Source organism: Halovulum marinum (assembly GCF_009697225.1).
Classification (GTDB): Bacteria; Pseudomonadota; Alphaproteobacteria; order Rhodobacterales; family Rhodobacteraceae; genus Halovulum; species Halovulum marinum.
Genome location: NZ_WIND01000074.1, coordinates 1 through 55,415, shown reverse-complemented (window position 1 = coordinate 55,415; position 55,415 = coordinate 1). Strand labels below are relative to the sequence as shown.

The 55,415-nt window shown below is 71.2% G+C and carries 54 protein-coding genes and 1 pseudogene (1 of these 55 running past the window's edge); 27 read left to right on the top strand and 28 right to left on the bottom strand.

Annotated elements, in window-relative coordinates; all coding sequences use genetic code 11:
• Positions 1 to 610 carry the 5' portion of a response regulator transcription factor gene (locus GE300_RS22765; protein ID WP_154449838.1) on the bottom strand. The gene continues 77 nt to the left of window position 1, outside the view, so the window shows 610 of its 687 coding nt (coding positions 1–610); it begins with the start codon at positions 608 to 610; its stop codon lies off the left edge, out of view.
• Positions 611 to 889: 279 nt separating this feature from the next.
• Between GE300_RS22765 and ribA the strand changes: the two genes are divergently transcribed.
• The 3 genes from ribA to GE300_RS22750 all read left to right on the top strand — a co-directional run bounded on the left by ribA (position 890) and on the right by GE300_RS22750 (position 3,630).
• A complete protein-coding gene (gene ribA / locus GE300_RS22760) occupies positions 890 to 1,912 on the top strand; it encodes a GTP cyclohydrolase II (protein ID WP_154449848.1) in 1,023 nt (340 codons plus the stop codon).
• Positions 1,909 to 2,406: a L,D-transpeptidase family protein gene (locus GE300_RS22755; RefSeq protein WP_325063379.1), complete on the top strand. Its 498-nt coding sequence runs from the start codon at positions 1,909 to 1,911 to the stop codon at positions 2,404 to 2,406. Before ribA ends, GE300_RS22755 begins: the two co-directional genes overlap by 4 nt.
• An 84-nt stretch (positions 2,407 to 2,490) precedes the next feature.
• Entirely contained in the window at positions 2,491 to 3,630 is a 1,140-nt protein-coding gene (locus GE300_RS22750) for a histidine kinase dimerization/phosphoacceptor domain -containing protein (RefSeq protein ID WP_154449837.1), read from the top strand.
• Between the two features lie 142 nt (positions 3,631 to 3,772).
• Here GE300_RS22750 and GE300_RS22745 read toward each other — a convergent pair whose 3' ends face one another.
• Positions 3,773 to 4,276 (bottom strand): GNAT family N-acetyltransferase, encoded by a 504-nt coding sequence (locus GE300_RS22745; RefSeq protein WP_154449836.1) that lies wholly within the window; start codon positions 4,274 to 4,276, stop codon positions 3,773 to 3,775.
• Positions 4,273 to 4,932, bottom strand: coding sequence for a YggS family pyridoxal phosphate-dependent enzyme (locus GE300_RS22740; RefSeq protein WP_154449835.1), 660 nt, complete (start codon positions 4,930 to 4,932; stop codon positions 4,273 to 4,275). The genes GE300_RS22745 and GE300_RS22740 overlap by 4 nt, the downstream gene beginning before the upstream one ends.
• Before the next feature lie 115 nt (positions 4,933 to 5,047).
• Here GE300_RS22740 and GE300_RS22735 point away from each other — a divergent pair, with 115 nt between their 5' ends.
• From GE300_RS22735 to GE300_RS22700, 8 genes are all read left to right on the top strand, one after another.
• Complete coding sequence (locus GE300_RS22735) at positions 5,048 to 6,325, top strand: acetylornithine deacetylase/succinyl-diaminopimelate desuccinylase family protein (RefSeq protein WP_154449834.1); 1,278 nt, start codon at positions 5,048 to 5,050, stop codon at positions 6,323 to 6,325.
• Positions 6,322 to 7,179 (top strand): ADP-ribosylglycohydrolase family protein, encoded by an 858-nt coding sequence (locus tag GE300_RS22730; protein WP_154449833.1) that lies wholly within the window; start codon positions 6,322 to 6,324, stop codon positions 7,177 to 7,179. The genes GE300_RS22735 and GE300_RS22730 overlap by 4 nt, the downstream gene beginning before the upstream one ends.
• Before the next feature lie 53 nt (positions 7,180 to 7,232).
• Positions 7,233 to 8,699: an ABC transporter substrate-binding protein gene (locus GE300_RS22725; protein ID WP_154449832.1), complete on the top strand. Its 1,467-nt coding sequence runs from the start codon at positions 7,233 to 7,235 to the stop codon at positions 8,697 to 8,699.
• Between the two features lie 8 nt (positions 8,700 to 8,707).
• Entirely contained in the window at positions 8,708 to 8,938 is a 231-nt protein-coding gene (locus GE300_RS22720; RefSeq protein ID WP_154449831.1) for a hypothetical protein, read from the top strand.
• Between the two features lie 60 nt (positions 8,939 to 8,998).
• Positions 8,999 to 9,673 (top strand): NYN domain-containing protein, encoded by a 675-nt coding sequence (locus tag GE300_RS22715; protein ID WP_154449830.1) that lies wholly within the window; start codon positions 8,999 to 9,001, stop codon positions 9,671 to 9,673.
• A gap of 71 nt (positions 9,674 to 9,744) precedes the next feature.
• Complete coding sequence (locus GE300_RS22710) at positions 9,745 to 10,689, top strand: ABC transporter permease (RefSeq protein ID WP_154449829.1); 945 nt, start codon at positions 9,745 to 9,747, stop codon at positions 10,687 to 10,689.
• On the top strand, positions 10,689 to 11,501 hold the full coding sequence (locus GE300_RS22705; protein ID WP_407647760.1) for an ABC transporter permease: 813 nt from the start codon (positions 10,689 to 10,691) through the stop codon (positions 11,499 to 11,501). The genes GE300_RS22710 and GE300_RS22705 overlap by 1 nt, the downstream gene beginning before the upstream one ends.
• Positions 11,498 to 13,087, top strand: a complete 1,590-nt coding sequence (locus GE300_RS22700) for an ABC transporter ATP-binding protein (RefSeq protein WP_325063378.1) — start codon at positions 11,498 to 11,500, stop codon at positions 13,085 to 13,087. Before GE300_RS22705 ends, GE300_RS22700 begins: the two co-directional genes overlap by 4 nt.
• Positions 13,088 to 13,090: 3 nt before the next feature.
• On the opposite strand, the gene GE300_RS22695 is transcribed toward GE300_RS22700, so the two are convergent.
• The gene (locus GE300_RS22695; RefSeq protein ID WP_154449844.1) at positions 13,091 to 14,074 is read right to left on the bottom strand and encodes a P1 family peptidase; all 984 of its coding nucleotides are present in this window, start codon (positions 14,072 to 14,074) and stop codon (positions 13,091 to 13,093) included.
• A gap of 621 nt (positions 14,075 to 14,695) precedes the next feature.
• Here GE300_RS22695 and GE300_RS22690 point away from each other — a divergent pair.
• Together GE300_RS22690 and GE300_RS23970 are read left to right on the top strand one after the other, a co-directional pair.
• Complete coding sequence (locus GE300_RS22690) at positions 14,696 to 14,989, top strand: hypothetical protein (RefSeq protein ID WP_154449828.1); 294 nt, start codon at positions 14,696 to 14,698, stop codon at positions 14,987 to 14,989.
• 520 nt (positions 14,990 to 15,509) lie between these two features.
• Complete coding sequence (locus GE300_RS23970) at positions 15,510 to 15,758, top strand: integrase core domain-containing protein (RefSeq protein ID WP_407647761.1); 249 nt, start codon at positions 15,510 to 15,512, stop codon at positions 15,756 to 15,758.
• Here GE300_RS23970 and GE300_RS22680 read toward each other — a convergent pair.
• Positions 15,755 to 16,714 carry a flagellar motor switch protein FliM gene (locus GE300_RS22680; RefSeq protein ID WP_154449826.1) on the bottom strand — a complete coding sequence of 320 codons (960 nt, stop codon included), beginning with the start codon at positions 16,712 to 16,714 and terminating at the stop codon, positions 15,755 to 15,757. The two genes, GE300_RS23970 and GE300_RS22680, sit on opposite strands and share 4 nt — an antisense overlap.
• Before the next feature lie 157 nt (positions 16,715 to 16,871).
• Between GE300_RS22680 and GE300_RS22675 the strand changes: the two genes are divergently transcribed.
• The 7 genes from GE300_RS22675 (at position 16,872) to GE300_RS22645 (ending at position 24,627) form a co-directional block, all read left to right on the top strand.
• Positions 16,872 to 17,693, top strand: coding sequence for a flagellar motor protein MotB (locus tag GE300_RS22675; RefSeq protein ID WP_154449825.1), 822 nt, complete (start codon positions 16,872 to 16,874; stop codon positions 17,691 to 17,693).
• 98 nt (positions 17,694 to 17,791) lie between these two features.
• The gene (locus GE300_RS22670) at positions 17,792 to 19,090 is read left to right on the top strand and encodes a flagellar hook protein FlgE (protein ID WP_154449824.1); all 1,299 of its coding nucleotides are present in this window, start codon (positions 17,792 to 17,794) and stop codon (positions 19,088 to 19,090) included.
• Between the two features lie 27 nt (positions 19,091 to 19,117).
• Complete coding sequence (flgK, locus tag GE300_RS22665) at positions 19,118 to 20,578, top strand: flagellar hook-associated protein FlgK (RefSeq protein ID WP_154449823.1); 1,461 nt, start codon at positions 19,118 to 19,120, stop codon at positions 20,576 to 20,578.
• A 2-nt stretch (positions 20,579 to 20,580) separates the two neighbouring features.
• On the top strand, positions 20,581 to 21,579 hold the full coding sequence (locus GE300_RS22660; RefSeq protein WP_154449822.1) for a flagellin: 999 nt from the start codon (positions 20,581 to 20,583) through the stop codon (positions 21,577 to 21,579).
• Entirely contained in the window at positions 21,576 to 22,727 is a 1,152-nt protein-coding gene (locus GE300_RS22655; RefSeq protein WP_154449821.1) for a flagellar basal body P-ring protein FlgI, read from the top strand. The genes GE300_RS22660 and GE300_RS22655 overlap by 4 nt, the downstream gene beginning before the upstream one ends.
• A gap of 119 nt (positions 22,728 to 22,846) precedes the next feature.
• Positions 22,847 to 24,022 carry an MFS transporter gene (locus GE300_RS22650; RefSeq protein ID WP_233417337.1) on the top strand — a complete coding sequence of 392 codons (1,176 nt, stop codon included), beginning with the start codon at positions 22,847 to 22,849 and terminating at the stop codon, positions 24,020 to 24,022.
• On the top strand, positions 24,001 to 24,627 hold the full coding sequence (locus GE300_RS22645) for an HAD family hydrolase (RefSeq protein ID WP_154449819.1): 627 nt from the start codon (positions 24,001 to 24,003) through the stop codon (positions 24,625 to 24,627). The genes GE300_RS22650 and GE300_RS22645 overlap by 22 nt, the downstream gene beginning before the upstream one ends.
• Positions 24,628 to 24,684: 57 nt before the next feature.
• On the opposite strand, the gene GE300_RS22640 is transcribed toward GE300_RS22645, so the two are convergent.
• The 6 genes from GE300_RS22640 to trpB form a co-directional block, all read right to left on the bottom strand.
• Positions 24,685 to 25,236, bottom strand: a complete 552-nt coding sequence (locus tag GE300_RS22640; RefSeq protein WP_154449818.1) for a fasciclin domain-containing protein — start codon at positions 25,234 to 25,236, stop codon at positions 24,685 to 24,687.
• Between the two features lie 118 nt (positions 25,237 to 25,354).
• Positions 25,355 to 25,894, bottom strand: a complete 540-nt coding sequence (locus tag GE300_RS22635; protein ID WP_154449817.1) for a helix-turn-helix transcriptional regulator — start codon at positions 25,892 to 25,894, stop codon at positions 25,355 to 25,357.
• A 30-nt stretch (positions 25,895 to 25,924) separates the two neighbouring features.
• Complete coding sequence (locus GE300_RS22630; RefSeq protein WP_154449816.1) at positions 25,925 to 26,392, bottom strand: hypothetical protein; 468 nt, start codon at positions 26,390 to 26,392, stop codon at positions 25,925 to 25,927.
• Positions 26,393 to 26,569: 177 nt separating this feature from the next.
• Entirely contained in the window at positions 26,570 to 26,905 is a 336-nt protein-coding gene (locus tag GE300_RS22625) for a hypothetical protein (protein ID WP_154449815.1), read from the bottom strand.
• 121 nt (positions 26,906 to 27,026) lie between these two features.
• Positions 27,027 to 27,323, bottom strand: a complete 297-nt coding sequence (locus GE300_RS22620; RefSeq protein WP_154449814.1) for a hypothetical protein — start codon at positions 27,321 to 27,323, stop codon at positions 27,027 to 27,029.
• Between the two features lie 140 nt (positions 27,324 to 27,463).
• A complete protein-coding gene (gene trpB / locus GE300_RS22615) occupies positions 27,464 to 28,684 on the bottom strand; it encodes a tryptophan synthase subunit beta (protein ID WP_154449813.1) in 1,221 nt (406 codons plus the stop codon).
• A 184-nt stretch (positions 28,685 to 28,868) separates the two neighbouring features.
• Between trpB and GE300_RS22610 the strand changes: the two genes are divergently transcribed.
• Positions 28,869 to 29,495 carry a DUF1236 domain-containing protein gene (locus GE300_RS22610; RefSeq protein ID WP_154449812.1) on the top strand — a complete coding sequence of 209 codons (627 nt, stop codon included), beginning with the start codon at positions 28,869 to 28,871 and terminating at the stop codon, positions 29,493 to 29,495.
• 257 nt (positions 29,496 to 29,752) lie between these two features.
• On the opposite strand, the gene GE300_RS22605 is transcribed toward GE300_RS22610, so the two are convergent.
• From GE300_RS22605 to cmk, 7 genes and pseudogenes are all read right to left on the bottom strand, one after another.
• On the bottom strand, positions 29,753 to 30,196 hold the full coding sequence (locus tag GE300_RS22605; protein ID WP_154449811.1) for a GNAT family N-acetyltransferase: 444 nt from the start codon (positions 30,194 to 30,196) through the stop codon (positions 29,753 to 29,755).
• Positions 30,193 to 30,864 (bottom strand): phosphoribosylanthranilate isomerase, encoded by a 672-nt coding sequence (locus GE300_RS22600; RefSeq protein ID WP_154449810.1) that lies wholly within the window; start codon positions 30,862 to 30,864, stop codon positions 30,193 to 30,195. Before GE300_RS22600 ends, GE300_RS22605 begins: the two co-directional genes overlap by 4 nt.
• Positions 30,857 to 31,207 (bottom strand): lipopolysaccharide assembly protein LapA domain-containing protein, encoded by a 351-nt coding sequence (locus tag GE300_RS22595; RefSeq protein ID WP_154449809.1) that lies wholly within the window; start codon positions 31,205 to 31,207, stop codon positions 30,857 to 30,859. Before GE300_RS22595 ends, GE300_RS22600 begins: the two co-directional genes overlap by 8 nt.
• Before the next feature lie 16 nt (positions 31,208 to 31,223).
• Complete coding sequence (gene ihfB / locus GE300_RS22590) at positions 31,224 to 31,508, bottom strand: integration host factor subunit beta (protein WP_154449808.1); 285 nt, start codon at positions 31,506 to 31,508, stop codon at positions 31,224 to 31,226.
• A gap of 89 nt (positions 31,509 to 31,597) precedes the next feature.
• Positions 31,598 to 32,515 (bottom strand): signal peptide peptidase SppA, encoded by a 918-nt coding sequence (sppA, locus tag GE300_RS22585; RefSeq protein ID WP_154449807.1) that lies wholly within the window; start codon positions 32,513 to 32,515, stop codon positions 31,598 to 31,600.
• Positions 32,516 to 34,204, bottom strand: a pseudogene (gene rpsA, locus GE300_RS22580) (30S ribosomal protein S1); the annotation flags it as partial.
• Positions 34,205 to 34,322: 118 nt separating this feature from the next.
• The gene (gene cmk / locus GE300_RS22575) at positions 34,323 to 34,964 is read right to left on the bottom strand and encodes a (d)CMP kinase (RefSeq protein WP_154449805.1); all 642 of its coding nucleotides are present in this window, start codon (positions 34,962 to 34,964) and stop codon (positions 34,323 to 34,325) included.
• Positions 34,965 to 35,114: 150 nt separating this feature from the next.
• Here cmk and GE300_RS22570 point away from each other — a divergent pair, with 150 nt between their 5' ends.
• Positions 35,115 to 37,745 carry a methyl-accepting chemotaxis protein gene (locus GE300_RS22570; protein ID WP_154449804.1) on the top strand — a complete coding sequence of 877 codons (2,631 nt, stop codon included), beginning with the start codon at positions 35,115 to 35,117 and terminating at the stop codon, positions 37,743 to 37,745.
• Between the two features lie 613 nt (positions 37,746 to 38,358).
• Here GE300_RS22570 and trmB read toward each other — a convergent pair.
• Positions 38,359 to 39,111, bottom strand: a complete 753-nt coding sequence (gene trmB / locus GE300_RS22565) for a tRNA (guanosine(46)-N7)-methyltransferase TrmB (RefSeq protein ID WP_154449803.1) — start codon at positions 39,109 to 39,111, stop codon at positions 38,359 to 38,361.
• Positions 39,112 to 39,701: 590 nt separating this feature from the next.
• Between trmB and GE300_RS22560 the strand changes: the two genes are divergently transcribed.
• Positions 39,702 to 40,988 carry a multidrug effflux MFS transporter gene (locus tag GE300_RS22560; protein WP_325063377.1) on the top strand — a complete coding sequence of 429 codons (1,287 nt, stop codon included), beginning with the start codon at positions 39,702 to 39,704 and terminating at the stop codon, positions 40,986 to 40,988.
• On the opposite strand, the gene lnt is transcribed toward GE300_RS22560, so the two are convergent.
• The 7 genes from lnt to GE300_RS22525 form a co-directional block, all read right to left on the bottom strand.
• Positions 40,985 to 42,511 carry an apolipoprotein N-acyltransferase gene (lnt, locus tag GE300_RS22555; RefSeq protein ID WP_325063376.1) on the bottom strand — a complete coding sequence of 509 codons (1,527 nt, stop codon included), beginning with the start codon at positions 42,509 to 42,511 and terminating at the stop codon, positions 40,985 to 40,987. The genes GE300_RS22560 and lnt overlap by 4 nt on opposite strands.
• A gap of 3 nt (positions 42,512 to 42,514) precedes the next feature.
• On the bottom strand, positions 42,515 to 43,426 hold the full coding sequence (locus tag GE300_RS22550; protein ID WP_154449802.1) for a hemolysin family protein: 912 nt from the start codon (positions 43,424 to 43,426) through the stop codon (positions 42,515 to 42,517).
• Between the two features lie 42 nt (positions 43,427 to 43,468).
• On the bottom strand, positions 43,469 to 43,972 hold the full coding sequence (ybeY, locus tag GE300_RS22545) for an rRNA maturation RNase YbeY (protein ID WP_154449801.1): 504 nt from the start codon (positions 43,970 to 43,972) through the stop codon (positions 43,469 to 43,471).
• 8 nt (positions 43,973 to 43,980) lie between these two features.
• The gene (locus tag GE300_RS22540; RefSeq protein ID WP_233417336.1) at positions 43,981 to 45,003 is read right to left on the bottom strand and encodes a PhoH family protein; all 1,023 of its coding nucleotides are present in this window, start codon (positions 45,001 to 45,003) and stop codon (positions 43,981 to 43,983) included.
• A gap of 114 nt (positions 45,004 to 45,117) precedes the next feature.
• A complete protein-coding gene (miaB, locus tag GE300_RS22535; RefSeq protein WP_154449799.1) occupies positions 45,118 to 46,464 on the bottom strand; it encodes a tRNA (N6-isopentenyl adenosine(37)-C2)-methylthiotransferase MiaB in 1,347 nt (448 codons plus the stop codon).
• 101 nt (positions 46,465 to 46,565) lie between these two features.
• Positions 46,566 to 46,979, bottom strand: a complete 414-nt coding sequence (locus GE300_RS22530) for a MucR family transcriptional regulator (protein ID WP_154449798.1) — start codon at positions 46,977 to 46,979, stop codon at positions 46,566 to 46,568.
• 211 nt (positions 46,980 to 47,190) lie between these two features.
• Positions 47,191 to 49,212, bottom strand: coding sequence for a M3 family metallopeptidase (locus GE300_RS22525; RefSeq protein WP_154449797.1), 2,022 nt, complete (start codon positions 49,210 to 49,212; stop codon positions 47,191 to 47,193).
• Positions 49,213 to 49,393: 181 nt separating this feature from the next.
• Between GE300_RS22525 and GE300_RS22520 the strand changes: the two genes are divergently transcribed.
• From GE300_RS22520 to GE300_RS22505, 4 genes are all read left to right on the top strand, one after another.
• Positions 49,394 to 49,951: a hypothetical protein gene (locus GE300_RS22520; RefSeq protein ID WP_233417335.1), complete on the top strand. Its 558-nt coding sequence runs from the start codon at positions 49,394 to 49,396 to the stop codon at positions 49,949 to 49,951.
• 106 nt (positions 49,952 to 50,057) lie between these two features.
• Positions 50,058 to 52,556 carry a GcvT family protein gene (locus GE300_RS22515; protein ID WP_154449795.1) on the top strand — a complete coding sequence of 833 codons (2,499 nt, stop codon included), beginning with the start codon at positions 50,058 to 50,060 and terminating at the stop codon, positions 52,554 to 52,556.
• A gap of 405 nt (positions 52,557 to 52,961) precedes the next feature.
• Positions 52,962 to 53,183 carry a hypothetical protein gene (locus tag GE300_RS22510; RefSeq protein WP_154449794.1) on the top strand — a complete coding sequence of 74 codons (222 nt, stop codon included), beginning with the start codon at positions 52,962 to 52,964 and terminating at the stop codon, positions 53,181 to 53,183.
• A gap of 48 nt (positions 53,184 to 53,231) precedes the next feature.
• Positions 53,232 to 53,438 (top strand): hypothetical protein, encoded by a 207-nt coding sequence (locus tag GE300_RS22505; RefSeq protein WP_154449793.1) that lies wholly within the window; start codon positions 53,232 to 53,234, stop codon positions 53,436 to 53,438.
• Between the two features lie 104 nt (positions 53,439 to 53,542).
• Here GE300_RS22505 and GE300_RS22500 read toward each other — a convergent pair whose 3' ends face one another.
• Both GE300_RS22500 and GE300_RS22495 read right to left on the bottom strand, forming a co-directional pair.
• The gene (locus GE300_RS22500; RefSeq protein WP_154449792.1) at positions 53,543 to 54,532 is read right to left on the bottom strand and encodes a threonine ammonia-lyase; all 990 of its coding nucleotides are present in this window, start codon (positions 54,530 to 54,532) and stop codon (positions 53,543 to 53,545) included.
• The gene (locus tag GE300_RS22495) at positions 54,529 to 55,368 is read right to left on the bottom strand and encodes an alpha/beta fold hydrolase (RefSeq protein WP_325063375.1); all 840 of its coding nucleotides are present in this window, start codon (positions 55,366 to 55,368) and stop codon (positions 54,529 to 54,531) included. The genes GE300_RS22500 and GE300_RS22495 overlap by 4 nt, the downstream gene beginning before the upstream one ends.
• Positions 55,369 to 55,415: the final 47 nt, after the last annotated feature.

Genomic DNA, 55,415 nt, shown 5'->3' with positions numbered 1-55,415 from the left:
GCAGCCGGTAGATGTGCGTCTCCAGCGTGTGCGTGGTGACCCCGGCGTTATAGCCCCAGACCTCGTGCAGCAGCGTGTCGCGCGCGACCACGCCCGACTCGGCGCGGTACAGGAACTTCAGGATGTTGGTTTCCTTCTCGGTCAGCCGGATCTTCTTGTCGGCCTCGTCGATCAGCATCTTCGCCGCCGGCTTGAAGGTGTAGGGACCGATGTTGAAGATCGCGTCCTCGGACTGCTCGTGCTGGCGCAGCTGGGCGCGGATCCGCGCCAGCAGCACCGGGAACTTGAACGGCTTGGCGACATAATCGTTCGCGCCCGCGTCCAGGCCCAGGATGGTGTCGGCGTCGGTGTTGTGCCCGGTCAGCATCAGGATCGGGCACTTCATGCCCTGCTTGCGCAGCAGCCGGCACAGCTCGCGCCCGTCCATGTCCGGCAGGCCCACGTCCAGGATCACCAGGTCGTACAACCCCTCCTTCGACTTCTCCAGCCCGCCGGCGCCGTCGGCGGCCTCGAACACGTCGAAATCCTCGGTCAGAACCAGCTGGTCGGCCAGCGCCTCGCGCAGGTCTTCGTCGTCGTCGACCAGCAGGATTCTCTTCACGTTGGCCATCTTGGAGTCCCTCTTCCGGTTGCCCCAAGACCTGCGCCGGAACGCCCCCCGGCACAAGCCGCCGCCGGCGCGACTCACGCGCAAGTGTGACCGTGCGCCGCTTTGTTTCAATTTCACGGCACGCGCTGTATAGGGCTGAAATGATTTGCAAGGACCGGTTCACGGGAAGGCGAGCGCCGCCCCCGGGCCGCTCACGGAAAGGTCAGCCGCGTGTCGCAATTCCGGGCCCTGATCCCCACGGTGACGGAGCGAGTCGCCCGCGTGCGGGCCGACCTGCGCATGGGCGCGGTGGTGGCGCTGAGCGGCCCGGCGGGCGGCGCGCTGGTGCAGGCGGCCGAGGGCGCGGCGGATGACCGGCTGGCGGCGTTGCGGGCGATGGGCCGGCCCGAACTGGCGCTGACCCGCTGGCGCGCCGAGACGCTGAAGATCCGCGCCTATGACGGCGACCTGGCGCGCATCGCGGTGCCGGCGGATGCCGACGCCGACTGGGTCCGCGCCATGGCCGACCCGTCCGCGGACCTGTCGCACCCGATGAAGGGCCCGTTCCGCGAGCTGCGCGGCGGCGACGCCGACCAGCACCGCGCCGCGCTCCGCCTGGCCAAGCAGGCGCACCTGCTGCCCGCCGCGCTGGTGCTGCCGGTGGCGGACGCCGCCGCGCTGGCGGCGGAGCTCGGCCTCAGCCACATCTCGCTGGACCAGCTCGGGCAGTCCGCCGCCCGCCTGCGCGAGGTCGCCTCGGCGCGCGTGCCGCTGTCGTCGGCGGCGCGCGCGCGGGTCCGCGTGTTCCGCCCCGCCGACGGCGGCGAGGAGCATTACGCCGTGGTCGTCGGCCGCCCGGCGCACGACCGGCCGGTGCTGGCCCGGCTGCACTCGGCCTGCTTCACCGGCGACGTGATCGGCTCGCTGAAATGCGACTGCGGCCCGCAGCTGAACGCGGCGCTGGGTCAGATCGGCGCCGAGGGTGCTGGCATCCTGCTGTACCTCAACCAGGAGGGCCGGGGCATCGGCCTGGCCAACAAGATGCGCGCCTACGCGCTGCAGGACCAGGGATTCGACACGGTCGAGGCGAACCACCGGCTGGGCTTCGAGGACGACGAGCGCGACTTCCGCATCGGCGCCGAGATGCTGCGGGCGATGGGCGTGACCGAAGTGCGGCTGATGACCAACAACCCGGCCAAGGTGGCGCGGATGCAGGCCAACGGCGTCGCCGTGGCCGAGCGGGTGCCGCTGCGCGTCGGCCGCAACCCGCAGAACGCCGACTACCTCGAGACCAAGGCGCGCAAGTCCGGGCACCTGCTGTGAGCACGCTGCACGTCACCCGCTGGGGCGCGCGGCTGGACGGCCGGCACCTGCCCTGCGCCATCGGCCGCGGCGGCATCACCCGGGCCAAGCGCGAGGGCGACGGCGCCACCCCCGCCGGGACGCACCGCATCGCCGGGCTGCTCTACCGCCCCGACCGGATGCCGCCGCCGGCGCCCTGGGCGCTGCCGATCGGCGCCTTCGACCGCTGGTCGGACGATCCGGCCGATCCGGCCTACAACCAGCACCTGCCGGGGGCGCTGTGGCACCCGTTCGGCTCCGAGACGCTGCGCCGTCCGGACCCGCTCTACGACCTGGTTCTGCTGACCGACTGGAACTGGCCCGACCCCCGCCCCGGCGCCGGCTCGGCGATCTTCCTGCACCGCTGGCGCAGGCCGCGGCACCCGACCGAGGGCTGCGTCGCCTTCGCCGCCGCCGACCTGCTGTGGCTGGCCCGGCGGCTGCAACCCGGCGACGGGCTGCACGTCAGGTCATGAGGCGACGCGTCCCTGCGGGGGTTGCTCCCGGATTGTTCATGCGTCAACTATAGGACCGTCCAGTAGTAGTGAGGTTCTGTACCGATGGAGGCGCTTCCCCATCCGCGCCAGCAAGAGCGGTTGAAGACCCTGCACGCCTACAACGTGCTGGACACCGAGCGCGAGCGCGATTTCGACCAGATCGTCGAGCTGGCCGCGCGGATCTGCGGCACGCCGATCTCGGTGATCAATCTGATCGACGAGCGGCGGCAGTGGTTCAAGGCCGAGACCGGGCTGGGCGTGCGCGAGACGCCGCTTGAGACCTCGCTCTGCGCGCACGCCATCCTGCAGGACGAGTTCGTCGAGATCCCCGACACGCTGAAAGACCCGCGCATGGCCACCAATCCGATGTGCCTGGACGAGCCGGGGCTGCGGTTCTACGCCGGCGCACTGCTGGTGGCCGAGAACGGCCTGCCGCTGGGCACGCTGTGCGTGCTGGACCACACGCCGCGCACGCTGAACGATCTGCAGCGCGACACCTTGCGGGTGCTGGCGCGGCAGGTGATGAACCAGCTCGACCTGCGGCGCGCGCTGCGCCTGCAGACCATGCTGCGCAAGGAGGTCGACCACCGGGTCAAGAACTCGCTGATGACGGTGGCGGCGCTGACCCGGATGCAGGCCCGCGCCGCCACCGGCGACGACACCAGGCGCGCGCTGGCCGCGGTGCACGGCCGGATCGAGACCGTTGCCGCGCTGCACCAGGAGCTGTCGAAGTCGGAATCGGGCGACCGCATCAGCCTGGGCCGCTATCTGCGCGGCGTGGTCTCGCTGATCGACGGCCACCGGCCGGCGCATGTCGTTGTCGACGTCGCCTGCGGCGAGGACATCGACGTCAGCTCGGCGCGGGCCTCGAACATCGGCGCGATCGTCAACGAATTCGTCACCAACTCGTTCAAGCACGCCTTCCCCGGCGGCCGCGAGGGCACCGTCATCGTCACCTGCGGCAGCGACAGCGACGGCTTTCTTGAGCTGACCTGCCGCGACGACGGCGTCGGCTTCGCGCGGCCCGCCGACGACGACGGCGACGGCGACGCCAGCCTGGGGCTGAAGATCATCCGTGCCTCGGCCGCGTCGCTGGGCGGCGCCGTCGAGGTGGCGGAGCTGGACCGCGGCTACGGCATCCGGCTGCGGTTCCCGGCCAAGGGTGGCGACGCGGATGCGGCCGCCGAGGCGATCAGCGCCTGAGGCGCGCCGGCGATGGCACCTTGAAAATCGGGGATTTCACCGTAAAAACCCCCTTATCTCGTTGAAATTCAAGTTGAAATGAATCCTGGTAACGCGTTGACGTCGCGCCGGGCACCGCCGGAGCGGCCGCAAGGCGGCCCGATCACTCCAGCCCGGGGCTGAATTTCATTTCTCCGGCGGGCCGGTGATCGCCGAAGGCAAGCCACATCACGTTCCGCGTCGGGATCGCGCGATAGCTGACCCGACCATCGGCGGCGAAGCCGAACCGGCGGTAGTAGGCGGGACTGCCGATCAGCACGCAGCCCCGGGCGCCCGAAGCCTGCGATCGGTCGAGCCCCGCGCGGATCAGCGCGCTGCCGATGCCGCCGCGCTGGCGGTCCGGCAGCACCGCGACCGGGCCCAGCCCGAACCAGCCTTCGTCATCGTCGCCGGCGCTGGCGGGCGAGAAGGCGACATGGCCGACCAGCTGCCCCGGCGTGGTCTCGGGCACCAGCGAGAGCGCCAGATCACCGTCCGCGCGCAGCCGCGCGATGCAGGCGCCCTCGGTGCCGTCGCTGAAGGCCATCGGCGCGAAGGCCGTGTCGGTCAGATCGCGGATGGCGTCGATGTCGGCGGGGGTCTCGGGGCGGATGCGAACCTGCGTCATTGCGCGGCGGCCGGCCGGTCGCCGAAGATCGCCGAGCCGATCCGCACATGCGTCGCCCCCAGCCGGATCGCGGTCTCGAAATCCGCGCTCATCCCCATCGACAGCCCGTCCAGCCCGTTGCGCGCCGCGAACTTCGCCAGCAGCGCGAAATGCAGCGCCGGTTCCTCGTCCACCGGCGGGATGCACATCAGGCCGCGCACCGGCAGGTCCATGCCGCGGCAGGCGGCGACGAACGCGTCCACCCCGGCCGGCAGCACGCCGGCCTTCTGCGCCTCTTCGCCGGTGTTGACCTGGATGAACAGGTCGGGGCAGGCGCCGCGCGCCTGCGCCTCGTCGGCCAGCTTGCGGGCCAGCTTGTCGCGGTCCAGCGAATGGATCGCCTCGAACAGGTCCATCGCCTGCCTGACCTTGTTGCTTTGCAGCGGGCCGATCAGGTGCACCTCGACGCCGGGCACCGCGCCGCGGTATCCGGGCCAGCGGGCCGCGGCCTCCTGCACTCGGTTCTCGCCGAACAGGCGGTGGCCCTGGTCGAGCACCGCGCGGATCCGGTCCTCGGGCTGTTTCTTCGAGACGGCGAGCAGCCTGACCGCGCCGGGGGCGCGCCCGGCCTCGGCCTCGGCCGCGCGGATGCGGTCGGTGATGTCCTGCAGCGGCATGGCTTCCTCCGTTCGTCGCGGCAGACATAACGCCGCGCCGGCGGGAAGGGAATGTTTGACACTTCCGCCCGCGGGTTTTCTGATGGGGCCGACTTTCCCCCAAGGTTGCGTTCCCATGACCCAGACCCAGCGCCTGACCGACGAGATCGCCGCCCGCAGCGACGAGCTGACCGCGCTGGCGCGCGAGTTGATCCGCATCCCGACGCTGAACCCGCCGGGCGAGCACTATCGCGACATCTGCGAGTTTCTGGCGGCGCGGCTGAAACGCCGCGATTTCACCGTCCACCTTTTGCGCGCGACGGGCGCGCCGGGCGACAGCGACCGCCATCCGCGCTGGAACCTGATCGCCCGGCGCGAGGGCGCGCGGCCCGGCGAATGCGTGCACTTCAATAGCCACATCGACGTGGTCGAGGTCGGCCACGGCTGGACCGTCGATCCGTTCGAGGGGCTGGTGCGCGACGGCCGCGTCTACGGCCGCGGCGCCTGCGACATGAAGGGCGGGCTGGCGGCCTCGGTCATCGCCGCCGAGGCGTTCGTGGACCTGTGCCCCGGGTTCTCGGGCGCGGTCGAGATCAGCGCCACCGCGGACGAGGAGACCGGCGGCTACGGCGGCGTCGCCTGGCTGGCCGAGCAGGGCTGGTTCGGCCCCGACCGGGTGCAGCACGTGATCATCCCCGAGCCGCTGAACAAGGACCGCATCTGCCTGGGCCACCGCGGCGTCTGGTGGGCCGAGGTCGAGACCATGGGCCGCATCGGCCACGGCTCGATGCCGTTCCTGGGCGACTGCGCGGTGCGCCACATGGGCGCGGTGATCGACGAGATGGAGCAGACCCTGTTCCCGGCGCTGGGCGCGCGCCGCACGGAGATGCCGGTGGTGCCGCCGCAGGCGCAGGCGTCGTCGCTGAACATCAACTCGATCCACGGCGGCCAGGCCGAGCTGCCCGGGGATTTCACCGGCTTCCCGGCCCCGGTGGTGCCCGACAGCTGCCGGATGATCATCGACCGCCGCTTCCTGATCGAGGAGGACCTGGCCGAGGTGAAGGCCGAGTTCGCCGCGCTGATGGAGCGGGTGCGGGACCGGCGCGAGGATTTCCGTTTCGAGATCCGCGACCTGCACGAGGTGATCCCGACGATGACCGACCGCGACGCCCCGGTGGTCGGCGCGGTGGCGCGCGCGGTCCGCCGGGTGTTCGGGCGCGAGCCGGAGTACGTCGTCTCGCCCGGCACCTACGATCAGAAGCACATCGACCGCATCGGCCGGATGCACAACTGCATCGCCTACGGCCCCGGCATCCTCGATCTGGCGCACCAGCCCGACGAATGGGTCGGGATCGACGACATGGCCGATTCCGCCCGGGTGATGGCGCTGGCGCTGGCGGAGTTGCTGGCATGATGAACGAGGACAGGCTGAAGGGCGCGTTTCTGGGGCTGGCGGTCGGGGATGCGCTGGGCACGACGCTGGAATTCTCGCCCCGGCCGGCGCAGCCGGTGGTGACCGACATGGTGGGCGGCGGTCCGTTCGGGCTGGCGCCGGGGGGCTGGACCGACGACACCTCGATGGCCTTGTGCCTGGCCGACAGCCTGCTGGAGCATCCGGGTTTCGATCCGGACGACCTGATGCGCCGGTTCGTGAACTGGTGGCGGACGGGACACAATTCGCACACCGGGACCTGTTTCGACATCGGCATCACCACCTCGTGGGCACTGGCCCGGTTCGCGCAAGGCGGCGACCCGTTCGCCGGCTCCACCGACCCGAGAAGCGCGGGCAATGGCGGGATCATGCGCCTCGCCCCGGTCGTGCTGGCGTTCCACGCCGATCCCGAGCGGATGCGCGAGGTCGCGGCGCTGCAGTCCCGGACCACGCACGCCGCGCCGGAATGCCTGGAATTCGCGGCGCAGCTGGCCGATGCGATCCATGCCGAGATACGCGGCGAGGGGGCGCTCGTGACCGGGCTCAGCCGCGCCTCGGTCAGCTCGTCCGGCTATGTGCGGCACACCTTCGACGCCGCCGTCTGGGCGGTGGCCACGACCGGCTCGTTCCGCGAGGCGCTGCTGGCGGCGGTGAACCTCGGGGACGATGCGGACACCGTGAGCGCGGTCGCCGGGCAGATCGCCGGGGCGCGCTACGGTCTGGCCGGGATTCCGGGCGAATGGCTGACGAAACTGGCCTGGCGGGAACGGATCGAAACCCGCGCCGACCGGCTGATCGCATCGGGACGGAAGCAGGCTTCGGATCGAAACGCTTGATCCCCGGCGGTTTTCAGCGGACCTTGCCGGTAACCAAAACCGGGGAGACGGGGATGAGATACCTGACCGCTGCCGCTTTCGCTTGCCTGGCGGGCGCCGCTGCCGCCCAGCAGACCGACATCACCATCGGCATGCAGCTGGAGCCGCCGCATCTGGACCCGACCTCGGCCGCCGCCGCCGCGATCGACGAGGTGGTCTATGCCAACGTCTACGAGGGGCTGACGCGGTTCGGCCCCGACGGCTCGGTGCTGCCGGGGCTGGCCGAAAGCTGGGAGATCGCGGACGACGGGCTCAGTTATTCCTTCACGCTGCGCGAGGGGGTTACGTTCCACGACGGCGCGGCGCTGACCGCGGACGACGTGGTGTTCAGCCTGGACCGGGCGCGGGCCGAGGAGTCGACCAACGCGCAGAAGGCGCTGTTCGACGCGATCGACGAGGTGACCGCGGTGGACGATCTGATCGTCGAGATCACCCTGAAACAGCCCAACGGCGCGCTGCTGTTCAACCTGGCGTGGGGCGACGCGGTGATCATCGACGAAAGCGACGTCGACACGCTGACCACCAGCCCGGTCGGCACCGGTCCGTTCATGTTCTCGGACTGGGTCGAGGGCGATCGGGTCGAGCTGGTGCGATACCCCGACTACTGGGGCGAGCCGGTGGCGCTGGAGGCGGCGACGTTCAAGTTCATCTCGGACCCGACCGCCGCCTTCGCGGCGATGATGGCCGGCGACATCGACGCCTTCCCGGTCTATCCCGCGCCCGAGAACCTGGCGCAGTTCGAGGCCGATCCGCGCTTCACCGTGCTGGTCGGCTCGACCGAGGGCGAGACGATCCTGGCGATGAACAACGGTCTCGCGCCGTTCGACGACGTCAAGGTGCGCGAGGCCGTTGCCCATGCCATCGACCGGCAGGCGGTCATCGACGGCGCGATGTTCGGCTACGGCACCCCCATCGGCACCCATTTCGCGCCGCACAACCCGGCCTATGTCGATCTGACCGACCTGTCGAACCACGATCCCGAGAAAGCCAGGACCCTGCTGGCCGAGGCCGGATACCCGGACGGCTTCACCACCACGCTGAAGCTGCCGCCGCCCTCCTACGCCCGGCGCGGCGGCGAGATCATCGCCAGCCAGCTGCGCGCCGTCGGCATCCAGACCGAGATCACCAACCTGGAATGGGCGCAGTGGCTGGAAGAGGTGTTCCGCGGCAAGGATTTCGGCCTGACCATCGTCAGCCACACCGAGCCGATGGACATCGGCATCTACGCCCGCCCCGACTACTACTTTCAGTACGACGACCCGGCGTTCCGGGCGATGAACACGCAGCTGAACGAGATCGTCGACCCGTCGGAGCGCAACGAGGTGCTGAAGGCGATGCAGGAGCGCATCGCCGAGAACTACGTCAACGGCTACCTGTTCCAGCTGGCCAAGACCGGGGTCGCCGACGCCCGGATCGAGGGGCTGTGGCAGAACTCGCCCACGCAGGCGAACGACCTGACCGGCGTGCGCTGGACCGAGTGAGGGTCGCCGTGACCCTGACGGCGCCGGCGGCGCTCGCCGCCCGCGCCGAGGCCGCGGGCCATGTGGTCCGTGCCGACCGCGTGGCTGCGGACGACGACCGCCCGGTGACGGGCATCCCCCGCGAACACCGCCCCGAACCCGGGAAGCGCCGCGTCTGGTACCGCGGCGTCGCCGCCGGGAAACCGCCGAGAGCGGGATCGTGCGATGTCCACGGGCCGAAAGGGGCGGTGCCGGAGTAATAACGCAACTGCCTGGCGGCCCCCCGGATTGCGGGGTGTCTCATTCGAAGGAAGTCATTCATGAACCAACAGAAAACCTCCGATTTCACCGGGAACAACAACGCCCCGAACGCCGCACTTCTGGTCGATGGGGAAAATATTTCGAGCGCCTATGCGGGCCGGATCATCACTCAGGCGCGCCAGCATGGGCAGCTGACCGTGCGCCGGGTCTACGGCGGCGTACGGAAGATCCCGGACTGGGATGCTGCGCCGGGATTTCGCATGATCCACGCAGGCACAGGCAAGAATGCCGCGGACGTGATGTTGGCCATCGATGCGGTGGCGCTGTCCTACGAGGGGCGAGTTGGGGTTTTCGTGCTCGCGACTTCCGACGGCGATTTCTCGTATCTGGCGCTACATCTGCGGGAGCGCGGCTGTACCGTGATCGGACTTGGCGAAAAGAAAGCACCGATCGGTTTTCGCAAGTCGTGCCACAAGTTCCTCGAGTTGAAGCCTGCTGATGTCGAAGCAGAGGACAGCGGCAGCACAAGCTTGCCAAGCAAAGTCAAATTCATAATCGAAGAACATGGCGGCGAGATGGAGATCAGCAAGCTGAACCCGATAATCCGTCGGGCGCATGAGGTTAAGATCAGCACTCTGCCGGAAGGAACGTGGCGCGGGTTCCTTGAAAAGCACAAGAAACTGTTCGAGTGCGATCCCAAGGGGGCCGGTGCGATGGTCCGTTTGCGCAAGTAGCACCTCATCTTCTGGTCATCCCTCACCGCTTCCCCTAGGGTCGGCGGCAGCAACGCCGGCACCGGAAATTCATGCTCCGTTACGCCTTCAGACGACTGATCTCCTTCGCGCTGGCGCTGGTGGTGGCCAGTCTGGTGGTGTTCTTCAGCCTCGAGGTCGTGCCGGGCGATCCTGCCGCCTACATGATGGGCCTGAACGCCCGCCCCGAGGCGGTCGAGGCGCTGCGGGCCGAGCTGGGCCTGGACCGCGCCCCGGCGCAACGCTACGTCGCCTGGATCGGCGGCATGCTGCAGGGCGATTTCGGCACCTCTTACACCTACCGCGCGCCGGTGGCGGGGATGATCGCCGACCGGCTGTGGGTCTCGCTGCCGCTGGCGCTGTACGCGCTGGCGCTGTCGACGCTGATCGCCTTTCCGGTGGGGATCTGGGCCGCCGCGCGGCGCGGCAGCGCCGCCGACATGGCGGTGATCGGCACCACGCAGCTGGGCATCGCGGTGCCGAACTTCTGGTTCGCGATGATCCTGGTGGCGGTATTCGCGATCAACCTGGGCTGGTTCTCGGCCGGCGGTTTTCCGGGATGGGAAAATGGGTTCTGGGGCGGCCTGAAGGCCCTGACGCTGCCGGCGATCGCGCTGGCGCTGCCGCAGGCCAGCATCCTGGCGCGGGTCATGCGCTCGGCGCTGATCGACACGCTGGGCGAGGATTTCGTGCGCACCGCGCGGGCCAAGGGGCTCAGCCCCGGGCAGGCGCTGCGGCGGCATGCGCTGCGCAATGCGCTGATCCCGGTGCTGACGATCATCGGCCTGCAGTTCAGCTTCCTGCTGGCCGGCGCGATCATCATCGAGAACGTGTTCTACCTGCCGGGGCTGGGGCGGCTGGTGTTCCAGGCGATCCAGCAGCGCGACCTGATCGTGGTCGAGGGCGTGGTGATGCTGCTGGTGTTCGCGGTGATCACGGTCACCTTCCTGGTCGACCTGGCCTATGCCGCGGTCGATCCGCGGCTGAGGCGCGGCTGATGCGGGCGCTGGTGATCGGCGGCGTTCTGGCCGGGCTGTTCATGCTGGCGGCGCTGGTCTCGTTCGTCTGGGTGCCGCACGACGTCGAGGCGCTGGACATCGCCAACAGGCTGAAGGCGCCGGGCGACGGCTATGTGCTGGGCACCGACCATTTCGGCCGCGACGTGCTGTCGATGGTGATGGTCGGGGCGCGGGTGTCGATCGCCGTGGCGCTGGTCGCCGTGGGCATCGGCATGGGGCTGGGCGTGCCGCTGGGGCTGGCCGCGGCGGCGGCGCGCGGCAGCCTGCTGGACGAGGCGATCATGCGCGGCAACGACCTGGTGTTCGCGTTCCCGTCGCTGCTGATCGCGATCCTGATCACCGCAGTGTTCGGCCCCTCGGCGCTGAACGCGATCATCGCCATCGGCATCTTCAACGTGCCGGTGTTCGCGCGCGTCACCCGCGGCGCGGCGCTGAGCCTGTGGACGCGCGAGTTCATCCTCGCCGCCCGCACCGCCGGCAAGGGCCGCGCCCGGATCAGCGCCGAGCACATCCTGCCCAACGTCGCCAACCTGCTGATCGTGCAGGGCACCATCCAGTTCAGCCTCGGCATCCTGGCCGAGGCCGGGCTGAGCTATGTCGGGCTCGGCGCGCAGCCGCCCACGCCCAGCTGGGGCCGGATGCTGGCCGAGGCGCAGACGATGATCAGCTTCGCGCCGCACCTGGCGCTGGTGCCGGGCCTGTCGATCGTGATGACCGTGCTGGGGTTGAACCTGATGGGCGACGGGCTGCGCGACATCCTCGACCCGCGGATCCGCCGGGTGCGCGCGTGAGCCTGCTGTCCATCGAGGGGCTGGATCTGGCGATCCACGGCGTGCCGATCCTGAAGCGCGTGTCGCTGGCGGTGGCGCCGGGGCGGATCCTGGGGGTGATCGGCGAAAGCGGCTCGGGCAAGTCGATGACCGCCTTCTCGGTGATGCGGCTGCTGCCGCGCGGGGCGGACCTGTCGGGGCGGATCCTGTTCGCCGGGCAGGACCTGGCGCAGGCCGGCGAGGCGCAGATGGGCCGGGTGCGCGGGGCCGGGATCGGCATGGTATTCCAGGAGCCGATGACGGCGCTGAACCCGCTGCAGACCATCGGCGCGCAGGTGGCCGAGACGCTGCGGCTGCACGACGGGCTGTCCGCGCGCACCGCAGCGGCGCGGGCCCGCGCCGTGCTGGACCGCGTCGGCCTGCCCGAGCCGGAGTTTCCCTTGGGCCGCTATCCGCACGAGCTGTCCGGCGGGCAGCGGCAGCGGGTGGTGATCGCCATGGCCATCGCCCGGCGGCCCCGGCTGCTGATCGCCGACGAGCCGACCACCGCGCTGGACGTCACCACGCAGGCGCAGATCCTGGCACTGATCCGCCGGCTGGTCGACGAGGACGGCATGGGCGCGATCTTCATCACCCACGATCTGGGGGTGGTCGCGAACGTGGCCGACAGCGTGGCGATCATGCGCCGCGGTGCGGTGGTCGAGGCCGGCCCGACGGCGCAGGTGTTTGCCGAGATGCGGCACCCCTACACGCGGGCGCTGTTCGCGGCCGCGACGCACCAGCCCGCGCGCCGGCCGCACGCCGCGCCCGAGCCGCTGCTGCAGGTGCAGGACGTGGTGCGCAGCTATCCGGGGCGGGGCGGCGGGCTGCTGGCGCGTCGCGGCGCGGCGAAGCGTGCGGTGGACGGCGTCAGCTTCACCCTGCACCGTGGCGAGAGCCTGGGCCTTGTCGGCGAGTCGGGCTGCGGCAAGTCCACGCTGACCCGCGCGATCCTGGGGCTGGAGCCGGTGCAGGGCGGGCGTATCGCGCTGGCCGGGCAGGCGGTCGACGCGCACCGGCCGGTGCCACGCGCGCTGCGGGCGAAGGTGCAGGTTGTGTTTCAGGACCCCTACGGCTCGTTCAACCCGCGCCACAGGGTCTCGCGGCTGGTGACCGAGCCGTTCCACCTGCTCGATCAGCCGCCCGCCGGCATCGCGCGCGCCCACGCCGTGGCCGAGGCGCTGGAGGCGGTGGGGCTGCGCGCCGGCGACGCGGACAAGTACATCCACGAGTTCTCGGGCGGGCAGCGGCAGCGCATCGCCATCGCCCGGGCGCTGATCATCCGACCCGAACTGATCGTGCTGGACGAGGCGGTCTCGGCGCTGGACGTGCAGGTGCGGGCGCAGATCCTCGACCTGCTGGCGGATCTGACCGACACGTACGATCTGTCCTACCTGTTCATCAGCCACGATCTGCACGTGGTGCGGCGGATCACCGACCGGGTGCTGGTGATGCGCGCCGGCCGGATCGTCGAGCAGGGCGCGACCGAGCGGGTCTTCCAGGCGCCCGAGCATCCCTATACCCGCGCGCTGCTGGCCGCCGCGCCGGATCTGACGAAGGCGGGATAGCGCCTAAAGCTCGGACCAGGCCGGTTTCGTGTCCCCCTGCGCCGGGGTCGCGGCGTAGACCCCGCGCGCCACCGCCCGCGCCAGCACCACGGCGGCGGCATGGCCCAGCATCATCACCCCGGTCGGGTCCGGCGCCGGGCGGGTTCCGGTCGAGACGCCGAACACCAGGTCGCCGTCGAACGGCGTGTGGCTGGGCGCGATGGCGCGGGCCAGGCCGTCGTGCGCGGCGACCGCCAGCCGGGTCGCGCCCGCCTTGTCCAGCGCGGCGTCGGTGGCGACGATGGCGATGGTGGTGGCCTCGCCCAGTTTTGGCAGCTTGGTGTCCTCGGCGAGCAGGTCGCGCGGGCGGCCGCCGGGGCCGCCGAGGCCGCCGAACTCGTCGCCGACCTCCCATTCCCAGGCGCGGAACGCCCGGCTGCCGGGATAGGTCACGCAGCCCACCGGGTTGACCGCGACCAGCGCCCCGACGCTCACCCCCGAGGGCAGCACCGCCGAAGCCGAGCCGAGGCCGCTCTTCAGCCGCGCGGTCAGCGCCCCCGTGCCGGCGCCGGCGGTGCCGATCTCGAACGCCGCGCCCGCCGCCGCGAAGGCGGCGCGGCCCAGCGCGGGGTAGGGGCTGTCGTCCCAGCCCTTGTCGCCGCCGTTGCCCAGATCGTTCAGGATCGCCGCCGGCACGATCGGCACCGGAAGCGGTGCGCGCACGCCCCGGCCGGCCGCGCGCAGCGCGGCGACCACGCCCGAGGCCGCGTCCAGCCCGAAGGCCGAGCCGCCCGCCAGCACCAGCGCATCGACCCGCGCCACCAGCTTGTCCGGGGCCAGCAGGTCGGTCTCGCGCGTGCCCGGCGCGCCGCCGCGCACGTCGACCGCGGCGACGAACGGCGCGTCCGCGGTCAGGCAGGTCACGCCCGACTTCAGCCGCGCGTCCTGCGCGTTGCCGACCCGCAGCCCGGCGACGTCGGTGATCAGGTTGCGCGCACCGGCGCGCAGGGCGGCAGGTTCAGCCATGGCGCGCGGTTGCCGGGAAGGGTGCCGGGACGCTGCAAAGCTCGGGGCCGCGGGGTGTAAGCGCCGAGACAACCCCGCGCGCGCGGCCGAGGCGCGCCCAACGGCCTGTACCGCACCTGCCGCCGTCGGTGGCCGGCGTCCCGACACCGCCGCCCGCAGCGGCGGCCGATCGCCGCCTCCCTTGCCGACGTCGGGCCGGGCGCGCCCGCCAATGGTCACCGCCGATAGCGACGACGTGCGCCGCCAGCACCGCGCGCCGGTGGGCGGCGGGGGTGTTCGGGAGCGCCGGCCCACGGATGTCGCCGGCGGGTCCGTCGACGGCGCTCGCCGCAGGACCCCCCCCACTGCCGGCGACCGCGCCAGTTGTGCGCTCGCCTTTCCTGGCGTGTGCCGGCCGTGCGTGCATCGCGCTCTCCCCGTTCGGCGGCAACGGTAGGCCGCGCCGCGCCGGGGCGCAATCGGGTGCAGCCGGACCGGCTGCCTAGCTGTGAAGTCTCGGCAGGTTGTTCACCCGAAGCGGGGTTAGGCTGCAATCGCCGAACTGCCGCCGAGGACCCAAATCACACCGTTCCATTCTAAAGACTCCTGTCCTATGAATTCGCCATGACAAAAGAATTCCGGGAGGCTTTTCTAGCGGAGCTGGCCGCGCGCGAAGGCGAGCGCGGCCTTTTGCCAGACATTCACCGCAAGGCTGGGGTGTCTCTGGACCTGCTCAAGAAGCTGAAGGCCCGTGACGGCGCACGCCCGAATGTGGACGACGCCGTCAGGATCGCGAACTACTTCGAAAAGACGCTCTCCGAATTTATCGAAGAACCTGGGGCTGAACGCCGATTGCAGATCGCAGATCGAGACAAGATTGTACGCGCTCTGTCTGATAAAGACGAGCCAGCGCCCTGACCCGATCCGGGTCAACTTCCCGCCGCCCGGGCCGCCTGCCGGATCGCGTCGTGGCCGTGACCGTCTGGATGCGGCGCAGGCTGCGCCTGACTGCGTCGGCCATCGCCGGGAAGCTGGGCTTGCCGCGCGCGACCGTGGCGCGCTGGCTGACGCGGGCCGGGCTGGGCACGCTGGCCCGGCACGACCCGCCCGAACCCGTGCGGCGCTACCAGCGCGACCGGCCCGGCGAACTGCTCCACCCGGACATCAAGAAGCTCGGCCGTTTCGACCGCCCGGGGCACCGGGTGTCCGGCACCCGCAGGGGATGCCGCAATCGCGGTGCAGGCTGGGACCGCGTTCATGTCGCCGTCGATGATGCGACCCGGCTGGCCTATGTCGAGGTCTTGCCCGACGAACGCAAGGACACGACCTCGGCCTTCCTGATGCGCGCGCTCCGCCGGTTCCGCGCGCATGGCATCCGCGCTGAGCGCATCATGACCGACACCGGCAGCGCCTACCGCTCCGCCGGGTCCGCAAGGCGCTGCGGTGGCTGGGCATCCGCCACATCTACACCCGGCCCTACACCCCCAGGACCAACGGCAAGGCAGAGAGGTTCATCCAGACCCTTCTGCGCAATTGGCACTACGGTCTCGCGCACCCGACATCGACCGCCCGAAATGCCGACCTGCCGCGATGGCCTGACTGGTTCAACCGACCAAGACCGCACTCCGCCCCGAACGGCCTCTCACCGCTCTCTGCGGTGAACAACCTGGTGAGAAACCACACCTAGCGGTCGGCGTCGATCAGCCGGGCGATGCTGTCCTGCAGCGCCGCCGGGGGCTCGTCGAGCAGCTTGATCACCTTCTCGCCCTCGAACATTCCCAGCCGGCCGTGCGCCAGCGTCGCCTGGTACCGGGTGCCCAGGCTCTGCACCATCTCGACCTGGGTAAGCGCGTTGCGCGGAATCGGAATGACCTGACCTTCCTGCAGCTGCTCGACCGCCGACAACGGCAGCGTCAGCCGGTGCAGGATGCCGTGCAGCGGCACCTCCGCCTCGGCCGCGCAGCGCCGCATCTGGCTGACCCACAGGTCGTTCGGCGCGGCCGGCTCCAGCGTCTCCGCCTCGAGGATCGCGGCCCGCAGCACGTCGAGGATCGACAGCGGCACGATCAGGTCAAACTCGCCCGAGCGCGCCGCCTCGCCGATGTCGAGGCTGGCGGTGATCAGCATAACGTCGGCCGAGGCCGGCGCGATGCGCACGGTGCTGATGTCCTGTTTCTGGCCGGCGACGCGGAACACCGTGTCCAGCGGCACGCCCAGGCTTTCCTCGACCGCGCGCGAGAAGCTGGCCAGCACCGCGTCGAGGACATCCCGGCACAGCTGCGTGTCGATCGCCGAGAAGCTGCGCGTGGTGGTCGCCGGCGCGACCGTCGCGTCGCCGCCCATGCGCATGTCGACGATATGGTAGACAAGGTCCGAGCCCAGGTTGACCAGCGCCATGCGGTCGGCGCCCTCGGCCTCGATCACGCCCAGCATCGACGGCACCGGGATCCGGTCGAGCACGTCGGCCAGCTTGGTCACCTGGCAGTCCAGGATCAGCGCGCCGACCGTGGTCTTGAGGATCGGGCGCAGCGCGTCCTCCATCTGCCGGCCGAAGTTCTCGCCGATCAGATCCAGGTCGGGCAGCGGCGAGCGGCCGACCCGCCGCCCCGAAAGCATCCGCTGCAGTACGCCGCCGTCGGCCATGTCATCCGCTCCGTCTTCCGGTTGCCACTTTGTTCCACGGAGTTGAAGGAAAGGTTAACCGGCCCGCGCGAATGCCCCGGATTTCGTCCTCCGGCGGTAACGGTTCCGAAACCGCCGGTCGCGTTCACTGGCGGCGGACGGAACACAGAGGGCGTCGATGGCCGACGACAGCGCAAGACCGATCATCATCCGGCGCAAGGTGGTGAAGGCCGCGGGCCACCACGGCGGCGCCTGGAAGGTGGCCTATGCCGATTTCGTCACCGCGATGATGGCGTTCTTCCTGCTGATGTGGCTGCTGAACGCGACCACCGAGGATCAGCGCAAGGGGCTGGCCGACTATTTCAGCCCCTCGATCCCGGTGCACCGCACCTCGGGCGGCGGCGACGGCCCGTTCGGCGGCGACACCGCGATGTCCGAGAACGCGTTGACGCAGAACGGCCGTGGCGCCACCGACAAGCGCCCGTCGGCCGAGCGCGCCGCCGCCGGCGCGCAGGAGGATGCCCTGCCCGAGGCGACGCTGAAGGGCCTGGCCGAGGCGCTGGACAGGGCGGGCGGCGAAAGCGAGGTCGCCGACGATCTGCTGCAGCACGTCCGTCTGCGCCGCACCGACGAGGGCCTGGTGATCGAGCTGGCCGAGCTGCCGGGCGCGCCGCTGTTCGGCTCTGGCACCGCGCAGCCGACGCGGCGCCTGGCCGGGCTGATGGCGCTGGTCGCCGGGGTGGTCTCGGAGGTGTCGAACCGGATCGCGGTGGACAGCCACCTGGAGCAGCGCGCGCTGGCCCGCCCGGCCTCGCCCGGCTGGCAGCTGACCAGCACCCGCGCCCTCGCCGCGCGGATCCAGCTGGCCGAGGCCGGGGTGGCGCCGCAGCGATTCGCGCGCGTCGCCGGCCGCGCCGACCGCGCCCCGTCCTGGCCCGACCCGCGCGACCTGCGCAACCGCCGGCTGGAGGTGATCCTGCTGGTCGAGCCGCCGAATTAGCGCCGATTTTAGCTTTAGCCGGGCGTTAAGACACGCCGGGCAAGGGTGATCGTGACACCGGTGCGGCGCCGACTCGCCGTCATGTGAAAGGAGTTCGTATGAGCATCTCGTCTTCCCTTACGGCCAGCGTCAGCGGCCTGGCCTCGAATGCCAGCAAGCTCGCGACGATTTCCGACAACATCGCCAACGCCAGCACCTTCGGCTACAAGCGCTCGGACGTGGAGTTTTCCTCGCTGGTGATCTCGCAGCGCGCCGGCAAGTATTCCGCCGGCGGCGTCACCATCAACACCTATCACGAGGTCGATGCGCAAAGCTCGCTGGTGCCGACCTCGAACGCCACCGACCTGGCGCTGGGCGGGCGCGGCATGCTGCCGGTCACGCCGCTGACCGACGTCGACACGCCCGACGCGAACCATCCGCTGCAGCTGGTCAGCACCGGCTCGTTCCGGCCCAACCAGGACGGCTATCTGGTGACCGAGACCGGGCTGGTGCTGATGGGCTGGCCGGCGGATGCGAACGGCGACATTCCGGCCTATCCGCGGGACGGCATCTCCGGGCTGGAGCCGATCGTCACCAACGCCAACCAGTTCCTGGCCTCGCCGACGACCGAGATCCGGCTGGGCGCCAACCTGCCGGCCGAGGCGACCCAGGCCGGCGCCTCCGGTACGCCGCTCGAGATCACCACCGAGTACTACGACAACACCGGCGCCAGCCAGACCCTGGTATCGACCTTCACCCCCACGATCCCCGGCGCCGGGCAGTCCGACACCTGGACGCTGACCGTCACCGACGAGGCGCAGGGCGGGGCGGTGGTCGGCGAGTTCACCATCGAGTTCGACGACACGCCGGGCAACGGCGGCGAGGTGCTGAGCGTGACGCCGACCACGGGCACCTACGATGCCGCGACCGGATTTGCCGGCATTGCCGTGGCCAGCGGCCCGATCGACCTGGAGCTTGGCATTCCCGGCTCGCGCTCGGTGCTGACCCAGCTGTCGGCCGAGTTCGCCCCGGCGGGGGTGACCCGGAACGGCGCCGCCGTGGGCACGCTGACCGGGGTGTCGGTCGACAACAACGGCTTCGTGCACGCGGCGTACGATTCGGGCTTCACCCGGGTGATCTACCAGGTGCCGGTGGCGGACGTGCCGAACCTTAACGGCCTCACCCCGCTCGACAACCAGGCGTTCGCGGTGTCGCCCGACAGCGGCAACCTGTTCCTCTGGGATGCCGGCGACGGCCCGACCGGCGAGATCGTGCCCTACGCCCGCGAGGAATCGACCGCCGACATCGCCGAGGAACTGACCCAGCTGATCCAGACCCAGCGGGCCTATTCCTCGAACGCGAAGATCATCCAGACCGTCGACGAAATGCTTCAGGAAACCACCAACCTCAAGCGCTGACCGGCGCTGCGAACGGGGATCTGACCGATGAGCCTTTCCACCGCCCTCACCAACGCGCTCAGCGGCCTGCGCGCCAGTACGCTGGAGGCCGAGCTGATCGCCAACAACGTGGCGAACGCGCAGACGCCCGGCTACACCCGCCGCTCCGCCGAGCTGGGGGCGGCGACAGTCGGTGGCAGCGGTGCCGGGGTCCGGGTGGCGGGCGTGGTTCTGGCCGGGGACCCGGCGGTGATCGCCGGCCGCCGGATCGCCGAGGCCGGGCTGGCCGCCAGCGACGCCGCGCTCGACGCGGTCACGCGGCTCAGCGACCGGCTGGGGGTGCTGGGCGATCCGTCGGCGCTGGCGGCGCTGGCGACGGATCTCGAGACCGCGCTGCAGGCGGCGGCGTCGGATCCGGCGTCGGACACGGCGCTGGACTCGGCGGCGCGCAGCGCGGTGCGCTTCGCCGACGCCGTCGGGACCCTGTCCACCGAGGTCCAGACGATGCGGATGACCGCCGACGCCGAGATCGCCGCCGAGGTGCAGCTGGTCAACGACAACCTGCGCGAAATCGAGGCGCTGAACCGGCAGATCCAGATGCTCGCCACCGGCGGGGGCGATGCCAGCGCGCTGGTCGACGCCCGCAAGAGCCTGATCGACGAGGTGAACACGATCATCCCGATCCGCGAGGTGGCGCGCGAAAACGGCGCCGTCGCGCTCTATTCCGGGCGCGGCGCGACGCTGCTCGACGGTGTTGCCGGCGAGTTCGGGTTCACGCCGACGCCGGTCATCGGCCAGACGATGACGCTGGCCGGCGGCGATCTGTCCGGGCTGACGCTGAACGGCCGGCCGATCGGCGTGGGGCAGGGCACCGGGCTCGCCGACGGCGGCTCGCTCGGCGCGCTGTTCACCCTGCGGGACACGACGCTGCCGCAGTTCGCCGACCGGCTGGACGTGCTGGCCGAAGACCTGGTGCTGCGGTTCCAGGACCCGGCGCTCGACCCCAGTCGCGCGCCGGGGGATCCGGGGCTTTTCACTGGTGCCGGCGCTGCCGTGATCGCCGGTGACAGGGCCGGCCTGGCGAGCCGTCTGGCTGTCCATACCGCGGCCGATCCGGACGCCGGCGGCGCCTCCTGGCGCCTGCGCGACGGGCTCTATGCCGCCGCCCCCGGTCCGGCGGGCGACGGCAGGCTGCTCGCCGCCCTCGATGACGCGATGACCGAGCGCCGGACGCCCGACGCCGCGCTCGGCCTCGCCACCGCCGGCGCGTTCGCGCAGACCGTCGCCGGTTTCACCGGCAGCGTCGCGGGCGCACAGTCCAGCGCCGAGGTCGAACGCGGCCACGACGCCGCGCTTGCCACGGCGCTTCGCGACCAGGAGGCGGCGGCCTCCGGCGTCGACACCGATCAGCAGATGCAGCGGCTGCTGCTGGTCGAGCGCAGCTATGCCGCGAACGCGATGGTCATGTCCAAGGTCGACGACATGATCCGCGCGCTGATGGAGATCTGATCATGCTGTCGCTGCCGCTTTCCGACCTTGCCGCTACCCTGCGCCTGCAGGACCAGAACCGGAGCGTGCGGGCCGCGCTCGATGCAGCCGGCAAGGAGCTTGCCACCGGCCAGCTTGCGGACGTCCGCACGGCGACCCGGGGCGACCTGGCGCCGATCTTCGGCATCGACGCCGCGTTGCAGCGGATCGAGGTGCGGGGGCAGGGTCTGGCGATGGCGGCGGCGCGCGCCGATGCGGCGCAGCTGGCGCTGGGCACGGCGCAGGAAGCGGCCGGAAACCTGGCGCTCGATCTGTCCGCCGCGGTCTCCCGCGGCGATCCTGTCTCCACCTCGGCGCTCCAGGCCGGCGCCGCCGGCGTTCTGGAGACCGTGGTCAACCTGCTGAATTCCAGTTTCGGCGGCCGCAGCCTGTTCTCCGGAGCGGCGCAGGACGGGCCGGCGCTGGCGCCGTCCCAGCAGCTGCTGGACGAGATCTCGGCGCTGGTGGCGGCGGCGCCCGACGCGGCCGCGGCGCGCAGTGCGATCGACGGCTATTTCGCCCCGGGCGGCGGGTTCGAGACCGGCATCTATCTCGGCGCAACCACCGACGCCGCCGCGGTCGAGCTGGGCGACGGCGCCCGGCTGGACTACCTGCCGCGCGCCGACGACACGGCGCTGCGCGACCTGCTCAGGGGGCTGGCGACGATCGCCGCCGCGCCCGAGGCGGCGTCCGCGGCGGACCGGGCGGAGCTGATCGGCGACGGCGCGCAGGTGCTGCTCGCGGCCGGCGATGGCGCGACCCGGATGCGGGCGGCCCTGGGCTCGGCTCAGCAACGGATCGCCGATGCCGCCGACGCGGCCGAGGCCGAGAGCAACGCGCTGGGGCGCAGCCGCAACGATCTGGTCGGCGTCGACCAGTACGAGGCCGCGACGCGCTTCGCCGCGCTCGAGGGCCAGCTGCAGTCGCTCTACACGGTAACTGCGCGGCTGTCGGGGCTGACCCTGACCAACTTCCTGCGATGACCGGCCGCTTTTCCCGATCCGCCGGCGGCCGCGCCGCGTATGCGCTCGTGCTGGTCTGCCTGGCGTTGGCCGCCGTCGTTCCGGCGTCGTCTCGGGCCGGCGCCGCCCGGATCAAGGACCTGGTCGAGTTCGACGGCGTGCGCGGCAACGACCTCGTCGGGTACGGTCTTGTGGTCGGACTGAACGGCACCGGCGACGGGCTGCGCAATGCGCCGTTCACCGAAGAGGCGATGGTCAACCTGCTGGAACGGCTGGGCATCAATGTCACCGGAGAGGATTTCCGCGCCCGCAACGTGGCGGCGGTGCTGGTCACCGGGGTGATGCCGCCGTTCGGGCGCGCGGGCTCGAAGGTCGACGTCACCGTCTCGACCATCGGCGACGCCAGCTCGCTGATGGGCGGCACGCTGATCATGACGCCGCTGAACGCCGCCGACGGGCAGATCTATGCGGTGGCACAGGGCTCGGTGATCTCCGGCGGGCAGCAGGCCGAGGGCGAGGCCGCACGCATCACCGAGGGCGTGCCCACCTCGGGCACGATCCCCTCGGGCGCGCGGATCGAGCGTGAGATCGCCTTCGCGCTGGAAGATCTGCGCGAGATGCGGCTGGCGCTGCGCAACGCAGATTTCACCACCGCCGCGCGGATCGAGTCGGCGATCAACGCGGTCATGCCCGGACGCATCGCGCGCATGGTCGACAGCGGCACCGTCCGTCTGGACCTGGGCATGGGCAAGGCGCCGGACATCGCGCGGCTGATCGCGGACATCGAGAATATCGAGGTGCGCCCCGACCAGCGCGCCCGGGTGGTCGTGGACCAGCGCTCCGGCACCATCGTGCTGGGCAACGACGTGCGCATCAGCCGCGTCGCCGTCACCCAGGGCAACCTGACGCTGCGGGTCCGCGAGACGCCGGTTGCGGTGCAGCCCAACCCGTTCTCGCCGCGGGGCGAGACCATCGTCCTGCCGCGCACCGACCTCGAGATCGCAGAGGGCGGCGGGCGTCCGGAATTCGCCATGGTCGAGGATTCGGTGTCGCTGCCGGAGGTGATCGAGGGGCTGAACGCGCTCGGCGTCAGCCCGCGCGAGATGATCGACATCCTGAAGGCGATCAAGGCGGCGGGCGCGCTGCATGCCGAGTTTGTCGTCCAGTAGGGGCGCCGCCGCTTCGGCGTTGCCCGGCGGCCCGTATCGGGCGCGCCGTGACATCGGCATCTTGCGTTCCCGGCTGCCGCTGCTAGGGGTTGGCTCGAAAATCCCACCGGGTGACTGTCTTGCCTCCGATCGCTCCGCTTCTCGCCCTGCGCCTTGTGTTCGCGCTCAACGGCCTTGGCCTGGCGCTGTGGCTGCCGCGCATTCCCGACGTCAAGGACGCACTCGGCGCCGACCTGATGACGCTGGCGCTGTGCTTCTTCATGCTGCCGGTCGGCACCATGTGCGGCTTTGTCGTCGCGCCGCGGGTGCTGTCGCGCTATGGAACCCGCGCGGTCTGCCGCTGGGCGGGCGCCGGGTTCATCCTGAGCTTCGTGCTGCCGGCGCTGGCGCGCGACGCGGTGCAACTGGGCGCGGCGCTGCTGACGGCGGGGCTGGCGGTGGGCTCGATCGAGGTGGCGATGAACGCCAAGGCGACCGAGCTCGAGCGCACGCTGCGCCGCCGCATCATGTCCAGCTGCCACGCGTTCTGGAGCTTGGGCGGCATGACCGGCGCCATGCTGGGCGGGCTCGCGGGACAGGCGGGGGTGCCCTTCCTGGCGCAGCAGCTGCTGCTGACCCCGGTGTTCGCGGCCCTGGCGTTCCGCATCGCCGGCATGCTGCCCGGCGATGCGCCGGTGGCGCCGGCGCCGGGCCCGATGCCGCGCCGCGGGCTGCCGACCGGGCCGCTGCTGGCGCTGTGCCTGTTGCCGATCGGCGCGCTGATGATCGAGGGCGCGATGATGGAATGGTCGGCGCTGTTCCTGGCCGAGGCGGCGGGGCTGGGCGCGCTTCCCGCCGGCGCGGTGTTCGCCGCCTTCGCATCCAGCATGGCCGGCAGCCGGATGGCCGGCGACCGGCTGGCCGGGCGCTTCGGCCCCGGGGCGGTGCTGGTCGGCTCGGCGCTGCTGGCCGGCGCGGGCGTGGTCGCCTTCGCCACCGCCCGCACGCTGCCGCAGGCGCTGCCCGCGGCGGCGGTGCTGGGCCTGGGCATCGCCAATGTCTATCCGCTGGCGATGTCGCTTTCTGCCGCGGTCCCCGGCCGCCGTGTCGAGGACAGCATCGCCACCGTCGCCTTCACCGCCTTCTCCGCCTTCCTGATCGGCCCGCCGCTGATCGGCTTCGCCGGATCGGCCCTGGGCCTGCCCGCCGCGCTGCTGCTGCTGGCGCCGCTGGCGCTGAGCCCGCTGCTGCTGATCCGTCCCGTCCTGCAACCGCCCCTGCCCGAGGAGCCGCCATGCCCCGCCCCGAAGCCGTGATCTTCGACATCGGCAACGTGCTGATCACCTGGAACCCCGAGCGGATCTACGACCAGGTGATGCCGGACCGGGCGGCGCGCGAGCGGCTGTTCGACACCGTCGACCTGCACGGCATGAACGACCGCATCGACCGCGGCGCGCCGTTCCGCGACACCGTCTACAGCGTCGCCCAGGCCTATCCCGAGTACGAGGCGCTGATCCGCCTGTGGCACGATCGCTGGATCGAGATGGCAAGCCCGCCGATCGAGGCCAGCTGGCAGATCCTGCGCGGCCTGCGCGGCCGCGGCATCCCGGTGTTCGCGCTGTCCAATTTCGGCATCGACAGCTTCGCCCACGCCGAAACCCACTACCCGCAGCTGGGCGAGTTCGACCGCCGCTTCATCTCGGGGCACATGGGCGTGATCAAGCCCGAGGCGCGGATCTACGAGATGGTCGAGGAGGCGACCGGCCTGTCGGGGCAGCAGATCTTCTTCACCGACGATCGCATCGACAACCTCGAGGCCGCCGCCGCGCGCGGCTGGCAGACCTACCGCTTCGCCGATCCGGGCAGCGGCCCGGCCGGGCTGGCCGAGGCGCTGCGGTGCGCCGGTCTGCCGGTGGCCTGAGACCGGCGCGCGATCGCGGCGCGCCGACCCGCAGGCCGGCGCGCCGCGGACGCGGCGTCACTTCGGAAGCAGCACCTTGTCGACGACGTGGATCACGCCGTTCGACTGCATCACGTCGGCGATGGTCACCGCGGCGCCGTTGGCGTTCTCGTCGACGACGTAATAGGTGCCGCCGCGCTTCTCGATCGCCAGCGCGTCGCCCGAGACGGTGACCAGCTCGGCGCGGCCGCCGCCGGCCGCCAGCTGCGCGTCGATCTCGGCCCTGGTCAGCGTGCCGGGCACCACGTGCGCGGTCAGCACCTTGGTCAGCTGCGCCTTGTTCTCGGGCTGGAGCAGGGTCTCGACGGTGCCGGCGGGCAGCGCGGCGAAGGCGTCGTCGACCGGCGCGAACACGGTGAACGGGCCGGGGCCGGACAGGGTCTCGACCAGGCCCGCGGCGGTGACCGCGGCGACCAGCGTCTCGTGATCGGCCGAGTTCACCGCGTTGTCGACGATGGTGCGGTCCGCGAACATCGGCGCGCCGCCGACCTCGGGGTTCGCGGCGGCGCCGCCGGCGGCGGCCAGCGACAGGGCGGCGGCAAGGGCGAAGCTGCGCAGGGAATGGGTCATGGTGATATCCTTCGGTTGTGGCACCGCACTGCTCGTGCGGACAGGCGAAGGAACGGCGGCCCCACACCGCAGTTTCACTGCCGGCGCAAAAATCACGGCTTCGTGAAGGGCGGGCGGCTCAGGCCAGACGCGAGGCCGCGCCGGCGGCCTGGTCGGCCGGGTCGGAGGCGATCGGACCCTCGGTCAGCAGATCGTCGAGGAACAGCGCCATCAGTTGCGAGCGGCCGCTGACGCCGGCCTTGCGGAAGATCGCGTTGCTCTGCGCCTTCACCGTGCCTTCGCTGGTCTCGCGCAGCCCGGCGATCTCGGCGTTCGAGAACCCCTTCAGCGTGAACCACGCGACATCGCGTTCCGCCGGGGTCAGGCGCCATTCGACGAAACGCTGTTCCAGAAGCTCGGCGAAGGCGGTCGAGGCGGCGCGCAGCCGGTCCTCCATCGCCCGATTTCGGCGCGTGGTGACGATCAGCACGCGCAGGCCGACGACAAACCCCAGGACCAGCCCGAGCGCGGCGCCGATCTCGATCATTTCGCGCGTCTGCCAGCTGATCGGCGTGCTGCGCAGGCCGATGAAGGCGGCGCCGACATCCCACAGGAAGAAGGTGGTGGCGATCAGCTGGATCGCGACGATCGCCCACAGCAGCAGCGGCTGGCGTCTCATTCCGCGCGCACGGACCGGGGCGTCAGCGGGTCATTTCTTGCCGCCACCGTTCCCGCCGCCGTTGCCGCCACCGTTGCCGCCACCGTTCCCGCCACCGTTATTGCCGCCGTTCCCGCCGCCATTGCCGCCGCGGTTGCCGTTCTGCGTGCCGCGACCGTTGCTGCCGGCGGTCGCGCTCTTGCCCCTTGCCTGGGCGGCGGCGCCGCGCGGCTGCGTGTCGTCGACCTGCTCCCAGTAGTCGCGCAGCACTTCGCCGGTGGTGGGCACAAAGACGACTTCGCGCTCGTGGGTGTCGGACCGCGCCAGCACGCGGATACGACCCAGCCAGGTGCGCTGCACGCGTTCGATGCGGTAGCCCTGGCTTTCGAGCTGGTCGCTGATGCTGTTCAGCATGGCGTCCTGGGCGGCCGCAGGGCCGGCCACGACCACGGCGATCGCGGCGGCGATCAGGTGCCGCCTGCCGAGGCTTCCGTGCTGCGTCTCGCGTATCCTGCTCATGACCCGTACCCAGCCCTGCCGGCGCTGCCGCGCGCCATCGCCTCGGGCGCCGCAACCCGTGCGGCCATCATGCGGCCCGCCGAGGCGCAAAGCAACACGGCGCCGAATATCGGCAACAATAGTGACGGAATTGCGCTTGCGATCATGCTTGTCTCTCTTTCCGGTCCGCCGTCCATGTCAGTGCGCGTCCTTGCGCACGCCGCTCAGGCGCCGGTCGCGAAAGCCGCGCCGGTCCTCGGTCCCCTCCAGATCGTCGCGCAGCAACTCTCCGGTGGCCGCGTCGTAGATCATCGTCCGCGACACGCCGCCGCCGCTGGCCAGCACCGTGACCTCGCGCGGGGACCACTCGACGCGGATGTCGCGGAAGCCCTGTTCGGTCAGGGTTTCCAGCACCGCACCCATCGCCAGACCCGTCGCCAGGTCATCGGCCCGGGCCGGCAGCACGGCGGCGAACAGCGGCAGCAGGCTCAGCGCGGCCAGATGTGCCTTGGTGCGGGCGGACGGGCGCAGCATGGTCGCGGGTTCCTAGGCTCCGGTACGGCGGGTGTCGGAGACCAAGCTGACGACAAAACGGTCCCGCCGGCAACAAACCGGCGGGGCAAGGCGGTAAACTGCGGTTTAGCCGGCGGTGCGGTCAGTCCTTGCGGAAGTACTTCTTCTCGCGCGGCTTGCCGTCCCAGCCGGGCTTGCCGCGCGGCGGGCGGTCGCCCTGCGGCTTCGGCCCGCGCGGGCGGTCGCCGTAGGGCTTGCCGCCGCGGTCGTCCTCGCGCTGTTCCCACTTGCGCAGCAGCGCCGCGGGAAAGGTGTCGCGGCCGATCGTGCCCTCGTGGCACCAGACGGTGTGCACGACGCCCTCGTCGACGCCTTCCACGGCCATGCGCATGGAGCCGGCCGACAGGACGACGATATCGCCAATTTCGAACTGAGACATGTCCAGATTCCTCAAAGTGATGCCGGGGAAACTCCGCGCCGGCATTCCGAGGCGAGTCCATGCGCCTTTCGGGCCGCAACGTAAAGGGAAAACTGGGCTGCGCGCCCGGGTCGCGGCGGAATCCGCAGCGCCGGTCCGGTTTACATCTCGACGCCCAGCGCCTCGGCGACGGTGAAGATGTCCTTGTCGCCGCGGCCGCACATGTTCATCACCAGCAGGTGGTCGCCGGGCAGCGTTGGCGCCAGCTTCATCACGTGCGCCAGCGCGTGGCTGGGCTCCAGCGCCGGGATGATGCCCTCGGTCTCGCAGCTCAGCTTGAACGCGTCCAGCGCCTCGCGGTCGGTGACCGAGACGTATTCGACGCGGCCCATGTCGTGCAGCCAGGAATGCTCGGGGCCGATGCCGGGATAGTCGAGGCCCGCCGAGATCGAGTGCCCTTCCAGGATCTGGCCGTCGTCGTCCTGCAGCAGGTAGGTGCGGTTGCCGTGCAGCACGCCGGGCCGGCCGCCGGTCAGCGAGGCGGCATGCTCCATCCGCTCGTCGACGCCGTGCCCGCCCGCCTCGACGCCGATGATCCGCACCGAGGGATCGTCGAGGAACGGGTGGAACAGGCCCATCGCGTTCGAGCCGCCGCCGATGCAGGCGACAAGGCTGTCGGGCAGACGGCCCTCGGCCTCCTCCATCTGGGTGCGGACTTCCTTGCCGATGATCGCCTGGAAGTCGCGGACCATCGCCGGGTAGGGGTGCGGTCCGGCGACGGTGCCGATGCAGTAGAACGTGTCCTCGACGTTGGTCACCCAGTCGCGCAGCGCCTCGTTCATCGCGTCCTTCAGCGTGGCGCGGCCGGCGGTGACCGGCACCACCTCGGCGCCCAGCAGCTTCATGCGGAACACGTTGGGCTTCTGCCGCTCGACGTCGGTGGCGCCCATGAACACCACGCATTTCAGGCCGAACTTGGCGCAGACGGTGGCGGTGGCGACGCCGTGCTGGCCGGCGCCGGTCTCGGCGATGATCCGGGTCTTGCCCATGCGGCGGGCCAGCAGGATCTGCCCCAGCACGTTGTTGATCTTGTGCGCGCCGGTGTGGTTCAGCTCGTCCCGCTTCAGGTAGATCTTCGCGCCGCCCAGACGCTCGGTCAGGCGCTCGGCGTGGTAAAGCGGGCTGGGGCGGCCGACGTAATGGGTCCACAGGTGGTCCATCTCGGCCCAGAAGCTGTCGTCGGTCTTGGCGTGCTCATAGCGCGCCTCGAGGTCGAGGATCAGCGGCATCAGCGTTTCCGAGACGAAGCGGCCGCCGAAGTTGCCGAACCGGCCGCGCTCGTCGGGGCCGCTGCGGAAGGAGTTGAGCTGTTGCGTGGACATCCGGTGTTCCTTTCGGTCTGCGGCGATCTTTAAACCCGGCTCGGCCCGAATTGAAGCCGCGATTGCGCCGGGCCGCTCGGCGGGGATCTGCCGGTGCCGCGGTGCTGCGGAACGCGGCGCGGGCGTCTTGCGTTTGGTCTGGCATTCGGGCGCCGATGGCGCCAGAAGCTGAAGGAGCAGACAGATGCTGAAACATGTGACATATCCGCTTGCCGCCGCGGCGATCCTGGCGGCCGGTTCCGCGATGGCCGAAACCCAGGCCAGCGCCACCACCGACCTGAACCTGCGCGCCGGACCCGGCGTCGGCTATCCGGTGATCGGCGTGATCGGCGGGCAGGAGTCGGTGCTGGTCGACGGCTGCCTGGACCCGGCCCAGTGGTGCAAGGTGAACCATGAGGGCCAGGAGGGCTGGGCCTACGGCGCCTACCTGACCGCGCCGCTGGGCGGCACCCGCACGCCGCTGGTCGAGGCCGTGGACATGCTGGACATTCGCACCGTCACCTTCGTCGAGACTCCCGATGTTGCCACCGTGACGGTGGAGCCGGTGGGCGTGATCGAGACCCCGCCGGAGATCGTCTCGATCACCCCGGTCGAGCGCATCGGCACGCTGCCGGACGACACCATCACCTATGTCCGCTCGAACCCGGTCGATCCGATCTACCTGGAGGGCGAGGTGGTCGTCGGCGCGGCGATCCCGCAGACGGTGACGATCTATGACGTGCCGCAGAGCGAGTATCGCTATGTCAACGTCAACGGCCAGTACGTTCTGGTCGAGCCGGAAGGCCGGCGCGTGGTCTACATCGCGCGCTGAGGACGGATCGCGCGCCCCCCGCGAACGGGGGGCGCGTTCCGCGCGAGCATGGGGGATTTCACCGTGAGAGCCCCCTCAAGGCTGTTATGTTCCTGCTGAAAAACTCGTTAAAACTCCGGTGGACGTCGGTGTCACCGGTTTGAACTTGCGACGCGCAGTGCTGCTCATCATCTTCCGAACCCTCGGAATCCCCGCCGCGTATCAATGCGCTATCGGCCGATTCGTACCGCGGCCCGAGGTCGGGGAAAACCGGCAGTTCAGTCCAGCGGCTTCTTGAAGCCGAGGTGGCTGGGGGTATAACCGAGGCGTTCGTAGAACGCGTGCGCGCGGGCGTTGTCGCTGGTGAACTGGAGCAGCCGGCAGCCGGCGGCGCGGGCGCGGTCCTCGGCGTCCTGCATCAGCGCCGCGCCGACGCCCTGGCCGCGCCGGCCGGCGGCGACGCGCACCGCCTCGATCTGCGCCCGGCGGGCGCCGCCGCGCGACAGCCCCGAGATCAGCGTCAGCTGGTAGGTGGCGATCACCTCGCCGTCGAGTTCGCCGACGATCACGGTGTTGCCGACCTCGCTGCGCATCGCGTCGAACGCGGCGCGGTAGGGGGCGAGATCCTCGGATTCGCGGCCGCTGCCCAGATCGTCCTCGGCCAGCAGGGCGGCGATGGCGGGAATGTCGGTGCGCCGCGCCGGCCGGAACGCGGGGGTCATGCGGTCAGCGCCGGAACGCCGGCGGCGGCGATGAACGCGCGGATCCGGTCCGGGTCCTTGACGCCGCGGCTGGATTCGACCCCGGACGAGACGTCGAGCTGCCGCGCGCCGGTCAGGCGCACCGCCTCGGCGACATTGGCCGGGGTCAGCCCGCCGGCCAGCATCCACGGCAGCGGCCAGCGGCGGCCCTGCAGCAGCCTCCAGTCGAAGGCGAGGCCGTTGCCGCCGGGCAATTCGGCGCCCGTCGGCGGCCTGGCGTCGATCAGCAGCTGGTCGGCGACCTGCGCGAAGTCGTCCAGCGCGGCGAGGTCGGGCGCGTCGGCCACGCCGACCGCCTTCATCACCGGCAGGCCGTAGCGGGCGCGGACCGCGGCCACGCGCGCCGGCGTCTCGCTGCCGTGCAGCTGCAGCATGTCGAGCGGCACCGCGCCGGTCAGCGCGTCCAGCGCGGCGTCGTCCGCGTCCACCGTCAGCGCCACCTTGCACACCCCCGGCGGCACCTGCGCCGCCAGCGCGGCGGCGTCGGCCGGGGCGATCGCCCGCGGCGAGCGCGCGAAGAACACGAAGCCGACATAGGCGGCGCCGGCCCGCACCGCGGCGTCCAGCGCCGCGGGCTGGCGCAGGCCGCAGATCTTGACGCGCGCGCCGCCGCGACCGGTATCAGGCATTCTTGCCATCGAGGATCGCCAGCACCTCGTCCTCGTCGGTCATGTGCTTGCGCTTGAGCGCCTGCACCTCGCCCTTCAGCTGCCGCGCCTCGCGCTTGCGGCGGGCGGCCTCGCGGCGGTGCTTGTGCTCGCGCAGCCATTCCAGGATGTAGCCGATCAGCAGCCCGACCAGGATCGACACCAGGATCACCGCGAACAGCGGCACCCGGACCGACAGCGGCAGGATCGCGGCGATGCCCTCGGGCAGCAGGTGCAGCGTGACCAGGCCGCGGTTGGCCAGCGACAGGGTGACGATGGCGATCAGGATCACGGCCAGCAGCACGAGCTTGATGAAACGGAGCATCCGCCCCTCCTTGTGGTCAGTCTTCGTCGTTCAGACGGTCGCGCAGCAGCTTGCCGGTCTTGAAGAACGGCACGAACTTCTGCTCGACGGGAACGGCTTCGCCGGTGCGCGGGTTCCGACCGATCCTGGCATCGCGCTTCTTCACCGAAAAGGCGCCGAAACCGCGCAGCTCGACCCGGTTGCCCTCGGCCATCGCCTCGATGATCTGGTCGAACACGGTGCCGACGATACGCTCCACGTCGCGCTGATACAGATGCGGGTTCTCGTCCGCGATCCTCTGGATCAACTCGGATTTGATCATGACACCGGCCTCCTTGCCCGTCGTCGCTGAGTTGCTGGCGCAATCTGACCACGGAATCAATACCCCAAGTGCCGGGAAAAATGCAGTCTTTATTTCAGGATAGCCATCAGCCGGGGCCCGGGAGCGGTGCCGCCGGCGGGGTAATCGGCGCCGAACGGCGCAAGCCGGGCGAGCAGCCCCGCGAGCGGATCGGGCGCGTCGGCGATCTTCCAGGTCTTGACCGGCAGCCCGGCCAGCTCGGCATCGCGCGATTCGAGCCAGGCGACCGCGTCGGCCTCGTCGCCCAGCGCGTCGATCAGCCCGGCCCGAAGCGCCATGCGCCCGGTGAAGGTGCGCCCGTCGGTGACCGACTCGAGCGCCGCGCCGTCGAGCCCGCGCTCCTCGGCCACCAGCGCCGTGAACCAGGCCTGGGTCTCGTCGACCATGCGCTGTTCCAGCGCCCGCGCCGCCGGCGACAGCTTGCGCAGCGGCGACGGCGCCGCCTTCAGGTCGGACGAGCGGATCGTCTCGAGGTCGACGCCGACCCGGTCCATCAGCCCGGTGAAGGTCAGGTATTCCAGGATCACGCCGATCGAGCCGGTGACGGTGTTGCCGCGCGCGATAACGTGATCGGCGGCCAGCGCCGCCAGGTAGCCGCCCGAGGCGGCGACACCGTCCATCACCGCCACCACCGGCACGTCGGCGGCGATCCCGTTCAGGCTGTCGTACAGCGCCTCGGCGCCGACCACGGTGCCGCCGGGGCTGTCGATGTGCACGATCAGCGCGCGGATGTTCCCGGTCTCGGCCATCTCCGCCAGGATCCGGTCGCGAGCGAGATCGGTGTAGATCACGTTGTCGACGTGGATGCGGGCGATGTGCGGCTGCCGCGGCTTGCCGCCGACCGCCCAGGCCGCCAGCGCCGACAGCGCGAACAGCGACAGGAGCGTGACCAGGACGCCCCGCCAGAATGCGGAACGGCGCCACTTGCAGCGCCGCTCCTCGTAGAAGTCCCGGGTGATCGGGTCCACTTACTTGTCTTCCTGGCCTTTCAGGGCCGCACCCAGGATGTCGCCCAGCGAGGCGCCCGAGTCGGACGAGCCGTACTGTTCCACGGCCTCCTTCTCCTCGGCGATCTCGCGCGCCTTGATCGACAGGCCCAGACGGCGGGACTTGGCGTCGATGTTGGTCACGCGGGCGTCGATCTTGTCGCCCGGGGTGAAGCGCTCGGGGCGCTGCTCGGCGCGGTCGCGCGACAGGTCCGAGCGGCGGATGAACGACTTCATGCCGTCGTACTCGACCTCGATGCCGCCGTCTTCGATCTTGGTGACGGTGACGGTGACGATCTGGCCGCGCTTGACGCCCGAGGTCGCATCGGCGAACGGGTCGCCGTCCAGCGCCTTGATCGACAGCGAGATGCGCTCCTTCTCGACGTCCACGTCGGTGACCACGGCCTTGACCACGTCGCCCTTGCGGTAGTCCTGGATCGCGTCCTCGCCGGAGCGGTTCCAGTCCAGGTCGGACAGGTGGACCATGCCGTCGATGTCGCCCTCGAGACCCACGAACAGACCGAATTCGGTGGTGTTCTTGATCTCGCCCTCGACCTCGGTGCCGACCGGATGGGTGGCCTTGAAGTTGTCCCACGGGTTGCCCTGGGTCTGCTTCAGGCCGAGGCTGACACGGCGCTTCTGGGTGTCGATCTCGAGCACCATGACCTCGACTTCCTGCGAGGTGGAGACGATCTTGCCCGGGTGCACGTTCTTCTTGGTCCAGGACATCTCGGAGACGTGGACCAGGCCCTCGACCCCCGGCTCCAGTTCCACGAAGGCGCCGTAGTCGGTGATGTTGGTGACGCGGCCGGTGTGGACGCTGGCGATCGGGAACTTCGCCTCGACGTCGTCCCACGGATCGGCCTGCAGCTGCTTCATGCCCAGGCTGATGCGCTGCGTGTCCTTGTTGATCTTGACCACCTGGACCTTCACGGTCTCGCCGATCGCCAGGATCTCGGACGGGTGGTTGACGCGGCGCCAGGCCATGTCGGTGACGTGCAGCAGGCCGTCGACGCCGCCCAGGTCCACGAACGCACCGTATTCGGTGATGTTCTTGACCACGCCGTCCACGGTGTCGCCTTCCTGCAGCTTGGCGACGATCTCGGCGCGCTGCTCGGCGCGGCTTTCTTCCAGGATGGCGCGGCGCGAGACCACGATGTTGCCGCGGCGGCGGTCCATCTTGAGGATCTGGAACGGCTGCTCGACATGCATCAGCGCCGAGGCGTCGCGCACCGGGCGCACGTCGACCTGAGAGCCGGGCAGGAACGCCACGGCGCCGCCCAGATCGACGGTGAACCCGCCCTTGACGCGGCCGAAGATGTGGCCCTTGACGCGATCGTCGTTCTCGGCGGCCTTCTCCAGCCGGTCCCAGGCTTCCTCGCGGCGGGCGGCCTCGCGGCTGATCACGGCCTCGCCGCGGGCGTTCTCGACCTGCTTGAGGTAGACCTCGACGGTGTCGCCGGGGGCGATCTCGGCTTCGCCGCCGCCTTTCGCGAATTCCTTCAGATCGACGCGGCCTTCCATCTTGTAGCCGATGTCGATGATGGCCTGACCGGCCTCGATCGCCAGTACCGTGCCTTTTACGACCGACCCCTCGTCGGGGGTCTTGAGCTCGAAGCTCTCCTCGAGAAGGGCCTCGAATTCGTCCATGGATGCATTAGCGGGCATGTGTGTGCGTGTATCCTTGCGTTTCGGTTTTCTGGCCGGGTGGTTGGTTCCACCGGTCTGTGACGGTTGACTGCGTCGGCTGGCCGGAGAGCCGAGCGCGAAAACGTAAAAGGGCCGGACGCTAGTCCCGACCCTGCTCGATTCGTGCTCTTATCAGCGCCGTGGCCTCGGCAACCGCGCAATCAATAGACAATTCCGTGGTGTCGAGCAAGACCGCATCCGGCGCGCGGGTCAGCGGCGCGTCCTTTCGCCGGCTGTCGCGGGCGTCGCGGGCCTTCAGGTCGGCCAGCACCTGGGCGACGGTCAGTTCGCTGCCGGCGGCGGCCAGTTCGCGGTGGCGGCGCTGGGCACGGCGGGCGTCGTCGGCGGTGACGAACAGCTTCACCTCGGCGTCGGGGCAGATCACCGAGCCGATGTCGCGCCCGTCCAGCACCGCGCCGCCGTCGCGCCGGGCGAAGTCGTGCTGGAACCTCAGCAGCGCCGCGCGCACGCCGGGGATCGCCGCGACCTTGCTGGCGGCGCGCGAGGCCAGGGTGGTGCGCAGGTCGGCGCGCTTCAGGTCGGCCTCGGTCAGGGACCCGGCGATCAGCTCGGCGGCGATCGGGTCGATCACGCCGCCGGCGCGTTCCAGCGCCTTCACCCCCACAGCGCGGTACAGCAGCCCGGTGTCTAGATGCGCGAAGCCGAATTCCGCGGCCACGGCGCGCGCGATGGTGCCCTTGCCGGCGGCGGCCGGTCCGTCGATGGCGACTGTGAATTTCATCTGCGTCCGCGGCTTGGTCCCGGTCAGCGCCGGGATAGGGGCTGCGGCGCGCCGGGTCAACGGCCGCGGCGCGCGAGCGGTAATCGGTCGTTAAGCGGCGGCGGCTAGAACCGGGACCGGGCAGGGTGCCCGCGAGGTGGAGGGCGGCGGATGCGGCTGAGGACGAAATCGCTGAAGATCAAGATCGTCGCGATGGTGATGCTGGTCTCGCTGGTCACCGGGCTGACCATGGCGGTGAACGTGCTGGTGCAGTCGCGCAGCGATTCGATGGCCCGGCTCGAGGCGCTGCTGCGCCGGGACGCCGAACTGACCGCCGGCCGGGTGGCGGCGGTCGAGGCGCAGATGCGCGCCGAGATGGCCTACCTCGGCGACCAGCTGTCGCGCCGGGTGACGGCGGCCAACATGGCCGCCGCGCTGGCGACCGACCGCCGGGTACTGGGCCGCGATCCGCGCGCCGCCTACGCCGCCGCCGGCTCCGAGCTGGACGATGCCGGCGACGGCGGGCTGTATTCCGACCTGCACCGTGCCGAACACCCGGACCTGCGCCGGTTCGTGGACGAGCACGGCTACCTCGACCTGATCCTGATCGCCTCGGACGGCGAGGTGGTCTATTCGGTCCGCAAGTCCGGCGCGTTCGGCACCGATCTGGGCGCCGCGGCGCAGGCGGCGACGCCGCTGGCGCGGGCGTTCCGCGCGACCATGGACGCGCCGGTGGGCGCGCCGGTGGCGCATGACTTCGCCGCCGGCGCCGACGCTGACGCCGACGCCGCGCCGACCGGGCTGCTGACGATGCGGCTGCCGCGCAGCGCCGGGATGCTGACTGGCGAGGACGGCGGCGTGCTGGCGTTGCGCTTCGCCCCGGCGCTGTTCTCGCAGGCGGCGGCCGGCGGGCATCTGACCACCTACCTCGCCGGCACCGACGGGCTGCTGCGGGCGGATATTCCGGCGACCGCCGCGGACGACCGGCTGACGCGGCGCGTCGAGCTGCCGCCGGTGGCCGCGCCGGGCCGGCCTGCGTCGGTGGTCGCGCAACCCGGCGCGCTGGGCGAGGCGGCGATCATGACCGCGGTCGCGGCGCCGTTCTTCGGTCTAGACTGGGTAGTGGTCAGCGAGCGCGACCGCGGCGCCGAGACGGCGCAGATACTCGGGCTGCAGCGCTCGATGGCGCTGGTCGGGCTGGCGATCATGCTGGTGACGGGCGCGATCAGCTGGTGGGTCGGCCGCTCGCTGGCGCGCCCGGTGGCGGCGCTGGGGCAGCGCATGACCGCGCTCGCGGCGGGCGATCTGGAGAGCCCGGTTCCCGGCGCCGGGCGCGCCGACGAGATCGGCGACATGGCGCGCTGCGTCGAGACCTTCCGCGCCACCGGCGAGGCCGCGCGCGCGGCCGAGGCGCGCACCGAGGCCGCCCGCGCCCAGGCCAGGGCCGCGCGCCGGCAGATGATGGCGGATCTGGGCCGCAGCTTCGGCGAGGTGGTGCGCGCCGCCGGCCAGGGCGATTTCTCGGCCCGGGTGACGCATGACTTCGACGATCCGGTGCTGACCGGGTTCGCCGACGATCTGAACCGGCTGATGGAGACGCTGGGCATCGCGGTCGAGGATCTGCAGGCGGTGTTGCGCGCGCTGGCCGCCGGCGACCTGACGCAGCGCATGGAGGGCAGCCGCGAGGGCGCCATCGCCGAACTGCAGGGCGCCGCCAACGGCACAATCGACACGCTGCGGGTGCTGGTCTCGCGGCTGCTGTCGGCGGTCGCGGCGCTGGGTACCACCGCGGCGCGGGTCGCCGAGGGTTCCGAGAAGCTGGCCGAGCGCACCGAGAGCCAGGGCGCGGCGATCGAGCAGACCTCGGCCACCACCGAGCAGATGTCGGCCAACGTGCGCGCCAACGCCGCGAACGCCGGCAAGGCGTCGGGGCTGGCGGCGCAGGCCCGCGACCGGGCCGAGGGCGGCCAGCAGGTGGTGGCGGCGGCGGTGGCGGCGATGGACGAGATCGAGGGCGGCTCGAACCGCATCGCCGAGACCATCGAGGTGATCGATTCGATCGCCTCGCAGACCAACCTGCTGGCGCTGAACGCGGCGGTCGAGGCGGCGCGCGCAGGCGAGGCCGGGCGCGGCTTCTCGGTGGTCGCCGAAGAGGTGCGTGCGCTTGCGCACAAGACCTCGGAGGCGGCGAAGGACATCTCGGCGATCGTGCAGACCAGCAGCGAGAAGGTGCGCGGCGGCGTGGCGCAGGTGAACCGGGCGGGCGAGACCCTGGCCGAGATCACCCGGGCGATCACCGCGGCGACCGAGGCGGTGGCGGAGATCAGCGACACCTGCCGCGAGCAGGCCACCGGCATCGCCGAGATCTCGGCCGCGCTGGCGCAGATGGACGCGCACACCCAGCAGAACGTGCAGCTGGCCGAGACCAGCCGCGCCGCCTCGGCCGAGCTGACCGCCGAGGCGGCGCGGATCGCCGCCGCCGTGGCCCGGTTCAGGGTCGAGCCGGGCACGCAGTGGCAGCGCCGGGACGCGGCGTACGGCGGCGGCGCGGACGCGCAGCCGGTGCCGGGCGAGGCGCGCAGGGGCCATGATCCGCGGGCGATGCGCAACTATTTCTCTGCCGAGCCCGAGCCGGGCGCGGACCCCGTCGCGGCGGACCCGGCGGCGGCCGCGGACGCGGCGGATGGCGGCGACGCCAGGCGCGCATCCGCGCCGGCCCGCCCGCACCGCCAGCGTAAAGGCCACGAGGCCGGCGGCGGCGCCTTCACCGTTGCCGAGGAAGAGGACTGGACCGAGTTCTGAGCTTCGCGCAACCGCAACCGCAACCGCAACCGCAACCGCAACCGCAACCGCAGCCCGCAGAACTTCGTCCGCAGCGGGCAAGACCGCGGACACCGGGGCGTCCGGGGGCGGAATCCACCGGGCGACACTGCGGCCGCCCGGCCTCGTGGCCCGCAATCGGCGATCCGCAGTCCGATGGCGGCGGCACCGGCAGGGCCGCAGGTGCCGACAGCCGAGCGCGATGACCAACCCGGAACAAGATCGGGGCGGCAGCGGATACCGGCAGGATCCAGGGCGCTCCGGCGGGCGGCAGCCGGACTGGACGCGGATCGGGGCGGCGGCGGACAACGGCAAAACTCGGGGCGCCAAGACGGGCGGTGGCCGGCGCGGATGCGGATCGGGGCGGCAGCGGATACCGGCGCGACCGGGCTGCTGGGAGATCGGTCCGCACGCATATCGGTAGCGGCAGCAGGTGCCGGCGGGATCAGGCAGCTCCGGTCGGCGGCGGCGGACCCGGCGGCGGTCCCGGAGCCTGACCCGGAGGCGGATCGCGGCGGCGGCTGGTGCCGGCAGGGCCGAGGGCGGCGCGACGGGCGCGGAATGCGACCCGGCTCAAGGCGCGCCTGCCCGCGGCTCAGCGGCGGATCAGATCGAGATAGGTCGGCGTGCGGCCCTGGCGCAGCGCCTTGGCCTCGTAGCGGGTGCGGTGCCAGCCGGGCCACGGCGAGCGCCAGTCGCCGGGACGCTCCGCGGTCCAGGCGAATTCGGGCGCGGCGTGCAGCTTCTCGAGACTGTGGCGCACGTAGTCGGGAATGTCGGTGGCGATCCGGAACCGCCCGCCGGGGCGCAGCGTGCGCGCCAGCGGGCCCAGGGTATCGGGGTTCACGAAACGGCGGCGGCGGTGCTTCTTCTTCGGCCACGGATCCGGGTAGAGCAGGTAGACCGCGTCCAGCGCCGCCTCGGGCAGCACGTCGAGCAGGTCACGGGCGTCACCCATGTGCACGCGCACGTTGGTCAGCCCCGCCGAGTCGAGCCGGGGCAGCAGCATGGCGACGCCGTTGACGAACGTCTCGCAGCCGATGAAGTCGGCCTCGGGGCGGGCGGCGGCCTGCGCCAGCAGGTGCTCGCCGCCGCCGAAGCCGATCTCCAGCACCAGCGGCGCGCGGCGGCCGAACAGCGCCTGCGGATCGAGTGCGCGACGCTCCGGGTTCTCGTCCCAGCCGACATTCGGCACGGCGAGCCGGGGCAGGGTGCGCTCGATATGCTCGATCTGCCCAGGGCGCAGGGCCTTGCCCTTGCGCCGGCCATAGAAATTGCGCCACGGCGCGCCGTCCTCTCGCAGGGGGGCGCCGTCCGGATGCGGCGGGATGTGATCCTGATCGTTCATCGGCGCGAGGGTCTAGCAGCCGCCGGCGGGTTGCGCAATCACCCGCACCGCCGGAGGGTTCCGCAAGGGGCGCGCCGTGCGCGGCGGTCCGGCCGATCGCCGGGCGGGCTCGTTGCCGGGCGCACGGTCGCTGGCCGGGCGTTCGCGGTTCCGCCCCCGGCGCGCATGGCCGCGCGCCGCGCGGCCATGCGGCGGCCGGTGCCACCGTTGCGGTGACCGGGTGTCGTCGCAGATCGAGGGGCCCATTTCCGGCCCAGCCTGCCGGCGATATCGGGGGACGGCCCGGCCATTTGCGCCGGCGACGCTTCCGGACTCGGCCGGAGATGGGAAAACACCCGCGCAGCCGACGGCGCCGAGACGGCCCGGCCGGGTTCACCGACCGCAGCGCGCCGCCGGGGGCCACGGCGAGCGGCAGCCGCCCGAGCACCTGCGCGAGCGCCCCGACGCAGAGCCCCCGCAAAGACCTGGGCACATGCTTGCGCTTCGTCTCCGTCTCCGGACACCGCGCCTTCCCAGGCCGGCGCCCCCGGCGCTATGGCAACCCGACGAGCCCGCGGCGCGCGGCCGATGCGGGGGCCGCGCCTGCCCGCGTGGCCCGTTTCGGGCGCATCCGGAACAGCCTGCACCATTCGGGGGACACCGATGGCCAGCGGCCTTTTCCGAACGGCGGTGGTGCTCGGCCTGCTGGCCAGCGCCGGCCCGTTCGCGATCGACAGGTACCTGCCCGCGCCCAGATCGGCGCCGATCTGGGCGCGGGCGTTTCGCAGACGCAACGCGCGCTGACGCTGTTCTTCGTCGCCTTCGGCGCGGCGCAACTGGTCGACGGGCCGCTGGCCGACCGCTTCGGGCGCAAGCCGCCGCTGCACGCGGGGCTGGCGATCTTCGTTGCGGGCTCGCTGGGCTGCGCACTGGCGCCGGACATCGGCTGGCTGGCGGCGGCGCGTTTCGCGCAGGGGCTGGGCGGCGCGGCTCTGATGGTGATCCCGCGCGCGATCGTGCGCGACATGCTCACCGGCCCGCAGGCGACCCGGCTGATGGCGGCGATCATGCTGGTGATCGGCGTCTCGCCGATGCTGGCGCCGCTGGCGGGCAGCGGCATCATCGCGCTGAGCGGCTGGCGGTCGATCTTCGCCGTGCTGGCGGTGCTGGGTGCGCTGGGCCTGGCACTGAGCGTCGCCGCGCAGCCCGAGACGCTGCCGCCGGCGCGCCGGGCGGCGGTCGACTTGCGCTCGCTGCTGCGCGGTGCGCGCACGCTGCTGGGAGAGCCGGTATTCATGGGCCGGTGTTCATGGGCCGGTGTTCATGGGCCGGTGTTCATGGGGCTGACCTTCATCGGCGGCTTCGGCATGGCCAGTTTCTTCGTGTTCCTGGCCAGCGCCTCGTTCGTCTACACCGGGCAGTACGGGCTGAGCCCGACCGGGTTCAGCCTGGCCTTCGCGCTGAACGCGGTGGGGTTCTTCGCCGCCTCGCAGATGGCGGCGCCGCTGGGCGAGCGCATCGGCCTGCGCCGGACGCTGCTGCGCGCGACCGGCGGCTTCGCGCTGTTCACCTGCACGCTGCTGGCGCTGGTGCTGGCGGGTGTCGGCAGCCTGCCGCTGGTGGTGGCGCTGCTGCTGGCGGGCAACGCCTGCCTGGGGCTGGTGATCCCGACCACGATGGTGCTGGCGCTGGACGCGCATGGCGCCATCGCCGGGCTGGCGTCGTCGCTGGGCGGCACGCTGCAGATGCTGGCCGGCGGGCTGATGATCACCGCCGCCGGGCCGTTCTTCGATGGCACCGCGACGCCGATGGTCGCGGCGATCGCGCTGTGCGGGGTGCTGACCGCCGCGTTGACGGTGTGGCTGTACGCGCGCCCGGCGATGCGGCCGGCGGCCTAGGCGGCGCGCCGCCGGCGGGGCCAGAGCGCCGCGCCAGTGAGCAGCGCCAGCAGCGCGATCAGCGCCGCGCGGTCGCCGGTGCGGGCGTAGAGCGTCGGTTCCAGCGCGCCGGGCAGCGCCGCGTCGAGGCGGCCGGGCACGCCCAGCGGCAGCGAGGCCAGCACCCGGCCGCGCGCGTCGATCACCGCCGAGACGCCGGTGTTGGCGGCGCGCGCCAGCGGCAGGCCCTGCTCGATGGCGCGCATCCGAGCCTGGTCCAGGTGCTGGTAGGGGCCCGACCAGGTGCCGAACCAGGCGTCGTTGGTGACCTGCAGCAGCCACGCCGGGCGCTGCGCGCCGCGCAGGATCTGGTGCGGGAAGATCGCCTCGTAGCAGATCAGCGGCTGGAACGGCGGCAGCCCCGGCACCGCCATCAGCCGCGGGCCGGGGCCGCGGTCGAAGCTGCCCGCCAGCCCCTCGGCGATCCACAGCAGCCCGACCGCGCGCAGCGCGCCGGCCAGCGGCATGTATTCGCCGAACGGCACCAGGTGGTGCTTGCGATAGCTGCCCAGCACCGCGCCGCCGTCGCCGAGCGCGGTCAGCCCGTTGTACCAGCCGCCGTCCGCGCCGCGCTCCAGCGCGCCCAGCAGCACCGGGGTGCCGGGGCCGGCGGCGGCGGCGATCTGCGCGGCGACGCCGGGTTCCTCCTGCACCAGCCAGGGCACCGCCGTCTCGGGCCAGATCACCGCGTCGGGCGCGGTCCCGGCCGGGGCGGCGGTCTCGGTCAGCAGCCGCTGGTAGAACCGCGGGATCATCTCGGGCTGCCATTTCAGGCGCTGCGCCGCGTTCGGCTGCACCAGCCGCAGCACCGGGCCGGGGGCGGCGGGATCGGGGCGGTCCAGGCGCCAGGCGCCCGCGCCCCACAGCAGCGCCAGCCCGGCGGCGGCGGCCAGCAGCGGTAGCGGCCGCAGCAGCGCCGGCAGCAGCGCCAGCAGCAGCAGCAGCAGCCCGAGCCCGTGCGGCCCGGCCCAGGCCGCCGCCTGCGCCACCGGCGTATCCGTCCAGGCATAGGCGGGCAGCGCCCAGGGAAACCCGGTCAGGACTACGCTGCGCAGGTATTCGGCGCCGGTCAGCGCCGCGGCCAGTGCCAGCACCGCGCGCAGCCCGCGCGCCTCGGGCGCGGCGGCGCGCGCCAGCCAGAACGCCGCGCCCCAGAACAGCGCCAGCCCGCCGGCCATGCCCAGCAGCGCCGGTATGGCCAGAACGCCGTGGCGGGCGATGTCGACCAGGAACGGCTCGACGATCCACGACAGGGTCAGGCCGAAGAAGCCGACGCCGGCGGCCCAGCCGGTCAGCGCCGCGCCGGCCCGGCCCGGCGCCGCGGCCCACAGGTGGAACAGCAGCGGCAGCGCGGCGAAGGCCAGCCACGGCAGCCCGTACGGGCTGTGCCCAAGCCCCAGCCCGACGCCGCCGAGCGCCGCCAGCGCGACCCGCGAGACGCGCCCGCGCCGCGATGCCCAGGCAGTTGTCGCCAGCGCCGTCACCACCTATTCGGCCGCGCGGTCCAGGATCGCGCCGGGGCGCAGCCGCACCCGGATGCGCTTGACCGTGCGCGGATCGGCATCGACGACCTCGAACTCGTGGCCCTGCGGGTGCGGGATCACCTCGCCGCGCAGCGGCACGCGGCCGGCCAGCATGAACACCAGCCCGCCCAGCGTGTCGACGTCCTCGTCCAGCTCGTCCGCCAGCAAATCGACGCTGGCCAGTTGCTCGAAGTCGTGCAGCGGCGCGCGCGCCGAGCACAGGTAGACGCCCGGCGCCTCCTCGATCCAGTAGGCGGCGTCCTCGGTGTCGTGCTCGTCCTCGATCTCGCCGACGATCTGCTCGACCAGGTCCTCGATCGTGACCAGCCCGTCGACGCCGCCGTATTCGTCGATCACCAGCGCCATGTGGATCCGCTCGGTCTGCATCTTCTGCAGCAGCACGCTCATCGGCATCGACGGCGGCACGTACAGCAGCGGCCGCAGCAGATCCTTGACGTTGAATGAGTCGTCATGGCCGTTGAAGCCGAAGCGCAGCGCGACGTCCTTGAGGTGGACGAAGCCCAGCGGCGAGTCCAGCGTCTCGTTGAACACCGGCAGCCGGGTGAAGGTGCTGTCGCGGAACACGGTGACGACCTCGTCGAGGGGGGCGGTTTCGGGCACGCCGACCACGTCCGCGCGCGGCACGGCGACGTCCTGCACGCGCACGTCGCGCATGCGCCGCACGTTCAGCAGCATCGCGTGTGCGCTGCCCGATTCGGACATCGTCACCTCGTGATCCTGGTCGTCGGACCCTGCCTCCTCGGGGCGCAGCCCCAGCAGGCGGTTCAAAAACTGGAGGCGGCTGCCCGCCTGCTCTTGATCCTCTAGGGGCGCGCCCTGCGCCGCACTAGACGATCCGTCGGTATTGTCGCCCATGGCTCCCGTGCTCGAAACGCGGCCCGCAAGCCGCCTTGTCCTTCAGTATGGTGATCCGATACCCGCCGAGGCAAGGGCCCGGACCTCGAGATTTTCCATTATCTCGGCATCGGTGTCGATTTGATGATCGTATCCAAGCAGATGCAGGCAGGCATGCAGGATCAGGTGCAGAATGTGATGATCGGCGGGAATCCCCGCCGATTCGGCCTCGGCCATCACCGTCTCGAAGGCGATGGCGATGTCGCCCAGCGCCACTGCGCCGGTCGGATCGTCGGGGATCGCGCGCACCGGCGCGCCGCCGGGCCGGTCCGGGAACAGGTCCAGCGCCGGCCAGGACAGCACGTTGGTGGCGTTGTCCTTGCCGCGGAAGGCGCTGTTCAGCGTGGCGATACGGGCGTCGTCGCAGGCCAGCAGCGCGATCTCGACGTCGCGGGTGGCGATGCCGGCGTGGCGCAGCGCCAGTTCCGCCGCCTGCTCGGCCAGCGCGGGCAGGGCGGTCTTATTCCAGCGCGGGTCCTCGATCACCAGATCGACCAGCTCGGGCATCGGCGCGGTCAGGCGTCCCGGCCGTCGGCGGCGTCGTAGGCGTCGATGATCCGTGCCACCAGCGGGTGGCGCACCACGTCGACCGCCTTGAACTGCGAAAAGCCGATGCCCTTGACGCCGCGCAGGATGCGCTCGGCCTCGAGCAGGCCCGAGGGTACGCCGCGCGGCAGGTCGACCTGGGTGCGGTCGCCGGTGACCGCCATGCGGCTGCCCTCGCCCAGCCGGGTCAGGAACATCTTCATCTGCATCGCGGTGGCATTCTGCGCCTCGTCCAGCACCACGAAGGCGTTGGCCAGCGTGCGGCCGCGCATGAACGCCAGCGGCGCGATCTCGATCTGCTTTTCCTCGATCAGCTTCTGCACCTGGCGGCCGGGCAGGAAGTCGTTCAGCGCGTCATAGAGCGGCTGCATGTAGGGATCGACCTTTTCCTTCATGTCGCCGGGCAGGAAGCCCAGCCGCTCGCCGGCCTCGACCGCGGGCCGCGACAGCACGATCTTGTCGACGTGCCCGTCCAGGAACATAGACACCGCGGCGGCCACCGCCAGATAGGTCTTGCCGGTGCCCGCCGGGCCGATGCCGAACACCAGCTCGTGGCTGAACAGGTTGCGCACATAGTCCTTCTGCGCCGGGGTGCGCGGCTCGACCAGGCGCTTGCGGGTGCGGATCTCGACCCGGTCGCCCTGGAACATCTCCAGCTGGGTGGCGTCGTCGGCGGGGCCCGGCTCGGTGCGCCGGTTGCCCATGCGGATCGCGGCGGTGACGTCGCCCTGCTCGACCTCGCGGCCCTGCTCCAGCCGCAGGTAGAGCGCCTCGAGCGCCTCGGCCGCGCGCGCCACCGAATCCTCGGGGCCGTGCAGCACCAGCTCGTTGCCGCGGCGGGTGATCAGGATCGACAGCGCCTGCTCGATCTGCGCGAGATTGCTGTCGAATTCGCCGCACAGCGTGATCAGCAGCCGGTTGTCGGGAAAGGAAAGCGGACGCTCGATGAGAGGGCCGTCTTTTGCGGTGGTCTCCAGGGCTTCGGTCGCCAAGGTGTCTCCGTCACTGAGGGCTTCGCCTGGCGTCATCGTGCCCAGCGCCGCGCGCGAGGGCAAGCGGAAACCGGGTCGCGTGCCTGTCACAAAGCGGAGCGGCGCCGCCCCCTGTCAGGCGGCGCCGGCGTCGGCAAGCGCGCCGGCCAGCGAGTTCGGCTCGGCCGCGGTGATCCGCGCGGCGACGATGCGGCCGGCCAGCGCCGGGTCGGCCTGCATGTGCACCGCCTGCAGAAAGGGCGAGCGGCCGACCATCTGCCCCGGCATCCGGCCGGGCTTTTCCAGCAGCACCGGCAGGGTGCGGCCGACCATCGCCTGCTGGAACTCGGCCTGGTGACGCGACAGCAGCGCCTGCAGCCGGTGCAGCCGCTCGGACTTCACCTCCTCGGGCACTTCTTCGCGCCCCGCCGCCGGGGTGCCGGGGCGGGCCGAGTACTTGAACGAATAGGCCTGCGCGTAGCGCACCTTCTCGCACAGCTCGAGCGTGGCCTGGAAATCTTCCTCGGTCTCGCCGGGAAAGCCGACGATGAAGTCGCCCGACAGGGCGATGTCCGGGCGCGCGGCGCGGATCCGGTCGAGAATCGCGAGGTAGCCGGCGGCGGTGTGCTTGCGGTTCATCGCCTTGAGGATCCGGTCCGAGCCGGACTGCACAGGCAGGTGCAGATAGGGCATCAGCTTGGCGATCTGCCCGTGCGCCGCGATCAGATCCTCGCCCATGTCGTTGGGATGGCTGGTGGTGAAGCGGATGCGCTGCAGCCCGTCGATCCCGGCCAGTTCGCGGATCAGCCGGGCCAGTGTCCAGTCGCCGTCCTCGCCCGGCCCGTGATAGGCGTTGACGTTCTGGCCCAGCAGCGTGATCTCGACCACGCCGCGTTCGACCAGATCGCGGGCCTCGGCCAGGATGCGCGCGGGCGGGCGGCTGGCCTCGGCGCCGCGGGTGTAGGGCACCACGCAGAAGGCGCAGAACTTGTCGCAGCCCTCCTGCACGGTCAGGAAGGCGGTCGGCGCACGCCGCGCCTTGGGGCCGCGGGCGGGCGGCAGATGGTCGAACTTGTCTTCCTGGGGAAACTCGGTGTCGAGCGCGCGCTGGCCGGCGCGCACCTTCGCCTCGAGGTCGGGCAGCCGGTGATAGGCCTGCGGGCCGACGACCAGATCGACCGCCGGCTGGCGGCGCATGATCTCCTCGCCCTCGGCCTGGGCGACGCAGCCGGTCACGCCGATGCGCAGATCCGGGTTCGCGGCCTTCAGCGGCTTCAGCCGGCCCAGTTCCGAATACACCTTCTCGGCCGCCTTCTCGCGGATGTGGCAGGTGTTCAGCAGGATCATGTCGGCGGCGTCGGGCGAATCGGTGGGCTCGTAGCCGGCGGCCTCCAGCGCGCCGGACATGCGTTCGCTGTCGTAGACGTTCATCTGGCAGCCGTAGGTCTTGATGAACAGTTTCTTCGGCTTCGGCGCGGTCATCGGGCGGCCCCTTGATGCGAAACGGCGCCGGGGGCCCTGCGGCCCCGGCGCCGCCGGGTTCTATCGCGAAGCGGTCCGGCCCGCAATCGGGCCCGGCCGGCTTACTTCCTGGGCTTGCGGCCCAGGCCGATCTTCTTGGCCAGTTCCTGCCGCTTGGCGGCGTAGCTGGGCGCGACCATCGGGTAGTCGGGCTTCAGCCCCCATTTCTCGCGGTATTCTTCCGGCGTCATGCCGTAGGCCGCCATCAGATGCCGCTTGAGCATCTTCAGCTTCTTCCCGTCTTCCAGACAGATGATGTAGTCGTTGGTCACCGACTTCTTGACCGGGACCGCCGGGACTAGCTGTTCGGGTTCTTCCTCTTGCGGGCCGGACAGCGTGTTCATCGTGTCGAAGACGGATTTCAGCAGTTCGGTGACCTGGTCGGGCTGAACCGTGTTGTTGCCGACATAGGACGACACGACCTCTGCGCTGAGCGCCAGCAACTCGGTCTTGTCGACGGTTTGTTCTTCTGCCATTTCCGACTTCCTTCCGTGGGCGGGACTTTTGCCGGTCATGTTTGCGACCAGACAAGAGATCGCCCGCTTTATTCACTACAGGGGTTATATTGTTCGTTTTCCGGCGCGACAAGGGTCGGCGAGCGAAATACTTCGCAAAATATGTAAAATCGCCGGCGGCGACGTCATCACTTTTCAGTAATGCCTTCGCCTTTAGAAGGGTCGAGTTGCGTCAGGCGGTCAGGCCGCGTTGTTTCAGAAGCGCTGCGACTCCCGGCATCTTTCCTCGGAAAGCGGTATAGAGGGCTTCTGCTTCGGCCGAGCCGCCGGCGGACAGGATGTGCCGTTCCAGCGCCTGCGCGGTCGCCGGATCGAAGATGTCGCCGGCCTCATCGAAGGCGGCGAAGGCGTCGGCGTCCATCACCTCGGACCACATGTAGGAATAGTAGCCCGCCGAATAGCCGTCGCCGGAGAACACGTGCGCGAAGTGCGGCGTGGCGTGGCGCATGACGATCGCCTCGGGCATGCCCAGTTCCTGCAGCACCTGCTGCTGCCGCGCCATCGGCGCGTCCGTCGCCGGGCCGGTGTGGAACGCCAGGTCCACCAGCGCCGAGGCGGTGTATTCCACCGTCGCGAAGCCCTGGTCGAAGTTCTCGGCCGCCAGCAGCCGGTCGCGCAGATCGTCCGGCATCGGCGCGCCGGTCTCGGCGTGGCGGGCATAGCCGCCCAGCACCTGCGGCGTGGACAGCCAGTGCTCGTACAGCTGGCTGGGCAACTCCACGAAATCGCGCGCCACCGAGGTGCCCGAGACCGTGGGATAGGTCACGTCCGACAGCAGCAGGTGCAGCGCGTGGCCGAACTCGTGGAACAGGGTGCGGGCGTCGTCGAAGGTCAGCAGCGCCGGCTGCCCGGCCTCTGGCTTGGCGAAGTTGCAGACATTGAGCACGATCGGCCGCACCTCGCCGTCCAGTTTCGACTGGTCGCGGAACCCCGAGCACCACGCGCCCGAGCGTTTCGAGGCGCGGTTGAAGTCGTCGGCGATGAACACGCCCATGTGCCGGTCGCCCTTGCGCACCTCCCAGGCCTGCGCGTCGGGATGGTGCAGGGGCACGTCCAGCTTCTCGAACGACAGGCCGAACAGCTTGCCGGCGCAGTCGAACGCCGCCTGCCGCATGTTGTCCAGTTGCAGGTACGGCTTGACCTCGGCCTCGTCGATGTTGTGCTCGCGCTGCTGCAGGATGGTGGCGTAGTGCCGCCAGTCCCAGGGCCGCAGGTCGTCGTTGATCCCGTCCTCGCGCATCAGCGCTTCCAGCTTTCCGGCGTCGCGCTGCGCCTGCGCGCGGGCCGGGGCCCAGACCGCCATCAGCAGTTCGCGCACCGCCTCGGGCGTCTTCGCCATCTGCGTTTCCAGCTTGTACGAGGCGAAATCCCCATAGCCCAGCAGCCGGGCGCGTTCCTCGCGCAGCTTCAGGATCTCGGCCACCAGCGGCAGGTTCGCGCGGGCGTCGTGCAGCGCGCCGCGCGCCGTCCAGGCGGCAAACGCTTTCTCGCGCAGATCGCGGCGTTTCGAGAACTGCAGGAACGGCACGATCAGGCTGCGCGACAGGGTGACGACATGGCCCTCGCGCCCACGCTCGGCGGCGGCCCCGCGCGCGGCCGAGCGGACGAAGTCGGGCAGGCCGTCCAGGTCGTCCCCGGTCAGCGGCATCAGCCACTCTTCCTCGTCCTGCTGCAGGTTCTGCCCGAACGCCGTGCCCAGTTCCGCCAGCCGGCCCATCACCGCCTTCAGCCGCGCGCGCCCGGCGTCGTCCAGCTGCGCGCCGGCGCGCACGAAGGCGCGGCGGGTCAGCATCAGCACGCGTTCCTGCTCGGGCATCAGGCCAAGCGCGTCCTTGCGCGCCCACAGATCGTCGACGCGGGCGAACAGCCGCTGGTCGGTCATGACGTCGGACTGGAACGCCGACAGCCGTGGCGAAAGCGCCGTCTGCTGCTTGCGGATCTCGGGGCTGGTGTCGGTGCCGGCCAGGTTGAAGAACACCCCCGCCACCCGGTCCAGCAGCTTGTCGGCGCGCTCCATCGCCGCGATCGTGTTGGCGAAGCTCGGCGCCTCGGGGTTCACGGCGATCGCGGCATAGGCGGCGCGGGCCTCGTCCAGCGCCTGGTCGAACGCGGGCGGGAAATGCTCGGGCCGGATCGCGTCGAAGGGCGGCAGTTCGAAACGCGTGTCCCAGGGCGCGGTCAGCGGGTTCGGCATCGGGAAACCTCCATGGTCTGCCGACAAGCTATGCGCGGGCGCGGGCGGGTTCCAGAGCCCGTGGCGGCCGGCGCGCCGCTTTGCTGCATTTATGCCGGATTTGCCTGAAACACTGCTGCCCGATGCAAGGGCGGTCTGGTGTTCCGGGGGTGATCGGATGTCGAACAAAGCTGCGAAATCCGTGGCTGTCACGGGGGGCGGGCTGGTGATGCTCGCCTTCGTCGGCGGTCTCTACGTGACCACGCGCGACGACCCCGAGGCGCTGAGCCGGATCATGGCGCGGGCGATGGGCGCCTCGGTCCCCGAGGACGAGCGGGCCGGGCCGACGCAGCTCAAGCCGCTGTTTTCCGCGATCCCGCAGGTCTACGACGACTGGCAGCGCACCGACTATCTGGGGCTGGACAACGCCCGCGGCGAGCTGGCGCGCCAGGCCGCGATGCTGGGCCTGACCCCCGAGACCGGCGACAGCGTGAGGGACGCGGCCGCGGCGGTTTTCACCAACGGCAGCCAGCGCTTCGTGATCTACATCGAGCGCGGCCGCGCCGCGCGCATCGGCGGCGCCGAGACCGTGCGCATCGCCGACCTGCCGTTCCGGGGCGAGATCGGCGCCGGCAACCTGCTGAACCTCCAGGCGGCCTCGAACGACGGCCTGCGGGTGCTGCTGGTCGGCCGCGCGTCCCCCGGCACCGTCGCGCCGTTCCTCGAGGATCCGGCCTTCGCCAGCCTCGGCCTGCACTAGCCGCATGTCGTTTTCCGGGCGCGTCATGTCGGCCTGACCTGCGCCGGCGCCGCCCGGACCGTCATTCTGTGGTGCGACAGGGCACAGCAGCGAACGGAGCGGCGCGATGAGAACCCAGGTCAAGGCACTGGTCGTCGGCGGTGGCGCGGTGGGCGCGTCGATCGCCTATCACCTGGCGCGCGCCGGCTGGACCGACGTGGCGCTGCTGGAGCGGGACGAGCTGACCTCCGGCTCGACCTGGCATGCCGCCGGGCTGCTGCCGCTGTTCAACATGAGCTACGCCACCAGCCACATCCACGACTATTCGGTCAAGTTCTACAAGACGCTGGAGGAAGAGACCGGGCTGAACGCCGGCTTCTCGGTGGTCGGCAACCTGCGGATGGCGCAGAGCCGGGCGCGGATGGACGAGTTCGAGCTTTACGCCGCGACCGCCGAGACGGTGGGCATTCCCCACGAGTGGCTGACCCCCGCCCAGATCAGGGAGCGCTGGCCGCTGCTCCGGACCGAGGATCTTCGCGGCGCGCTGTTCCACCCCACCGACGGCTACATCAACCCCGCCGACGTCACCCAGGCGATGGCCAAGGGCGCGCGCCAGCGCGGCGTCGAGATCCTGCGCAAGCGGCAGGTCGACAGCTACGAGTGGACCGGCGGCGAATGGATCGTGCGCGGCGCCATCATGGCCGAGCGCGGCGGCAACCTGGTGCCCTCGGGCGAGGAATTCGAGATCCGCGCCGAGCATGTCGTCACCGCCACCGGCAACCATGCGCAGCGCACCGCGAAGCTGCTGGGGATCAAGATCCCGGCGATCCCGGTCGAGCACCAGTACATCGTCACCGAGCCGGACCCGGCGCTGGTCGACTGGCGGCGGCAGAACGGCGAGCACCCGGTGCTGCGCGATGCCGACGCCAGATGGTACGTGCGCGAGGAACGCGGCGGCTGGATTCTCGGCCCCTACGAGGACGGCGCGCCCGCCCGGTTCCCGTTCGACGTGCCCGACAGCTTCCGCGCCGACCTGTTCCCGCTGGATCTGGAGCGGATCGAGGAAGAGTACCTGTCGATGATCCACCGGATCCCGTCGTCCGAGACGGCGGGGCTGAAGGACGACTACAACGGCCCGATCTGCTACACCCCCGACGGCAACCCGCTGGTCGGCCCGGCGCCGGGGCTGCGCAACATGTGGCTGGCCGAGGGCTTCAGCTTCGGCATCACCGCCGCCGGCGGCACCGGCCACTACCTTGCGCAGATGATGGTGGACGGCGAGGCCGAGATCGACATGGCCTCGCTCGACCCCAGGCGCTACGGCGACTGGGTCACGACCGAATACGCGATGCGCAAGAACGAGGAGTGCTACTCCCACGTTTACGTTCTGCATCACCCGGACGAGGAGCGCGCGGCCTGCCGCCCGCTGCGCACCGCGCCCTGCCATGACCGGATGAAGGCGCGCGGCGCACAGTTCGGCTGCGTCAACGGCTGGGAGCGGCCGAACTACTTCGGCCCGCCGGACGCGCCCGAGGGCTTCGACCGCGACGCCCGCAGCTTCCGCCGCGGCGGCTGGTGGCAGTACGCCCGGACCGAGGCGCAGGCGCTGCGCGAAGGCGCCGGGCTGATCGACGCGTCGGCCTTCGCCAAGCACTGGGTGTCGGGGCCGGGGGCGGCGGCGTTCCTGGACTGGTTCACCTGCAACCGCCTGCCCAGGGTCGGGCGCATCAACCTGACCTACGCGCTGACCGAGGCGGGGACCGTGCGCACCGAATACACCATCGTGCGGCGGCGCGAGGACGGGTTCTACCTGGTCTCGGCCGGGGCGTGGGCGGATTACGACCGCGACTTCCTGCGCAAGGCGGCCGAGGACATGCGCGGCACCTTCGGCGAGGTGCTGGTGCACGACGTGACCACGCAATGGGGGGTGTTCGCCATCGCCGGCCCGAAGTCCCGCGAAGTGCTGAACAGGCTGGTGGTCGACGCCGACCCCGGAACGGTCCTGTCCAACGCCCGCTTCCCGTGGCTTTCGGCCCGCGACATCGAACTGAAGATGTGCCCGACCCTGGCGATCCGCGTCGCCTATACCGGCGAGCTGGGCTGGGAACTGCACCACCCGGTGGAGATGCAGAACTACCTGTTCGACCGGCTGATGGAGGCCGGAGAGCCCGACCGGCTGACGCTGGTCGGTGCGCGCGCGCAGAACTGGCTGCGGCAGGAGAAGTCCTATCGCGCCTTCGGCACCGAGCTGGGCCGCGACGCCACCCCGCTCGAGGCCGACCTGCCGCGCTTTGTCGACCTGTCCAAGGAGTTCCGCGGCAAGCGGGCGATGGAGGAAACCGGGATCCGCTCGAAATGCGTGACGCTGCTGGTCGACGGGCCCGAGGATGCCGACCCCTGGGGACGCGAGGCGCTGTACGCCGGCGAGACCCGCGTCGGGCGGCTGACCTCGGGCGGATATTCGGTGGCATTCGGCAAATCGATCGGCCTGGGCTACGTCAGACCGGAGCACGCCGCGCCGGGCACACGGCTGATGGTGCGGATGCAGACCCGGCTGTGGCCGGCCGAGGTGGTCGAGGACAGCCCCTACGATCCGAAGAACGCCCGGATCCGCGTCGACGGCTGAACGCATGTCCTTGTCTGGAAAGCAGGTTTTCCGGTTTTCCCACGGGAATGGCCGGCGCGGGAGCGTTTTCCGAATTGTTTCCATATCCGGAAATCATTGTGATGCGCCCGCGAGCAGCGGCGCGGGCGCGGCGATTGTCACGCGCCCGGCACCGGCCATGCGTGCCGCGTGAGCGGTCTGAAACACGCGGTCTTTTCGTGGATGTTTGAAATCAATGCGTTAGCCTTGACCGCGGCGCGCTGGCTGCGGCCGAATTAATTTCAAGAACTGAAACTTCTCACGATTCCGAGAGCGCGCGGCGCCTTCGACGGCGGTTGATGATCGCCCGGAACGTACCGATATCAGCCCTGTCACCGCAGCAAGCGGGACACTTTGAGAGAAACAATCCAGTTTGGAGATATGGACATGAAAAAGCTCGCTCTGGCCGCCCTGGCCGCTGCCGCCCTCGCCGCCCCCGCCCTTGCCGCCCCCGTTGCCGCGCAGTCCGCGCTCGACGCGCAGGTCGCGCAGTACGTCAGCAACCCCGAGGCGCTGACCATCGCGCAGAAGGCCACCGTCAAGGGCCTGACCGAGGGCGACTACTCGCGCTCGGAACTGCAGAGCCGCATCGACGCGGTCGTGAACTGATCGCCCCGCGCGATCCCCGACAGAAACCCGATTACAGGAGACATTGAGATGAAAACCTTCGTTCTGGCCGCCCTGGCCGCCGCCGCCCTTGCCGCCCCCGTCGCCGCGCAGTCCGCGCTCGACGCGCAGGTCGCGCAGTACGTCAGCAACCCGCAGGCGCTGAGCATCGCGCAGAAGGCCACCGTCAAGGGCCTGATCGAGGGCGATCTTTCGCGCTCGGAACTGCAGAACCGCATCGACGCCGTCGTCAACTGATGCGCCGGCTTCGCGGCCACGCCTGAGCGGACGGGGCTTGCCGGCCCCGTCCGGTACAAGATCAAGGCGGCACCCGCGCGGGCGCCGCCTTCTTCGTTTCCGGATCAGCCGGCGGCGCCGTCGCCTCCGGCCAGCGCCGCGCCGAACAGCGCCGGATCGACGTTGCCGCCGGTGGCGATCACCAGCACCGCGTCGCCCTGGATCGCGTCGCGCCGGAACAGCGCCGCCGCCAGCGCCACCGCGCCGCCGGGCTCCAGCACGATCTTCAGCCGCAGGAAGGCCAGCGCCACGGCGCGCAGCGCCTCGTCGTCGCTGACCACCAGCCCGGGCCCGGCCAGCCGCGACAGGATCGGAAAGGTGATCTCGCCCGGGCTGTCGGTGACGATCGCGTCGCAGACCGAGCCCGAGTCGCGGTCGTTGCGCTCGCGCCGGCCCGACATCAGGCTGCGCGCCACGTCGTCGAAGCCCTCGGGCTCGCAGGGGCGCACCCGCAGGCCCGGTGCGCGCGCCTCCAGCGCCAGCGCCACGCCCGAGGACAGCCCGCCGCCGCCGCAGCAGACCAGCACGTCGGCATGGGTCACGCCCTTGGCCGCGGCCTGTTCGGCCAGCTCCAGCCCGCAGGTGCCCTGGCCGGCGATCACCTGCGGCTCGTCGTAGGGCCGGATCAGGGTCAGGCCACGCGCGGCGGCCAGCCGCTCGCCGATCGGCTCGCGCCGCTCGCCGCCGGCGCGGTCGTAGAGCACCACCTCGGCGCCCAAGGCGCGAGTGTTGTCGATCTTCAGCGCCGGCGCGTCGGCGGGCATGATGATCACCGCCGGCACCTCGTGCAGCTGCGCCGCGCGCGCCACGCCCTGTGCGTGATTGCCCGAGGAATAGGCCAGCACGCCGCGGGCGCGCACGGCACCGGGCAGGGCGCTGACCGCCGCCCAGCCGCCGCGGAACTTGAACGAGCCGGTGTGCTGCAGGCACTCGGCCTTGACCAGCACCCGGCGCCCGGCGATCCGGTCCAGGAACGGGCTGGACAGCAGCGGCGTGCGCCGCACCACCGGCGCCAGCCGTGCGGCGGCGGCCTCGATCATCGCGATGTCGGTCATCCGCGCACCTTCGCCAGCAGCTGCTGCAGCGCCCGCAGCGCCTCGGGCTCGTCCAGGAACGGCACGTGGCCCCGGTCCGGGACGATGGCGGCGATCATGTCCGGCCGCCGCGCCTGCATCGCGGCCAGCGTCGCCGCCGACAGGATGTCCGAGTGCGCGCCGCGCACGCAGGCCAGCGGCACGCCGGCGAGCGCGTCGAACAGCGGCCACATGTCCGGCACCGGCTGCGCCCCGCCGGCGCGCAGCGGCTGCGCCAGCGCCGGGTCGTAGCGCAGCCCCAGCCCGTCCGCCTCGATCCGGAACCAGCGTTCGGCCAGCCGCCGCCAGTCGGCATGCCGCATCTTCGGGAACGCCGCCCGGTTCTGCAGCAGCAGCGCCGCGGCGGCCTCGTCCAGCGTGCGCACCGCCGGCGTCACCCCGACGTAGTCGGCGATGCGCTGGAGGCCGGCGGGGTTGATCTCGGGGCCGATGTCGTTCAGCAGCACCCCGGCCAGCCGGGGCTTCGCGGTCGCCGCCAGCAGCAGCGCGATCAGCCCGCCGCGCGAGGTGCCGACGATCACCGCGCGGTCGATCCGCAGGTGGTCCAGCAGCTCGACCGCGTCGCGCGCCTCGACCGGCAGCTGGTAGTGCGCCGGGTCGGGATCGTAGTCCGACGGCTCGCGGCCGCGCGCGGTCAGCCGCACCATGCGCACGCCGTCGGGGCGCACCGCGGCAAGATCGTCGAAGTCGCGGGCGTTGCGGGTCAGCCCGGCCAGGCACAGCAGCGGCGTGCCGGCGCCGCCGTCGTCCTCGTAGGCCAGCGACAGCCCGTCCGAGGTGGTGAACCGCCCGCTCACAGCCGCGCCGCCAGTTCGGGGATGCCGGACAGGTCGTCCAGCACGTG

Excerpts from the sequence above, each read along its gene's own strand:
- ribA (WP_154449848.1), top strand. The coding sequence starts at position 890 with ATGGGCGCGGTGGTGGCGCTGAGCGGCCCGGCGGGCGGCGCGCTGGTG.
- GE300_RS22750 (WP_154449837.1), top strand. The coding sequence starts at position 2,491 with ATGGAGGCGCTTCCCCATCCGCGCCAGCAAGAGCGGTTGAAGACCCTG.
- GE300_RS22745 (WP_154449836.1), bottom strand. The coding sequence starts at position 4,276 with ATGACGCAGGTTCGCATCCGCCCCGAGACCCCCGCCGACATCGACGCC.
- GE300_RS22740 (WP_154449835.1), bottom strand. The coding sequence starts at position 4,932 with ATGCCGCTGCAGGACATCACCGACCGCATCCGCGCGGCCGAGGCCGAG.
- GE300_RS22735 (WP_154449834.1), top strand. The coding sequence starts at position 5,048 with ATGACCCAGACCCAGCGCCTGACCGACGAGATCGCCGCCCGCAGCGAC.
- GE300_RS22730 (WP_154449833.1), top strand. The coding sequence starts at position 6,322 with ATGATGAACGAGGACAGGCTGAAGGGCGCGTTTCTGGGGCTGGCGGTC.
- GE300_RS22725 (WP_154449832.1), top strand. The coding sequence starts at position 7,233 with ATGAGATACCTGACCGCTGCCGCTTTCGCTTGCCTGGCGGGCGCCGCT.
- GE300_RS22715 (WP_154449830.1), top strand. The coding sequence starts at position 8,999 with ATGAACCAACAGAAAACCTCCGATTTCACCGGGAACAACAACGCCCCG.
- GE300_RS22710 (WP_154449829.1), top strand. The coding sequence starts at position 9,745 with ATGCTCCGTTACGCCTTCAGACGACTGATCTCCTTCGCGCTGGCGCTG.
- GE300_RS22705 (WP_407647760.1), top strand. The coding sequence starts at position 10,689 with ATGCGGGCGCTGGTGATCGGCGGCGTTCTGGCCGGGCTGTTCATGCTG.
- GE300_RS22690 (WP_154449828.1), top strand. The coding sequence starts at position 14,696 with ATGACAAAAGAATTCCGGGAGGCTTTTCTAGCGGAGCTGGCCGCGCGC.
- GE300_RS22680 (WP_154449826.1), bottom strand. The coding sequence starts at position 16,714 with ATGGCCGACGGCGGCGTACTGCAGCGGATGCTTTCGGGGCGGCGGGTC.
- GE300_RS22675 (WP_154449825.1), top strand. The coding sequence starts at position 16,872 with ATGGCCGACGACAGCGCAAGACCGATCATCATCCGGCGCAAGGTGGTG.
- GE300_RS22670 (WP_154449824.1), top strand. The coding sequence starts at position 17,792 with ATGAGCATCTCGTCTTCCCTTACGGCCAGCGTCAGCGGCCTGGCCTCG.
- flgK (WP_154449823.1), top strand. The coding sequence starts at position 19,118 with ATGAGCCTTTCCACCGCCCTCACCAACGCGCTCAGCGGCCTGCGCGCC.
- GE300_RS22660 (WP_154449822.1), top strand. The coding sequence starts at position 20,581 with ATGCTGTCGCTGCCGCTTTCCGACCTTGCCGCTACCCTGCGCCTGCAG.
- GE300_RS22655 (WP_154449821.1), top strand. The coding sequence starts at position 21,576 with ATGACCGGCCGCTTTTCCCGATCCGCCGGCGGCCGCGCCGCGTATGCG.
- GE300_RS22645 (WP_154449819.1), top strand. The coding sequence starts at position 24,001 with ATGCCCCGCCCCGAAGCCGTGATCTTCGACATCGGCAACGTGCTGATC.
- GE300_RS22640 (WP_154449818.1), bottom strand. The coding sequence starts at position 25,236 with ATGACCCATTCCCTGCGCAGCTTCGCCCTTGCCGCCGCCCTGTCGCTG.
- GE300_RS22635 (WP_154449817.1), bottom strand. The coding sequence starts at position 25,894 with ATGAGACGCCAGCCGCTGCTGCTGTGGGCGATCGTCGCGATCCAGCTG.
- GE300_RS22630 (WP_154449816.1), bottom strand. The coding sequence starts at position 26,392 with ATGAGCAGGATACGCGAGACGCAGCACGGAAGCCTCGGCAGGCGGCAC.
- GE300_RS22625 (WP_154449815.1), bottom strand. The coding sequence starts at position 26,905 with ATGCTGCGCCCGTCCGCCCGCACCAAGGCACATCTGGCCGCGCTGAGC.
- GE300_RS22620 (WP_154449814.1), bottom strand. The coding sequence starts at position 27,323 with ATGTCTCAGTTCGAAATTGGCGATATCGTCGTCCTGTCGGCCGGCTCC.
- trpB (WP_154449813.1), bottom strand. The coding sequence starts at position 28,684 with ATGTCCACGCAACAGCTCAACTCCTTCCGCAGCGGCCCCGACGAGCGC.
- GE300_RS22610 (WP_154449812.1), top strand. The coding sequence starts at position 28,869 with ATGCTGAAACATGTGACATATCCGCTTGCCGCCGCGGCGATCCTGGCG.
- GE300_RS22605 (WP_154449811.1), bottom strand. The coding sequence starts at position 30,196 with ATGACCCCCGCGTTCCGGCCGGCGCGGCGCACCGACATTCCCGCCATC.
- GE300_RS22600 (WP_154449810.1), bottom strand. The coding sequence starts at position 30,864 with ATGCCTGATACCGGTCGCGGCGGCGCGCGCGTCAAGATCTGCGGCCTG.
- GE300_RS22595 (WP_154449809.1), bottom strand. The coding sequence starts at position 31,207 with ATGCTCCGTTTCATCAAGCTCGTGCTGCTGGCCGTGATCCTGATCGCC.
- ihfB (WP_154449808.1), bottom strand. The coding sequence starts at position 31,508 with ATGATCAAATCCGAGTTGATCCAGAGGATCGCGGACGAGAACCCGCAT.
- cmk (WP_154449805.1), bottom strand. The coding sequence starts at position 34,964 with ATGAAATTCACAGTCGCCATCGACGGACCGGCCGCCGCCGGCAAGGGC.
- GE300_RS22570 (WP_154449804.1), top strand. The coding sequence starts at position 35,115 with ATGCGGCTGAGGACGAAATCGCTGAAGATCAAGATCGTCGCGATGGTG.
- trmB (WP_154449803.1), bottom strand. The coding sequence starts at position 39,111 with ATGAACGATCAGGATCACATCCCGCCGCATCCGGACGGCGCCCCCCTG.
- GE300_RS22550 (WP_154449802.1), bottom strand. The coding sequence starts at position 43,426 with ATGGGCGACAATACCGACGGATCGTCTAGTGCGGCGCAGGGCGCGCCC.
- ybeY (WP_154449801.1), bottom strand. The coding sequence starts at position 43,972 with ATGCCCGAGCTGGTCGATCTGGTGATCGAGGACCCGCGCTGGAATAAG.
- miaB (WP_154449799.1), bottom strand. The coding sequence starts at position 46,464 with ATGACCGCGCCGAAGCCGAAGAAACTGTTCATCAAGACCTACGGCTGC.
- GE300_RS22530 (WP_154449798.1), bottom strand. The coding sequence starts at position 46,979 with ATGGCAGAAGAACAAACCGTCGACAAGACCGAGTTGCTGGCGCTCAGC.
- GE300_RS22525 (WP_154449797.1), bottom strand. The coding sequence starts at position 49,212 with ATGCCGAACCCGCTGACCGCGCCCTGGGACACGCGTTTCGAACTGCCG.
- GE300_RS22515 (WP_154449795.1), top strand. The coding sequence starts at position 50,058 with ATGAGAACCCAGGTCAAGGCACTGGTCGTCGGCGGTGGCGCGGTGGGC.
- GE300_RS22510 (WP_154449794.1), top strand. The coding sequence starts at position 52,962 with ATGAAAAAGCTCGCTCTGGCCGCCCTGGCCGCTGCCGCCCTCGCCGCC.
- GE300_RS22505 (WP_154449793.1), top strand. The coding sequence starts at position 53,232 with ATGAAAACCTTCGTTCTGGCCGCCCTGGCCGCCGCCGCCCTTGCCGCC.
- GE300_RS22500 (WP_154449792.1), bottom strand. The coding sequence starts at position 54,532 with ATGACCGACATCGCGATGATCGAGGCCGCCGCCGCACGGCTGGCGCCG.